The sequence below is a fragment of the Herminiimonas sp. KBW02 genome, assembly GCF_003852535.1.
Classification (GTDB): Bacteria; Pseudomonadota; Gammaproteobacteria; order Burkholderiales; family Burkholderiaceae_D; genus Oxalicibacterium.
On sequence record NZ_QAJP01000005.1, the window covers coordinates 367225 to 424895 of the forward strand.

At 54.9% G+C, this 57671-nt stretch carries 51 protein-coding genes (1 of these 51 running past the window's edge); 31 read left to right on the forward strand and 20 right to left on the reverse strand.

Annotated elements, in window-relative coordinates; all coding sequences use genetic code 11:
• Window positions 1-405 precede the first annotated feature (405 nt).
• The 4 genes from DBR37_RS11165 (at window position 406) to DBR37_RS11180 (ending at window position 6421) form a co-directional block, all read left to right on the forward strand.
• Window positions 406-3297: a ribonucleoside-diphosphate reductase subunit alpha gene (locus DBR37_RS11165; protein WP_124574541.1), complete on the forward strand. Its 2892-nt coding sequence runs from the start codon at window positions 406-408 to the stop codon at window positions 3295-3297.
• 162 nt (window positions 3298-3459) lie between these two features.
• Window positions 3460-4653, forward strand: coding sequence for a ribonucleotide-diphosphate reductase subunit beta (locus DBR37_RS11170; protein ID WP_124574542.1), 1194 nt, complete (start codon window positions 3460-3462; stop codon window positions 4651-4653).
• Between the two features lie 488 nt (window positions 4654-5141).
• The gene (locus tag DBR37_RS11175) at window positions 5142-5786 is read left to right on the forward strand and encodes a histone H1-like DNA-binding protein (protein ID WP_124574543.1); all 645 of its coding nucleotides are present in this window, start codon (window positions 5142-5144) and stop codon (window positions 5784-5786) included.
• Between the two features lie 92 nt (window positions 5787-5878).
• Window positions 5879-6421, forward strand: a complete 543-nt coding sequence (locus DBR37_RS11180; protein ID WP_124574544.1) for a YggT family protein — start codon at window positions 5879-5881, stop codon at window positions 6419-6421.
• Between the two features lie 49 nt (window positions 6422-6470).
• Here the strand turns inward: DBR37_RS11180 and DBR37_RS11185 are convergent, their stop codons facing one another.
• The 8 genes from DBR37_RS11185 to DBR37_RS11220 all read right to left on the reverse strand — a co-directional run bounded on the left by DBR37_RS11185 (window position 6471) and on the right by DBR37_RS11220 (window position 13493).
• On the reverse strand, window positions 6471-7403 hold the full coding sequence (locus DBR37_RS11185; protein WP_124574545.1) for a carbohydrate kinase family protein: 933 nt from the start codon (window positions 7401-7403) through the stop codon (window positions 6471-6473).
• Window positions 7404-7495: 92 nt separating this feature from the next.
• Complete coding sequence (locus DBR37_RS11190; RefSeq protein ID WP_370454249.1) at window positions 7496-8737, reverse strand: DUF3426 domain-containing protein; 1242 nt, start codon at window positions 8735-8737, stop codon at window positions 7496-7498.
• A gap of 13 nt (window positions 8738-8750) precedes the next feature.
• Window positions 8751-9683 (reverse strand): 50S ribosomal protein L11 methyltransferase, encoded by a 933-nt coding sequence (gene prmA / locus DBR37_RS11195; protein WP_124574547.1) that lies wholly within the window; start codon window positions 9681-9683, stop codon window positions 8751-8753.
• A gap of 143 nt (window positions 9684-9826) precedes the next feature.
• Window positions 9827-11188: an acetyl-CoA carboxylase biotin carboxylase subunit gene (gene accC, locus DBR37_RS11200; RefSeq protein ID WP_124574548.1), complete on the reverse strand. Its 1362-nt coding sequence runs from the start codon at window positions 11186-11188 to the stop codon at window positions 9827-9829.
• 98 nt (window positions 11189-11286) lie between these two features.
• Window positions 11287-11754: an acetyl-CoA carboxylase biotin carboxyl carrier protein gene (gene accB / locus DBR37_RS11205; protein ID WP_124574549.1), complete on the reverse strand. Its 468-nt coding sequence runs from the start codon at window positions 11752-11754 to the stop codon at window positions 11287-11289.
• Window positions 11755-11833: 79 nt separating this feature from the next.
• Window positions 11834-12271: a type II 3-dehydroquinate dehydratase gene (gene aroQ, locus DBR37_RS11210; RefSeq protein ID WP_124574550.1), complete on the reverse strand. Its 438-nt coding sequence runs from the start codon at window positions 12269-12271 to the stop codon at window positions 11834-11836.
• 83 nt (window positions 12272-12354) lie between these two features.
• Window positions 12355-12876 carry a TlpA disulfide reductase family protein gene (locus DBR37_RS11215; protein WP_124574551.1) on the reverse strand — a complete coding sequence of 174 codons (522 nt, stop codon included), beginning with the start codon at window positions 12874-12876 and terminating at the stop codon, window positions 12355-12357.
• Window positions 12877-12878: 2 nt separating this feature from the next.
• Window positions 12879-13493: a hypothetical protein gene (locus tag DBR37_RS11220; protein ID WP_124574552.1), complete on the reverse strand. Its 615-nt coding sequence runs from the start codon at window positions 13491-13493 to the stop codon at window positions 12879-12881.
• A 74-nt stretch (window positions 13494-13567) separates the two neighbouring features.
• Here DBR37_RS11220 and mpl point away from each other — a divergent pair, with 74 nt between their 5' ends.
• The 8 genes from mpl (at window position 13568) to corA (ending at window position 22214) form a co-directional block, all read left to right on the forward strand.
• Window positions 13568-14941, forward strand: a complete 1374-nt coding sequence (mpl, locus tag DBR37_RS11225) for a UDP-N-acetylmuramate:L-alanyl-gamma-D-glutamyl-meso-diaminopimelate ligase (protein WP_124574553.1) — start codon at window positions 13568-13570, stop codon at window positions 14939-14941.
• Complete coding sequence (locus DBR37_RS11230; protein WP_124574554.1) at window positions 14938-15522, forward strand: YqiA/YcfP family alpha/beta fold hydrolase; 585 nt, start codon at window positions 14938-14940, stop codon at window positions 15520-15522. Before mpl ends, DBR37_RS11230 begins: the two co-directional genes overlap by 4 nt.
• A gap of 29 nt (window positions 15523-15551) precedes the next feature.
• The gene (locus DBR37_RS11235; RefSeq protein WP_124574555.1) at window positions 15552-16115 is read left to right on the forward strand and encodes a chorismate lyase; all 564 of its coding nucleotides are present in this window, start codon (window positions 15552-15554) and stop codon (window positions 16113-16115) included.
• Between the two features lie 110 nt (window positions 16116-16225).
• The gene (locus DBR37_RS11240; protein WP_124574556.1) at window positions 16226-18295 is read left to right on the forward strand and encodes a ribonuclease catalytic domain-containing protein; all 2070 of its coding nucleotides are present in this window, start codon (window positions 16226-16228) and stop codon (window positions 18293-18295) included.
• 60 nt (window positions 18296-18355) lie between these two features.
• Window positions 18356-19246, forward strand: a complete 891-nt coding sequence (locus tag DBR37_RS11245) for a TonB C-terminal domain-containing protein (RefSeq protein WP_124574557.1) — start codon at window positions 18356-18358, stop codon at window positions 19244-19246.
• A gap of 6 nt (window positions 19247-19252) precedes the next feature.
• Window positions 19253-20068, forward strand: coding sequence for a shikimate dehydrogenase (gene aroE / locus DBR37_RS11250; RefSeq protein ID WP_124574558.1), 816 nt, complete (start codon window positions 19253-19255; stop codon window positions 20066-20068).
• Between the two features lie 75 nt (window positions 20069-20143).
• Complete coding sequence (gene mtgA, locus DBR37_RS11255) at window positions 20144-20839, forward strand: monofunctional biosynthetic peptidoglycan transglycosylase (RefSeq protein WP_124574559.1); 696 nt, start codon at window positions 20144-20146, stop codon at window positions 20837-20839.
• 409 nt (window positions 20840-21248) lie between these two features.
• Complete coding sequence (corA, locus tag DBR37_RS11260) at window positions 21249-22214, forward strand: magnesium/cobalt transporter CorA (RefSeq protein WP_124574560.1); 966 nt, start codon at window positions 21249-21251, stop codon at window positions 22212-22214.
• Window positions 22215-22265: 51 nt separating this feature from the next.
• On the opposite strand, the gene hemL is transcribed toward corA, so the two are convergent.
• Window positions 22266-23564 (reverse strand): glutamate-1-semialdehyde 2,1-aminomutase, encoded by a 1299-nt coding sequence (gene hemL / locus DBR37_RS11265; protein ID WP_124574561.1) that lies wholly within the window; start codon window positions 23562-23564, stop codon window positions 22266-22268.
• 24 nt (window positions 23565-23588) lie between these two features.
• Window positions 23589-24437: a hydroxymethylpyrimidine/phosphomethylpyrimidine kinase gene (locus DBR37_RS11270; protein ID WP_124574562.1), complete on the reverse strand. Its 849-nt coding sequence runs from the start codon at window positions 24435-24437 to the stop codon at window positions 23589-23591.
• A 96-nt stretch (window positions 24438-24533) separates the two neighbouring features.
• On the opposite strand from DBR37_RS11270, the gene DBR37_RS11275 reads away from it, so the two are divergent.
• The 6 genes from DBR37_RS11275 (at window position 24534) to DBR37_RS11300 (ending at window position 34509) form a co-directional block, all read left to right on the forward strand.
• Entirely contained in the window at window positions 24534-24686 is a 153-nt protein-coding gene (locus tag DBR37_RS11275) for a rubredoxin (protein ID WP_124574563.1), read from the forward strand.
• Window positions 24687-24837: 151 nt separating this feature from the next.
• On the forward strand, window positions 24838-25239 hold the full coding sequence (locus DBR37_RS11280) for a PleD family two-component system response regulator (RefSeq protein ID WP_124574564.1): 402 nt from the start codon (window positions 24838-24840) through the stop codon (window positions 25237-25239).
• 20 nt (window positions 25240-25259) lie between these two features.
• Window positions 25260-25625 carry a response regulator transcription factor gene (locus DBR37_RS11285; RefSeq protein WP_124574565.1) on the forward strand — a complete coding sequence of 122 codons (366 nt, stop codon included), beginning with the start codon at window positions 25260-25262 and terminating at the stop codon, window positions 25623-25625.
• Window positions 25626-25635: 10 nt separating this feature from the next.
• Window positions 25636-26211: a chemotaxis protein CheW gene (locus DBR37_RS11290; RefSeq protein ID WP_124574566.1), complete on the forward strand. Its 576-nt coding sequence runs from the start codon at window positions 25636-25638 to the stop codon at window positions 26209-26211.
• A gap of 53 nt (window positions 26212-26264) precedes the next feature.
• A complete protein-coding gene (locus DBR37_RS11295) occupies window positions 26265-28544 on the forward strand; it encodes a methyl-accepting chemotaxis protein (RefSeq protein WP_124574567.1) in 2280 nt (759 codons plus the stop codon).
• 85 nt (window positions 28545-28629) lie between these two features.
• Window positions 28630-34509, forward strand: coding sequence for an Hpt domain-containing protein (locus tag DBR37_RS11300; RefSeq protein WP_124574568.1), 5880 nt, complete (start codon window positions 28630-28632; stop codon window positions 34507-34509).
• 46 nt (window positions 34510-34555) lie between these two features.
• On the opposite strand, the gene DBR37_RS11305 is transcribed toward DBR37_RS11300, so the two are convergent.
• On the reverse strand, window positions 34556-36043 hold the full coding sequence (locus tag DBR37_RS11305) for a deoxyribodipyrimidine photo-lyase (RefSeq protein ID WP_124574569.1): 1488 nt from the start codon (window positions 36041-36043) through the stop codon (window positions 34556-34558).
• Between the two features lie 109 nt (window positions 36044-36152).
• On the opposite strand from DBR37_RS11305, the gene DBR37_RS11310 reads away from it, so the two are divergent.
• The 6 genes from DBR37_RS11310 (at window position 36153) to DBR37_RS11335 (ending at window position 40781) form a co-directional block, all read left to right on the forward strand.
• A complete protein-coding gene (locus DBR37_RS11310; RefSeq protein ID WP_124574570.1) occupies window positions 36153-36818 on the forward strand; it encodes a YqgE/AlgH family protein in 666 nt (221 codons plus the stop codon).
• 15 nt (window positions 36819-36833) lie between these two features.
• Window positions 36834-37229 (forward strand): Holliday junction resolvase RuvX, encoded by a 396-nt coding sequence (gene ruvX / locus DBR37_RS11315; protein ID WP_124574571.1) that lies wholly within the window; start codon window positions 36834-36836, stop codon window positions 37227-37229.
• Complete coding sequence (gene pyrR, locus DBR37_RS11320) at window positions 37204-37728, forward strand: bifunctional pyr operon transcriptional regulator/uracil phosphoribosyltransferase PyrR (RefSeq protein ID WP_124574572.1); 525 nt, start codon at window positions 37204-37206, stop codon at window positions 37726-37728. Before ruvX ends, pyrR begins: the two co-directional genes overlap by 26 nt.
• On the forward strand, window positions 37721-38680 hold the full coding sequence (locus DBR37_RS11325; protein ID WP_012080796.1) for an aspartate carbamoyltransferase catalytic subunit: 960 nt from the start codon (window positions 37721-37723) through the stop codon (window positions 38678-38680). Before pyrR ends, DBR37_RS11325 begins: the two co-directional genes overlap by 8 nt.
• Before the next feature lie 3 nt (window positions 38681-38683).
• Window positions 38684-39967 carry a dihydroorotase gene (locus DBR37_RS11330; protein ID WP_124574573.1) on the forward strand — a complete coding sequence of 428 codons (1284 nt, stop codon included), beginning with the start codon at window positions 38684-38686 and terminating at the stop codon, window positions 39965-39967.
• Between the two features lie 67 nt (window positions 39968-40034).
• The gene (locus tag DBR37_RS11335) at window positions 40035-40781 is read left to right on the forward strand and encodes a 1-acyl-sn-glycerol-3-phosphate acyltransferase (protein WP_124574574.1); all 747 of its coding nucleotides are present in this window, start codon (window positions 40035-40037) and stop codon (window positions 40779-40781) included.
• Here the strand turns inward: DBR37_RS11335 and DBR37_RS11340 are convergent.
• Entirely contained in the window at window positions 40778-41602 is an 825-nt protein-coding gene (locus DBR37_RS11340) for a symmetrical bis(5'-nucleosyl)-tetraphosphatase (RefSeq protein WP_124574575.1), read from the reverse strand. The genes DBR37_RS11335 and DBR37_RS11340 overlap by 4 nt on opposite strands.
• A gap of 293 nt (window positions 41603-41895) precedes the next feature.
• On the opposite strand from DBR37_RS11340, the gene DBR37_RS11345 reads away from it, so the two are divergent.
• On the forward strand, window positions 41896-43272 hold the full coding sequence (locus DBR37_RS11345) for a phosphomannomutase/phosphoglucomutase (protein ID WP_124574576.1): 1377 nt from the start codon (window positions 41896-41898) through the stop codon (window positions 43270-43272).
• Between the two features lie 190 nt (window positions 43273-43462).
• Window positions 43463-44731 carry a lipid IV(A) 3-deoxy-D-manno-octulosonic acid transferase gene (gene waaA / locus DBR37_RS11350; protein WP_124574577.1) on the forward strand — a complete coding sequence of 423 codons (1269 nt, stop codon included), beginning with the start codon at window positions 43463-43465 and terminating at the stop codon, window positions 44729-44731.
• A 24-nt stretch (window positions 44732-44755) separates the two neighbouring features.
• Here waaA and DBR37_RS11355 read toward each other — a convergent pair whose 3' ends face one another.
• The gene (locus tag DBR37_RS11355) at window positions 44756-45085 is read right to left on the reverse strand and encodes a hypothetical protein (protein WP_124574578.1); all 330 of its coding nucleotides are present in this window, start codon (window positions 45083-45085) and stop codon (window positions 44756-44758) included.
• 116 nt (window positions 45086-45201) lie between these two features.
• Complete coding sequence (locus tag DBR37_RS11360; protein ID WP_124574579.1) at window positions 45202-45732, reverse strand: DUF3617 domain-containing protein; 531 nt, start codon at window positions 45730-45732, stop codon at window positions 45202-45204.
• 194 nt (window positions 45733-45926) lie between these two features.
• On the opposite strand from DBR37_RS11360, the gene DBR37_RS11365 reads away from it, so the two are divergent.
• Window positions 45927-46223 carry a hypothetical protein gene (locus DBR37_RS11365; protein ID WP_124574580.1) on the forward strand — a complete coding sequence of 99 codons (297 nt, stop codon included), beginning with the start codon at window positions 45927-45929 and terminating at the stop codon, window positions 46221-46223.
• Window positions 46224-46323: 100 nt separating this feature from the next.
• Here the strand turns inward: DBR37_RS11365 and DBR37_RS11370 are convergent, their stop codons facing one another.
• The 3 genes from DBR37_RS11370 to DBR37_RS11380 are packed head-to-tail and all read right to left on the reverse strand — an operon-like array spanning window position 46324 to window position 52196.
• Complete coding sequence (locus DBR37_RS11370; protein WP_304999918.1) at window positions 46324-47772, reverse strand: efflux transporter outer membrane subunit; 1449 nt, start codon at window positions 47770-47772, stop codon at window positions 46324-46326.
• Window positions 47769-50918, reverse strand: coding sequence for an efflux RND transporter permease subunit (locus DBR37_RS11375; protein ID WP_124574581.1), 3150 nt, complete (start codon window positions 50916-50918; stop codon window positions 47769-47771). Before DBR37_RS11375 ends, DBR37_RS11370 begins: the two co-directional genes overlap by 4 nt.
• A gap of 12 nt (window positions 50919-50930) precedes the next feature.
• Complete coding sequence (locus DBR37_RS11380) at window positions 50931-52196, reverse strand: efflux RND transporter periplasmic adaptor subunit (protein ID WP_124574582.1); 1266 nt, start codon at window positions 52194-52196, stop codon at window positions 50931-50933.
• Between the two features lie 247 nt (window positions 52197-52443).
• Here DBR37_RS11380 and DBR37_RS11385 point away from each other — a divergent pair, with 247 nt between their 5' ends.
• Entirely contained in the window at window positions 52444-53088 is a 645-nt protein-coding gene (locus DBR37_RS11385) for a TetR family transcriptional regulator (RefSeq protein ID WP_124574583.1), read from the forward strand.
• Between the two features lie 52 nt (window positions 53089-53140).
• Here DBR37_RS11385 and DBR37_RS11390 read toward each other — a convergent pair whose 3' ends face one another.
• From DBR37_RS11390 to DBR37_RS11400, 3 genes are read right to left on the reverse strand one after another with little or no spacing between them, the layout of a single operon-like run.
• Window positions 53141-54445 (reverse strand): TolC family outer membrane protein, encoded by a 1305-nt coding sequence (locus DBR37_RS11390; protein ID WP_124574584.1) that lies wholly within the window; start codon window positions 54443-54445, stop codon window positions 53141-53143.
• 50 nt (window positions 54446-54495) lie between these two features.
• Window positions 54496-54819: a rhodanese-like domain-containing protein gene (locus tag DBR37_RS11395; RefSeq protein WP_124574585.1), complete on the reverse strand. Its 324-nt coding sequence runs from the start codon at window positions 54817-54819 to the stop codon at window positions 54496-54498.
• Window positions 54820-54827: 8 nt separating this feature from the next.
• The gene (locus tag DBR37_RS11400) at window positions 54828-55478 is read right to left on the reverse strand and encodes a protein-L-isoaspartate O-methyltransferase (RefSeq protein ID WP_124574586.1); all 651 of its coding nucleotides are present in this window, start codon (window positions 55476-55478) and stop codon (window positions 54828-54830) included.
• Window positions 55479-55877: 399 nt separating this feature from the next.
• On the opposite strand from DBR37_RS11400, the gene DBR37_RS11405 reads away from it, so the two are divergent.
• The 3 genes from DBR37_RS11405 to recQ form a co-directional block, all read left to right on the forward strand.
• On the forward strand, window positions 55878-56144 hold the full coding sequence (locus tag DBR37_RS11405; protein WP_124574587.1) for a YkgJ family cysteine cluster protein: 267 nt from the start codon (window positions 55878-55880) through the stop codon (window positions 56142-56144).
• Window positions 56145-56378: 234 nt separating this feature from the next.
• The gene (locus DBR37_RS11410) at window positions 56379-57212 is read left to right on the forward strand and encodes an undecaprenyl-diphosphate phosphatase (RefSeq protein WP_124574588.1); all 834 of its coding nucleotides are present in this window, start codon (window positions 56379-56381) and stop codon (window positions 57210-57212) included.
• Window positions 57213-57244: 32 nt separating this feature from the next.
• Window positions 57245-57671 carry the 5' end (the start) of a DNA helicase RecQ gene (gene recQ, locus DBR37_RS11415; RefSeq protein WP_124574589.1) on the forward strand. Its footprint extends 1397 nt past the window's final position, so the window shows 427 of its 1824 coding nt (coding positions 1-427); its start codon is at window positions 57245-57247; the stop codon falls past the right edge of the window.

Sequence of the window (57671 nt, forward strand, 5' to 3'; positions counted from 1 at the left end):
AGTGATGCAATCCCATATATTCTTATAAAAAAATATATCTGAAACTGCTGAAAAATTGATTGCATCCTCGCGTTTCGCGCACTAGAATTAGTGCAGATCGAGATTTTTGCACTAGATGTAGTGAGTTTTTCGGTCTCGCCTCAAGTTTGTTCAGGTAGATGCACCTTCAAGCAATTTGTTAATTCATATGAAGTAAGGGCTCTGGGCAGATGCCATATATAAGTAAAACAATGTCGGCATGGGCGTTCAACGTAGATATCTGCGTTCCTTGCTGCGGCTTTGGTTTGAGCCTGGTTCCGCAGCTGTCATCAAGACAAAACAATTTCGTGAAACCGGCAGTAGCCGGTTTTCTCTCTTAAAAAAAGTACGGCAATATTGCCAGCAATCCCTATTGAAGGAGTCGTAATGCTCTCTACGCAAGAAATTTCAGCCAAGTCACCGACAGAAATTGGCAACATCGCGTCCCTCGCGATTGCACCGTCGACCTCCAATACACAGACCGCTGGTCTGGGCGAACATCGCATTATTCGTCGTAATGGTGCAGTTGTTGGTTTTGAGCCATCGAAAATCTCCATCGCAGTAACCAAAGCGTTTTTGGCCGTTAACGGTGGTCAGGGTGCAGCTTCGGCGCGTGTGCGTGAACTGGTTGAGCAACTGACTTCGAATGTCGTCAACGCCCTGGTACGTCGCCAGCCAGCCGGTGGCACCTTCCATATCGAAGACATCCAGGATCAGGTTGAACTGGCGCTGATGCGTTCTGGTGAACACGATGTTGCGCGCGCTTACGTTTTGTACCGCGCCAAGCGTATGGAAGAGCGTGCGCAGCAGCAAGCCGCGAAGCCAGTCGAAGAAGCACATCAATTGCATGTGACCGAAGATGGTCAGCGTCGTCCGCTGGACATGAATCAAGTGCGTGACCTGATCAATGCAGCTTGCCTGGGTCTGGAAAAACACGTGGATGCCGAAGCGATCCTGCACGAAACAGTTAAAAACCTGTACGACGGCGTACCGGTTGAAGAATTGCACAAGTCTGCCATCCTGGCTGCCCGCGCGCTGATGGAAAAAGACCCTGCATACAGCACTGTCACCGCACGCTTGTTGATGCACACCATCCGTAAAGAAGTATTCGGTCTGGAAGTGGCACAAGCTGACGCGCCTGAGCAATACATCGAATACTTCCCGAAATTCATTAAAAAAGGTATCGAAGCAGAATTGCTGGATGCCAAGCTCGGCCAGTTTGACCTGAAGAAACTGGGTGACGCCCTGGTTCCTGAGCGCGACCTGCAGTTCGGTTACCTCGGTCTACAAACTCTGTACGACCGTTACTTCCTGCACATCCGCGATACCCGTATTGAAATGCCGCAAGCTTTCTACATGCGTGTAGCGATGGGCCTGGCACTGAACGAAATCAACCGCGAAGAACGCGCCATCGAGTTTTACAACCTGCTGTCCAGCTTCGACTTCATGAGCTCGACACCAACCCTGTTCAACTCCGGTACCCAGCGTTCGCAATTGTCGTCGTGCTACCTGACCACCGTTGCTGATGATCTCGACGGTATCTACGAAGCGATCAAGGAAAACGCATTGCTGGCTAAATATGCCGGCGGCCTGGGTAATGACTGGACCCCGGTCCGTTCGCTCGGCGCGCATATCAAGGGCACCAACGGTCGTTCGCAAGGCGTGGTTCCATTCCTGAAAGTCGTCAACGACACCGCCGTTGCGGTTAACCAGGGCGGTAAACGTAAAGGCGCAGTCTGCGCTTACCTGGAAACCTGGCACATGGATATCGAGGAATTCCTCGACCTGCGTAAAAACACCGGCGATGACCGTCGTCGTACGCATGACATGAATACCGCTAACTGGATTCCTGACCTGTTCATGAAACGCGTCATGGAAAAAGGCGAATGGACCCTGTTCTCGCCATCCGATGCACCAGACCTGCACGACAAAGTCGGCAAAGCGTTCGAAGCGGCTTACACCGGTTACGAAGCCAAGGCGGCACGCGGCGAACTGAAACTGTTCAAGAAAATCCAGGCTCTGGATCTGTGGCGCAAAATGCTGTCCATGCTGTTTGAAACCGGCCATCCATGGATCACATTCAAAGATCCTTGCAACATCCGTTCGCCACAGCAACACGTGGGCGTGGTTCACAGCTCGAACCTGTGCACCGAGATCACACTGAATACCAACGATTCGGAAATCGCAGTCTGCAACCTGGGTTCGGTCAATATGCCTGCCCACATGAAAGACGGCCAGCTGGATCACGTCAAACTGCAAAAAACGGTACGTACCGCGATGCGCATGCTGGATAACGTGATCGACATCAACTACTATGCAGTCAAGAAAGCACGTGATTCCAACCTGCGCCACCGCCCGGTCGGCCTCGGCATCATGGGTTTCCAGGACTGCCTGCACATGATGCGCATTCCTTACGCTTCGGATGAAGCAGTACAGTTTGCCGACCGTTCGATGGAAGCCGTTTGCTACTACGCTTACTACGCATCGACCGAACTGGCCGAAGAACGTGGTCGTTACAGCTCCTACCGCGGTTCGCTGTGGGATCGTGGCATCCTGCCGCAAGACTCGCTGAAACTGCTGCAAGAAGAGCGCGGCGGGTACCTGGAAGCCGACCTGACAGAAACCCTGGATTGGGCACCGTTGCGTGAACGCATCAAGCAATACGGTATGCGTAACTCGAACTGCGTGGCGATTGCACCGACCGCAACCATTTCGAACATCATCGGCGTTTCGGCATGTATCGAACCGACTTACCAGAACCTGTACGTCAAATCGAACCTGTCCGGTGAATTCACCGAGATCAATGAATACCTGGTGCGTGACCTGAAAGCCCGTGGTCTGTGGGATGAAGTCATGATTTCCGACCTCAAATATTTTGACGGCAGCCTGGCCAAGATCGACCGCATCCCGCAAGACTTGCGCGACATCTACTCAACAGCATTTGAAGTTGAGCCTAAATGGCTGGTTGAAGCAGCATCGCGTCGTCAGAAATGGATCGATCAGGCGCAATCCCTGAACATCTATATGGCTGGCGCATCCGGTAAAAAACTGGACGACACCTACAAACTGGCATGGTTGCGTGGCCTGAAAACCACTTACTACCTGCGTACCATGGGTGCAACGCATACCGAAAAATCGACTTCCAAAACCGGCGCCCTGAATGCAGTTGACTCCGGTGCTCCATCGGCGGCGTCGCAAGCTGCAGCAGAAACAGACGGTCCTGCTTGCATGTTGCGTCCTGGTGATGCAGGATTTGAAGAGTGCGAAGCTTGCCAATAAGCGGCTGACAAGCTGGAAACCAGGCGCTGACAGGGCGGTATGAAACCGGCAGGTCAGCGCAAGATTGAACTAGATGTAAAGAAAGCAGACAAAGGACTATGCGCTTTTGTTCTGCAATGACGGTGTAACGACACCCGCAGAATACGAATAAGGAAATAAGTCATGCTAAGTTGGGATGAAGAAGTAGCTCCGGCAGCACCGGCGCCAGGCGCGCAGGCAGGATTGCAACCGGCTTTGCAGCAAGTGCGTGAAGCAGCCGCACAACGCGTGCAGGCACAACAGGAAGTGGCGCTGGATCCTGCGCTGGTAGCGAAAAACGCTGCTGCAGTCGATCCGACCCGCCGTATGGATGCCGCCGACAAGCGCGTCATCAACGGGCAAACAGACGTTAACCAACTGGTTCCGTTTAAATACAAATGGGCATGGGATAAATACCTGGCTGGTTGCGCTAACCACTGGATGCCACAAGAGATCAATATGCAGCGTGATATTGAACTGTGGAAAAACCCGAACGGCCTGACCGACGACGAACGTCGTCTGGTGAAGCGTAATCTCGGCTTCTTCGTCACAGCCGATTCACTGGCTGCCAACAACATCGTGCTCGGTACCTACCGCCACATTACAGCACCGGAGTGCCGTCAGTATCTGCTGCGTCAGGCATTTGAAGAGGCCATCCACACCCACGCCTATCAATACATCGTTGAATCGCTGGGTCTGGATGAAGGCGAAATCTTCAATGCTTACAATGAAGTCGAGTCTATCCGCGACAAGGATCAGTTCCTGATCCCATTCATTGAAACGCTGACCGATCCTGAATTCAAAACCGGCACGACTGAGAATGATCAGAAATTGCTGCGCTCGCTCATCGTGTTTGCCTGTCTGATGGAAGGTCTTTTCTTCTATGTCGGCTTCGCACAAATTCTCGCGCTCGGTCGTCAAAACAAGATGATGGGTGCTGCAGAGCAGTATCAATACATCCTGCGTGATGAATCGATGCACTGCAACTTCGGCATCGATTTGATCAACACGATCAAGCTCGAAAATCCGCATTTGTGGACGCCGCAATTCCGCGAAGAGATTAAAACGTTGTTTTTACGCGCAGTAGAGTTGGAATATCGTTACGCAGAGGATACAATGCCGCGTGGAGTGCTTGGTCTGAACGCACCGATGTTCAAAGGCTATTTGAGATTCATTGCAAATCGCCGCGCACAACAAATCGGTTTGGAACCGATGTTTGAACAAGAAGAAAATCCATTCCCATGGATGAGCGAAATGATCGATCTGAAAAAAGAGCGCAACTTTTTTGAGACCCGAGTCATTGAGTACCAAACTGGTGGCGCGCTCAACTGGGAATAAATAATTAAAAATCGCGTTGCCTGAGCAACGCGAAATAAGCAGCAAAAAGAGTAGTTCCAAAGATGCAGTCGCTCAAACAGTAATTGCAAAGACTGCGTAAAACAGGAAAGGCAACAACCAAATTTAATGAACAGTAGAAGACCTATACGATCTCATCTGCTCAAACCGCAACACTTGATTCAGTCAGGTGCGGCGGTTTTTTTCTTTAAAAAAGGTTTGTTTTTTCTGAAACAGTATTCCAATGCCGGCGTATGCGCTGGCGTTTTTTTTGGCTATAGCCGTAGCACAGCTACGTTAGACGCATAGCCAAGCAAGGCTGAAGTGCTGCATAAGTGAGGGGATGCAGCAGTTCAGCTGGAGCCGAATTCATTAGCGCAAGCAACAAACACGCTTGCGCCGATGAATAATTCGCCCAAACCATCGCGATGGTGCGGGAGAGTTTCAAACCTAGAAGCTTGATTTTTTCCATCACGTGAAGGAGAAACAAAATGGCAACAGCAGCAAAAAAACCAGCAGCTAAGAAACCAGCTGCAAAGAAAGCAGCAGCTAAAAAACCAGTTGCAGCAAAAAAACCAGCCGCCAAAAAACCGGTAGCTAAAAAAGCAGCAGCTAAAAAGCCAGTGGCTAAAAAAGCAGCAGCTAAAAAGCCAGTAGCTAAAAAAGCGGTAGCTAAGAAAGTTGTCGCTAAAAAGCCAGTGGCTAAAAAAGCAGCAGCTAAAAAGCCAGTAGCTAAAAAAGCGGTAGCTAAAAAAGTCGTTGCTAAGAAAAAGCCAGTAGCTAAAAAAGCAGCAGCTAAAAAGCCAGCAGCCAAAAAAGCTGTAGCTAAAAAAGTTGTCGCTAAAAAGCCAGCAGCTAAAAAAGCAGCAGCCAAAAAGCCAGCAGCTAAGAAAGCCGTTGCTAAAAAAGCTGTAGCTAAAAAGCCAGCAGCAAAAAAAGCGGCCGCTAAAAAGCCAGCAGCTAAGCCAGCAGCCAAAAAAGCTGTAGCTAAAAAGCCAGTTGCTAAAAAACCTGCAGCTAAAAAAGCAGCGCCTAAAAAGCCTGCAGCGAAGCCAGCAGCAGTAGCAGCACCTGCAGTTAAGACGGTGTTGAATCCGGCAGCAGCATGGCCGTTTCCAACGGGCACACGTCCGTAAATCCAGGTTCGCCTGGATGCGCCTGATTAAATTCAGGCACAATCCCGCTGTGTGGCTTTTGTCGCACAGCGGTTTTTTTTTAAGGAGCTTCCGTGCTGGATAGTGTATTTACGCTGATTATTGATACGGTCGCCATCGTGCTGGCCGGTGCCTTGCTGCTCAGATTCTGGATGCAGGCTGTGCGCGTGCGTCCACCGATGGAGCTGGCACAATTTACCTATCAACTGACCGACTGGCTGGTACGCCCGCTGCGCCGTGTATTACCGGGTGCTGGTGGTTACGACTGGGCCAGTGTGATTGCTGCCTTTCTGGTGGCATTGGCAGCGACGGCAGTTGATCTGTTGCTGCGTGGTGGTTTCAGTGCGCAAACGCTGCTGCTTTTGTCCTTGCTACGCGTCGTGCAATGGGCCTTGTATGGCTTGATCGGCCTGATTCTGATCGAGGTGATATTTAGCTGGGTGAATCCGCGTGCGCCGCTGGCACCGTTTGTTCGTGCCTTGAATGATCCGCTGATGCGGCCGTTGCGCCGGGTGGTGCCCTTGATCGGCACGGTGGATTTATCGCCGCTGGTTGCGCTGATCCTGCTGCGCATTGCGATTCAGCTGGTCACTACCGTGGTGGCAGCGCTGCTGTAAAGATATATGCGGTTCCCGCCGCTGAGCCGGAACCGCAGGTATTTCCTGCTTACAGACGATAGCCGAAGGCTTGCTGGAAGCGATCGTCGATCTCTGCACGTGTCAGCACGTGGTTTTGCGGGCCCTGATGCGCGATCTTGATCGAACCCATCAGGCTGGACAGGCGTCCGGTAGTCGCCCAATCCATATTGTTGGTCAGGCCAAACAACATACCGGCCCGGAATGCGTCGCCGCAACCAGTCGGGTCGAGGACCTGTGCGGCTTTCACGCATGGAATATTCAGGTGCTCATTGCCGGTGAAAATCTCTGCGCCTTGTTCGCCACGGGTAACGACCAGGGCGCTGACACGTTCTGCGATCTGTTTCAGTGACAAGCCGGTGCGCTCGGTCAGCAATTCTGCTTCGTAATCATTGACAGCGACATAGGTTGCCAGCTCAATGAAGTTTTTCAGTTCATCACCATTAAACATAGGCAAGCCCTGGCCCGGATCGAAGATCAGCGGGATATTCAGGTCGGCGCAGTGCTGTGCGTGTTGCAACATGCCGTCACGGCCATCCGGCGCGACGATTGCGATGGCTACCGGGCCGGCGTCTGCCACCTTGTTGTAATGGGAATAGCTCATTGCGCCCGGATGGAAGGCATTGATCTGGTTGCCGCCTGCATCCGTTGTGATGAATGCCTGGCCCGTGTAGGCATCGTCGATGGTTTTCAGGCATTGCTGCGAAATCTGCAGTTGTTCGAGGCGTTCGCGATAGGATGCGCCGTCCTGACCGATGGTCGCCATGATGAGCGGATCGCCGCCGAGCAATTGCAGGTTGTATGCGATGTTGCCGGCGCAACCGCCGAACTCACGGCGGATGGTCGGGACCAGAAAAGACACATTAATCTTATGCAACTGCTCGGCCAGCAAGGCTTCGGAGAAGCGGCCTTCAAAGGACATGATCGTATCGAATGCAACGGAACCGCAGATTAAGGATTTCATATTAAGTATGTAAAAGGCCAGAGATAAGAAATTGGTCGCAATCATACACTGTGCCGCTGTATTGCGGCGCGGTGCTCAGTGCGGGAGTGGTCTCAAGGGTAAAACAGGTAGACGCGGTAACCGGAGGCTTTCAACTGCGACAGTTCAAACGATAATTTGACGCTGCGTTCGCTGTTGGCGCTAAAGCCTATGCGTACATCTTCACTATTACGGAGATAGTCGGCAGGGGTGAAGACGCGTCGCAGCAAGGCTTTTTCATTGATATCGTTGAGCGTCAATTCTATGTGCGGCCATTCCTGATACGTACTGCTGTAATTGCGTAGCAGCGTAGTGAGTACAAACGTATCCTTGTCATTGGCCAGCGTCTGCAGTTCGCTGGACTCGATGGAGACCTGATCGATCTGCGCCGGTAAATCGATGCGGCAGCCCAGCAGTTCACAGGCCTGGATCAGCGTGGGTTTGGCTTGCGGGAACCAGCCGGCGATCTGGTTGCGGAATATATAGCTGGCTTGCAGTACGGCAGCGAGTAGCAAAATGAAGCAGCTGACGCTGAGGAAGATGCGCAGCTTGCGGCTCAGGCGTTGCTTGCGACGACCGCGCTTGAGGAAGTCGGGTTCGTCCTCGGCGTCGACTTCATCCAGTGCATCGTCGGTCGCCGTCTTGGCGGATTTCCGGCTGCGACGCCATGGTTTGCGCTGCAAATCATTGATCGCCTGGTCCAGCTCCTTGGGGTCGTATGTGGCGGCAGTATTTTCAGCGTTGATTTCATCCGGTAATTCGCGGGTGAAATCCAGCAAGGTCATGCGCTGCAGCGGATCTTCCGGCTTGTTTGCTTCGTAGTCCGGATCCGGGACATAGATGTCTGCATCACGTTCAAAACCGGCCGGGATATCAAAGTCGATTTTGCTGGCCGCAGCTGCGTTAACGCCTGCTTGTTCGACTACTTGCGCGACTACCTGCTCTTGGTCTGTGACAACTTCATCGTCCGCAGGTGCAGCTTCATCTGCTTCTGCAGCATCCGGATTGGTTTCAGGTGCAAATACGCCTGGTGTGGCGGCGTCGCTGGCCTCGTCTTCTTCCGTAACAGCTGCAACCGTGGCCGCTGGCGCATGCGGTGTATCGACGACGGCGGGAGTAACGGGAGCTGCCTCTGGCGGAGTGGCAGGAGCAGCAGGCGTTGGCGCTGCTGCATCCTCCGATGGCAAGAGATTCTCTATGCCGTTAAATATTTCCTTGCAGTAGCCGCAGCGCACAAGGCCTGCGCGCAACTTCAATTGGTCATGCGCGACGCGAAACGTCGTTTGGCAGTGGGGACATTGAGTCGCGAGTGCCATAAGTGCGTGAGCCTTAGGCCTGGCCGGATTGCGGACCGGGTGGAAGGTGGCCGGCGAGTGCAACCCAGCCTTCATGTTCGGCCCAGACGCTGAGCGCGATGAAAGGGGCGTACGCCGCGGTGACTTCTTCGACCTGGGTCGCGAGTACGCCGGACAGTATCAGTTTGCCGCCCGGACGCACGCGTCCGGATAACATCGGCGCCATGACCTTGAGCGGGTTGGCGAGGATATTTGCGACCACCACGTCAAAAGTGTGCGCATGGCCGGACACGGCAAACTCATCCGGCAGATAGTAAGCGACGTCGCAATGATTGCGTTCGGTATTGAAGACGGCCGACTTGATTGCTTGCGGATCGATATCGATACCGATGACGTCGGTCGAACCCAGTTTGGCTGCCACCATTGCCAGGATGCCGGAGCCGCAACCATAGTCGAGCACGCTCAGGCCGACTGGCGGATGTGCTTCCAGCCATTCCATGCAAAGGCGTGTGGTCGGATGGCTGCCTGTGCCGAAGGCCAGGCCTGGATCCAGTTCCAGTACCAGCGCCTGCGGATCAGGTGCATCGTGCCAGCTCGGTACGACCCAGATGTTTTTGCCGATATGGATAGGTTCGAATTGCGATTGGGTTAAGCGTACCCAGTCCTGCTCTTCCACTGCACGCAGCGTAAAGACGACATCTGCAACTGCGAGGCCGACGGCTTGCGCAGCTTCGGCCACGATGCTGGCCTGATCGGCTTCTATCGGCGTCAGGGCCACGACGCGGCTATGTTCCCACGCTGCTTCTGTCGGTTCCATGCCGGGTTCGCCGAATAAAGGTTGTTCGGCGTCGGTGCCGAAGTCAGCGTCTTCGACCGAGACTGATAACGCGCCAGCCTCCATCAGCGCATCGGATAATGCTTCCGCATGCGTACGGGCGACTTCGATCACAATTTCGGTCCAGCTCATGAATACCTCGATGTACTTTACTGTCAGCCATTATAGGGGCTGTACGCCCGCAAGGGGCGGGGTGATGATAGTTTGTATTCGCTGTAACAATCAAACCGGTTGATTGTTACAGCGATAGGCTCGACGCCTGGGGATGATGCTGATTACGATTTCGGCAAATCAGGTTTGTTTGCCAGTTTTTGCTCGAGGTAATGAATGTTGGTGCCGCCTTCGATGAAGCGGGCATCCACCATCAGTTCACGATGCAATGGGATGTTGGTTTGTATGCCTTCGACTACCATTTCGGACAAAGCGATTTGCATGCGCTTGATCGCTTGTTCACGTGTCGCGCCGTAAGAAATGACTTTGCCGACCATGGAATCATAGTTTGGCGGTACGTAGTAACCGGCGTAAGCGTGCGAATCAACACGGATGCCGGGACCACCAGGTGCATGCCAGGAAACGATCTTGCCTGGCGACGGTGTGAACTTGAACGGGTCTTCAGCGTTGATACGGCATTCGATAGCGTGGCCACTCAGGATCACGTCACGTTGACGGAAGCGGAGCTTTTCGCCGGCAGCAATGCGGATCTGTTCTTGTACGATATCAATGCCGGTAATCATTTCTGTCACCGGATGTTCAACCTGCACACGGGTATTCATTTCAATGAAGTAAAACTCGCCGTTTTCGTACAGGAATTCAAACGTACCCGCGCCGCGATAACCCATTTTGCGGCAAGCTTCTGCGCAACGATCGCCGATGCGTTCTATGGTTTTGCGTGGGATGCCAGGCGCCGGTGCTTCTTCCAGGACTTTTTGATGGCGACGTTGCATAGAGCAATCGCGTTCGCCCAGCCAGATGGCGTTTTTGTGTTCGTCGGCAAGGATCTGGATTTCCACGTGACGTGGATTTTCCAGGTACTTCTCCATATAGACTTCCGGATTGCCGAAAGCGGTGCCAGCTTCTGTCTTGGTCATGGTGACCGCGTTCAGCAGTGCTGCTTCGGTGTGCACGACGCGCATGCCGCGTCCGCCACCACCGCCAGCTGCCTTGATGATGACCGGATAGCCGATCTTGCGTGCGACCTGGACGATTTCTTTCGGATCGTCCGGCAATGCACCTTCAGAACCTGGTACGCATGGCACGCCAGCCTTGATCATTGCCTGTTTGGCCGACACTTTGTCGCCCATCATGCGGATCGATTCCGAGCGTGGGCCGATGAAGACGAAGCCGGATTGTTCTACACGTTCAGCAAAATCAGCATTTTCAGACAGGAAACCGTAGCCGGGATGGATCGCCTCGGCGTCGGTCACTTCTGCCGCGCTGATGATGGCCGGCATGTTCAGATAGCTTAATGTGGATGGTGCAGGGCCGATACAAACGGACTCGTCGGCCAGCTTGACGTATTTTGCATCGCGGTCCGCCTCGGAATGGACAACCACGGTTTTGATGCCCATTTCGCGGCAGGCGCGCTGTATTCTGAGCGCGATTTCGCCGCGATTGGCGATGAGGATTTTTTCAAACATAGTGGAAATTGGACTCGTCGTTATAAGGATGGAATCGAATCAGCAAAATGGGAGGGGCGGCGTATACGTTTGTTGTCTGCAGCCCCTGCAACCATTTATTAGCCGATGATAAACAACGGTTGGCCAAACTCGACCGGTTGGCCGTTTTCGACCAGGATTTCCTTGATGACGCCGGAAGCATCAGCATCGATTTCATTCAAGAGTTTCATCGCTTCGATGATGCACAGGGTGTCGCCTTCTTTGACGACCGAGCCAACTTCAACGAATGCTGGCGAGCCTGGAGCGGAGGAGCGGTAGAAGCTGCCGACCATAGGCGATTTAACGACATGGCCTTTGATTTCCACTGGTGCTGCTGCAACTGGTGCTGCAGCGGCGACTGGTGCTGCTGCCGGTGCTGGTGCATATTGTGCAGGCGCGCCTTGCGGTTGCATCATGACTACCTGGCTTTGCGGAGCTGCCGAAGATTTGACGATACGGACTTTGCTTTCGCCTTCCGTGACTTCCAATTCAGCGATATCTGATTCTGCGACCAGATCAATGAGGGTCTTGAGCTTGCGTAAATCCATGTGAATTTCCTTGGAAATTTTAGTTTTTATGATTGAAGATGGCGGCAATTATAAGTCATTTGCCGACAAATGGTGAAATTTAGAGCTTTTTGAGCGCAAAAGAGATAGCTGCTGCATATCCTTCGGTGCCCAATCCGCAGATCACGCCGACAGCGATGCCGGACAGATAGGAATGATGGCGAAATGCTTCGCGCTGGTGAATGTTGGAAACGTGAATTTCCACAAATGGTATGGCAACGCCTGCCAATGCATCGCGCAATGATACGCTGGTATGCGTAAGTCCGCCCGGATTTATCACGATGGCGTCTATACCTTCTTTTTTCGCGGCCTGGATGCGGTCTATCAACGCACCTTCGTGATTGCTCTGGAAGGTAGTCAACTTCGCACCGGCTTGCGCAACCTGTTCGCTGGCAGCGCGTTCCACATCAGCAAGTGTGGTGGCGCCATAGACTTCAGGCTCGCGCGAACCCAGTAAATTCAGGTTCGGGCCGTTTAATAAAAGAATATTTTTTGCCATGGAGATGCAACTCCGTTTGCAGACGATGGCGGCATTTTGCCGCTAAATGGCGTTGATTGGCAAGGAAAAAACTTGCTTGTGGCTTAAAGAGCAGCGATGTCGGCACGCAACTGATCCATCTTCAGGCGGCCCAGATAGGTCTTGCGCACGTCGCCTTTCGGGCCAATGATCACGGTAAAAGGCAGGCCGCCAGCCTGGTTGCCGAATTGGCGCGACAGTTCGCTGCCGGTCAGTCCGGCTATATAAAGCGGGTAGGTGATTTTATATTTGGCGGCGAATTCGCGGATATTGCTCGGCGAGTCTATGCCGATGCCGAGGATCTGGATGTTCTTTCCGGCCAGCTCTGTTTGTAATTCCGTCAATTCAGGCATTTCTTCCACGCAGGGTGCACACCACGTTGCCCAAAAGTTAACGATCAGGGTTTTGCCATGGTATTCACCCAAGCTATGTGTTTTGCCGTTGCTGTCTTCCATGTTCTGCGCGAAGAAGTTGGCGACGGCGGGAGATTCGGGATTGGCCGGACGGTGGTGTTTGGCACCGAAGTAGATGCCGAAGGCAGCAAAGAATACGGCGATAGTGGCGAACAAAAAGACATTACGTTTCATATTTACTCATTTTCCTCGGATAGCAGTGCGCGCACTGATTCTATATCAGCACGCTCGGCACGACCGGATGGGGATTTCTTTAGCGCACCGCGCAGATCGTCTTGGTTATATAGCGCCAGGTGCACGCCTTCCTGTTGCCACAGAAAACTCAGGGTTTCTACAGGTTCGTTATGGCCTTTGAAGTGGTTGGATTCCGAGACGTCGAAGTCCACGCCCTTATTTAATAGATAGATTTCTACGTCTTTCGGGCTTTCCGCGAACAATTGCAGGTGGATTTCCGAGTGTTCGCCTGCGGTACCGTTCAGGATTGCGCCGGTCAGGTGCGGCTGGAACGGCGCCAGTTCGGTCATCAGGCGCACTGCGAGTTGGCGTAAATGCAATAAACGAGCGGGCTGGGTGTCGCCGAAAAACAGCTCGTTATATACGCGCACTTCGTCTTCGATCTGGCTGTTGTCCGGCAGCACATTACCACGCACCTTGCTGTTGCCCAGTATCTGTTTGACGGCTTTGCGTTTGGCCGTGCCGTAGTCAACGCCATCTTCGGCGATCAGGCGTGCAGCGGCTGCGGCTATTTCAGCACGCAGCAATTCAGTATCGGTCAAAGGGGGTGTCGGCATGGTGCGATTGATACTCCCGCCGACATAGGCCCGTCGTCGGGTAAAATCTCGTTAATTCAATCCGAAATTGTACAATGCATATCCACATACTTGGCGTTTGCGGCACCTTCATGGGTGGTTTGGCAGTTCTGGCTAAGGCCGCTGGCCATACGGTTACCGGATGCGACGCGAACGTCTATCCGCCTATGAGTACCCAGCTTGAAGCGCAAGGCATCAAGCTGATCGAAGGTTACGGTCCTGAACAGATCAGCCTGTCTCCCGATTTATATGTCATCGGCAACGTCGTCTCGCGCGGCAATCCATTGATGGAAGAAATCCTCAATCGTGGTCTGCCATATACTTCCGGTCCGCAATGGATAGGTGAGCACATCCTGCAAGGTAAGTGGGTGCTCGCTGTTGCCGGTACGCACGGTAAAACCACGACTTCGTCGATGCTGGCGTGGATACTGCAAGATGCAGGCTACGATCCCGGCTTCCTGATCGGTGGCGTGCCGATGAACTTTGGCATCTCCGCGCGCCTGTCCGGCAGCGGCAAGGAATCGTCGTTCTTCGTGATCGAGGCGGATGAGTACGATACCGCCTTCTTCGACAAGCGCAGCAAGTTCGTGCACTACCACGCGAAGACGGCGATCCTGAATAACCTGGAATACGACCACGCTGATATTTTCCCGGACCTGCATGCCATCGAAACGCAATTCCATCACCTGGTGCGCACCGTGCCCGGCGTAGGTCGCGTGATTGCGAATGGCCGCGAAGCTTCGTTGCAACGCGTGTTGCAACGTGGGTGCTGGAGCGAGAGTGAATGGTTTGGCGGCAAGGATGGCTGGTCGCTGACCACGCACGACGATGGTAATTTCGATGTGATCTTCAATGGTGAGTTGCAAGGTACGGTGCACTGGTCGCTGACCGGCGAACACAACCGCATGAATGCGCTGGCTGCCATTGCTGCTGCGCGCCACGTTGGCGTATTGCCGGCACAGGCGATCGCCGCGCTCGGACAGTTTGAAAACGTCAAACGACGCATGGAGCTGCGCGGTACGGTCAATGACATCGCTGTCTATGATGACTTTGCGCATCATCCGACTGCTATTGCGACGACGGTCGAGGGCTTGCGCAAAAAGGTCGGCAACGCACGCATACTCGCCGTGCTGGAACCGCGCTCGAATACGATGAAGCTGGGCACCATGAAAGAAGCATTGCCCGGCAGCCTGGTTGATGCTGACCTGGTCTTTGGTTATGGTGCCAGCGGCAGCGGCAAGGATGCGCTGGGCTGGGATCTGGCGGAAGCTCTGGCGCCGTTGGGCGACAAGGCACGTGCGTTTAATGACTTGCCAACTCTGGTGCAAGCCATTGCACAAAGTGCACAAACGGGCGATCAGGTTCTGGTCATGAGTAATGGTGGCTTTGGCGGCGTGCACCAAAAGATTCTGGATGCGCTGGCTAAATGATTTTGTATCTGCACGGTTTCCGTTCTTCCCCGCTGTCATATAAAACCAGTCTGCTGGCTGCCCGTATGCAGGCGCTGGGGCGCGGTGCCGAATATATTTGTCCGCAACTGCCTGCTTCGCCACGTGAGGCGATCGCACTGGCATTGTCGATTGCGCAGGATATTCCGCCTGCCGGGCTCACGCTGATCGGTTCTTCGCTCGGTGGTTTTTATGCGGCCTGGCTGGCAGAGCGACTGGGCTGTCGGGCTGTCATGCTCAATCCTGCCGTGCACGCAGCACGCGATCTGGCGAGCCAGGTTGGTGTCAAAACGCAATATCACTCGAATGAGGCATTTGAATTCAAGCGCGAGTATATTGATGAATTGGCGGCGCTGGCGGTACCTGCGATTACGCAAGCGGAGCGCTATTTCCTGATAGCAGCAACTGGTGACGAATTGCTCGACTGGCGCGAAATGGTCGCGCAGTTCGCAGGCGCCAGGCAGCGCGTGATAGAAGGCAGCGACCACGGTATTTCAGACTTTGCAGATTATGCAGATGAGGTGCTGGCCTTTTGCGGTGTTGACGTTGGAGCAGGGCAGTGAAGAGCGAGGCCGGAACACATCGCTCTGTCATGCACGCGAATTGGTTTTCGCATGTCAACGGGGTGCAGCCGTCGTCGCAGATGCGTGGCTGGCTAACTGATGAGATGTCGCTGACGATGAAGCTGGTGGCGCGCTGCGAGCAATTCCGTATACGCCGCCTGGTGCAACAACAGGCGATGGTGTTAGCGGATGAATATGAGATGGTCGCGTTGCCGCGTCGTCTGCAGGTGCAGGAACGCGAAGTATTGCTGTGCTGCGATGAAAACCCAGTCGTCTATGCGCACACAATAGTGCCGCTGTCAGCGACCGCTTCTGACTGGCCTTTTTTCGGCACGCTGGGTGAGCGCTCATTGGGCACCACCCTGTTTGGAGACCCCAAGGTCTGGCGCGGTGAGCTTGAATATGCGCGTCTGTCGGCACAGCATCCATTGGTGGTGCGCGCGGCGGCAGCGCTCGGTCAGGCATTGCCTGCACCGTTATTTGCGCGTCGTTGTTTGTATCGTCGCGGCCAGGGTTTGTTACTGGTGACAGAAGTTTTTCTCCCTAATCTGGCTACGATCCGGCAGAATCCGCACGCCGAGAGGAAAAGCTAAATAACACAGCGCAAGCATGCGCTTAATCCATGCAGCAATCTATCCCGTGTTACGCGGGAGTGATTGCAGGTGCAGCAGTTCAAAGAACTATTAAATAAGCAAAGTATTGAATGAATCTATTTTTTGATGAATCCGGCGACTTCAAAGCCGGCGTCGCGATGTCGCAGCAAGGTGAGGCGTATCAGGTTGAACTGCCTACGGGCAAACGCAGCAAAGTGAGATCCAAGGATGTCCTGCTGCAATTTGCCAGCCCAGCGCCAGCGGAATTCATGACGGATGCGCAAGCCATTGCCGCGGATATCGATCTCGATTTTCTGTGGGAAGTGGCGGGCCAGGAAGAATTTGGTTTTGCAGAATTGGGTACTGAATATTTTGGCCATGAACCCAAACCGCATGAAGCGGCCGGGTTGATACTGCGTTTGCATGCGGCGCCGATTTACTTCTATAAAAAAGGCAAGGGCCGTTACAAGGCGGCGCCGGAAGCATCGTTGAAAGCGGCGTTAGCGGGCGTCGAGAAAAAACGCCAGCAAGCTTTGGTGCAAGCGCAGTACGTAGAAGAATTAAAAGCCATGCGCTTGCCGGAAAGCATGCGTCCTATCGTGTTGCAGCTTTTATTCAAGCCGGATAAAAACTCCATCGAGTACAAGGCACTGGATGCCGCCTGTACGGAATTGCAAATGGCGCCGCAGCGCCTGATGCTGGCAGTAGGTGGTATTCCATCGGCCAAGGATTTGCACTTCTCCAAATTCCTGTTTGAGTCTTTCCCTAAAGGCATAGGCTTCCCTGACATCAGCTTGCCGGTTTTGCCGGAATTGCCTGTGGCCGATGTGCAGGCATTTTCGATTGATGATGTCACTACCACAGAGATCGATGATGCGATGTCGGTGACCCGCCTGCCGGATGGCAAGGTGTGTGTCGGCATCCATATCGCTGCTCCTGGGCTGGGTATCAAGCGCGACGATGCGCTGGATGTGATTGCACGTCAACGCCTGTCTACCGTGTATATGCCCGGTGACAAGATCACCATGCTGCCGGACGAACTGGTGGAAGAGTACACGCTGGCAGAAGGCCGGGTTTGCCCTGCGCTGTCCTTGTACGTCACGCTCGATCCGAGCGACTGGTCAGTAATCAGTAGCGAGACACGCGCCGAACGCGTGCCTATCGCGGCCAATCTGCGCCACAACGATCTCGATGCCTATGTCACCGAAGACAACCTGGCGGCGGACGTCGGCGATTATCCGTACAAGGAAGATATTGCGCTGCTGTGGAAATGGGCGCAGGTGCTGGAGCAGGGACGTATGGCCAAGCGTGAAAGCTTTGGCTTGCGGCCGGAACAAAACAATCGTGTCGATTTCAACTTCTATGTTGAAAACGATGTGGTTTCGATTCAGCGTCGCAAACGCGGCGCACCGCTGGATAAAATCGTCGCCGAACTGGCGATCCTGACCAATAGCAGCTGGGGCAAGTTATTGCACGAGCACGGTGTGCCGGGTATTTACCGCGCGCAGGGTGGCGGTTCCGGCAATGGCTGGGCGGCAAAAATGCAAGTGCGTATGCAAACACATGCAGCGCCGCATCAGGGCCTGGGCGTCGATCAATATGCATGGAGCACTTCGCCCTTGCGTCGGTATACCGACCTTGTTAATCAATGGCAAATCCTGGCATGTATAGAACACGGTGTGACTGCACCGCTGGTCGCGCCGTTCAAACAGCGTGACGCGGATTTGTTTGCAATTGTGTCGGCATTCGATGCTGCCTACAGCGCGTACGGTGCATTCCAGACAGACATGGAACGTTACTGGTGCTTGCGCTGGCTGAGCCAGGAAAAAGGTGCAGCCGAGACCCTGAAGGTCGAGGCGGCGGTACTGAAAGAAGAAATACTGCGCCTGATGGATATACCATTGGTCATCAAGCTTTCCGGCATGCCGCAACTGGCTCGCGGTTCGCAGGTCAAGCTGGATTTGCTGCGCTGGGATGAAGTGGATCTGACCGTTGAAGCGCGCTTGCTCGATATCATTCAGGATGCGGGTGCGAACGCAGCAACTGCTGATGAGCTGGATGAGGACATGACGGACGATATGATGGAAGGCGATGCCGAGCCGGTACCGCCGGAGCCGGAATTGCAGGAAGCGCCGCCGCCAAATGCAGAGCCCGCACAAGAAGGTAATGCGAATCCGTAGCAGCAGACCGGCTTTGCCGTAAAATTCATTCTTTTAAATACTATTGTCCAACGCCTGCACGTGAAGTCACTTTTCCAGAACCGCTTTTTGACTGCTGCCGTCACGATTTCCGTGCTGGCGCATGCGGCGTTGCTGGCCGTGCACTTCACGCCGCCTGAAGCCTTCAAGTTCAAGCCGACTGATCCTGGGCTGGAAGTCATTCTGGTCAATGCCAAGCATGACAAGCAACCGTTGAAAGCGGATGCGCTGGCGCAGGCGAATCTGGATGGTGGCGGCAATGCCGATGCCGGACGTGCCAAATCGCCTTTGCCTGATTTGCGCAAGAGCGAGGATGGCGATAGTGCGAAGGCAGCGCGTCGCAAGATAGAAGAACTGGAACGGCATCAGCAAAAACTGCTGGCGCAGATGGAAACGAAAACACCTGTACACACGCCAAAAGTCAGCGATGTGGAACCGGTGAAGGATGTGCCGCTACAGCGTAACGCGACGGATATGCTGGACAGCGCAAAAGCCTTGTTGCGGCGCGAAGCGGAAATCTCGCGCAGCATAGAGGAATACAACAAGCGGCCGAAGAAAACCCAGGTTACGCCGAGTACGCGCGAAGTTGGGTATGCGGCTTACTACAAAGCCTTGCAGGATCGCATCGAAAAAAACGGCACATTGAATTTCCCGCAAAAAGACGGCAAGAAACTCTATGGCCAGTTGGTGGTGTACATCCCTATCTTCCAGGATGGCACCATTTATATGAAGGAAGGCGGACCACGGGTCGAGCGCACGTCGGGTAATCCGGCGCTGGACCAGGCTGCACTGAATATCGTGCGGCGCTCCGCACCTTTTGGCAAGTTCCCGGACAATATGCGCTCAGTCGGCAAGGACGATGTGTGGGAAATTATTACGCGCTTCAACTTCACGCGTGATGATGCATTGCAAACCGAAACACGAGGGCAATGAGTGAGTATGACGACGGATCATTATGCAGTGATCGGTAATCCGATCGCACACAGCAAATCGCCGGATATACATGCGCGCTTTGCGGCGCAGACACAGCAAGATTTGCAATACGATCGCTTGCTGGCGCCGCTCGACGGCTTCCTGGCGACAGTGCAGCAGTTTGTGCGTGCAGGCGGCAAGGGTTTGAATGTGACGGTGCCGTTCAAGCTGGAAGCGTATGCAATGGCGACCCGCCTGACTGAGCGTGCTCGCGCCGCTGGTGCGGTGAATACCCTGAAATTCGAAAACGGTGAGATGCTGGGCGATAACACGGATGGTGTTGGCCTGGTGACAGACATCGTGCGTAACGCGGGTGTTGCCGTCGCTGGTAAAACAGTATTGTTGCTGGGCGCAGGTGGTGCGGCACGCGGTGTCATTCTGCCTTTGCTGCATGAGAAACCTGCCCGCCTGGTGGTCGCGAATCGTACCCACTCCAAGGCGGTGGAGCTGGTCGAGCGCTTTGCGCCACAGCCCTGTCTGGAAGTCAGCGATTTTGCTGTGCTCGACGATGCGTTTGATATCGTGATCAATGCGACGGCGGCCAGCCTGGCTTCAGAAGTGCCACCCATTTCGCCGCGTGTGTTTGCGCCACGCACCCTGGCCTATGACATGATGTATGGCGCAGCGCCGACCGCTTTCATGCAGTTTGCCACGCAGCACGGTGCATCTGCGCGGGACGGCCTGGGCATGCTGGTGGAGCAGGCGGCGGAATCGTTTTATTTGTGGCGCGCAGTGCGGCCAGAAACCGCTGCAGTGTTCGCCGAACTGCGCGACAAACTTTAAAGCGCGCAGTATCCTGCGTTTGCTCCCGTTCTTGGTTTTTCCGACGCTTTTTCAGAATCAGCAGACTATATAAAAATGAAAATACTGCGCAAGCTGCTGTTTTGGCTGATTGTTGTGCCGGTGCTGCTGGTGTTGCTGTTGCAACTGTATTTCTTCCTGCAGATAGGCTGGTGGGTCAACCATAATCCGGATTCGACCAGCTTTATGCGGTATCAGCTTGCCGTCCTGCAGGACAAGAATCCGAAGGCGCAGCTCAAGCAAAAATGGATACCGTATAAACGTATTTCCAACAACCTGAAACGCGCCATCATTGCATCGGAAGATTCCAACTTCTCCGAACACGAGGGCGTTGATTGGGATGCCTTGCAAAAAGCCTACGAGAAAAATATCAAAAAAGGCAAGGTCGTGGCCGGTGGCTCTACCATCACGCAGCAACTGGCCAAAAACCTCTTCCTCTCCGGTGAGCGTAGCTACCTGCGCAAGGGCCAGGAAGTCATCATCACCTATATGCTGGAATACTGGATGGACAAAGAGCGCATCTTTGAAATCTATCTGAACGTGGTCGAATGGGGTGTCGGCGTGTTTGGCGCGGAAGCCGCGGCCCAGCATTACTACGGTGTATCTGCCGCGCAACTCAGTGCGGCGCAGGCTGCACGACTGGCGGTGATGCTGCCGAATCCCCGCTTTTACGATGCCCACAGGGGGACTGCTTATCTGGGGCGTCGCACGGATCTGATCCTGCGCCGCATGAACTCCGCGGCCTTGCCCTGAGCGGCTACATGCCGTTGTCATATTGCTTGTGTAAAAGACTAGTGCAGAGACAAGGTGGCGCCGGTAATACAGTTGCGGGGGAAAATGCTGCAGTGCGCTATTCGCGGCTTGCTAGCCGTTAGACTTATCAGTACACTTGCGCTGTTTTCGTTTCCGGAGCCCTGAATTGGGTAGTCCTACTTATAGTTGTCCGCCGTCTTGCGACGGTCATTCCGCGAGATAGTGCTTTAGCGATCCCTTCCTTTAGCGCCTCTCGCCGGATACGGTGAGTGGTCGCGTCCTGGCCTGTGTAGTTTGTTGCATGGCCGCGTTCCCTCAAAAAAATTAATAAACTGCAGAGTTGGCGCTGCAGGATATGTTGTGTGTTGCATCAACCAGATTGATGTTTCCGGCGCGACAGGGAGAGCTAATGATCAATGTATTTGTATTGCAAAATGGTCGCCTGAACCAAATCAATATCGACAGCCGTGAGGATCTGGAACGGGCCACGCCGGTCTGGGTCGACCTGACCGATCCGAATGACGATGAGCGGGCCTGGGTTAAAAGCATCTATGGCGTGACCTTGCCGGGCGAAGACGACGTCAAGGATATCGAAGCTTCCGCCCGTTATTACGAAGGCGAAAACGGCGACCTGCACCTGCGTACCGATTTCCTGCTGGAAGAAGATGATGGCCCGTCACGTGTCGTGACCGTGGCGTTCATCCTGGCGCGTGACATCCTGTTTTCCGTACATTCCGAAGATTTGCCGATTTTCCGCCTGGTGCGCATGCGTGCGCGCTCGCGTCCCGGTTCAATTACCGATTACAAGGATGTCTTGCTCGATCTGTACGCAACCGATGCCGAGTATTCGGCGGATGCGCTGGAAGGCGTGTACCAGAGCCTGGATGAAGTCAGCCGCAGCGTATTGCAGGAAGGGCTGAGCGATGAGGACGCAGCGGTCGCGCTGAATGCCATCGCGCATGAAGAGGATTTGAACGGTCGTATTCGCCGCAATATGATGGATACACGACGTGCGGTCAGCTTCCTGATGCGTGGTCGTTTATTGAATGCGGAGCAGTTTGAAGAAGCGCGTCAGATTATGCGCGATATCGAATCACTGGATGGCCATACCGCCTTCCTGTTCGACAAGATCAACTTCCTGATGGATGCGACGGTCGGTTTCATTAACATTAACCAAAATAAGATCATCAAGATCTTCTCGGTTGCGTCGGTCGCTTTCCTGCCACCGACACTGATCGCCAGTATCTACGGTATGAACTTCAAGGTCTTGCCGGAACTGGACTGGACTTTCGGTTATCCGCTGGCCATCGTCATGATGATCGCATCGGCGGTCACACCGTTCTGGTACTTCCGCCGCCGTGGCTGGCTGAAGTAACGCACTGCATGCTTGCCACGCACCGTCCGGTGCGTGGAATACTTCCTCAGATCAATCGTCGCAGTCGTCTGCCAATTGGGCAAAGGCGGCGCGTGCTGCCTTGATGCTGCTGTCTATGATGGCGTCGTCATGTTGCGCTGACACAAAGCCGGCTTCAAACGCAGACGGCGCGAGGTAGACGCCGGCATCCAGCATCGCGTGGAAGAAAGCGTTGAAGCGTGTCTTGTCGCACTTCATCATGGTGTCATAGGAGACCGGCACTTCAGCCGCGAAATACAAGCCAAACATGCCGCCGACCGAGTTGGCGCAGAAGGCAATGTCGGCTTCGCGCGCTGCAGCGCTGAAGCCTTGTACCAGTTTGGCAGTTTGCGCTGTCAGGTTTTCATAGAAGCCCGGGGCCTGTATCAGTTTCAGTGTCGCCATGCCCGCAGCCACGGTGACCGGATTGCCGGACAGCGTACCCGCCTGGTACACGCCACCCAACGGTGCCAGATGACGCATGATGTCAGCGCGACCACCGAAAGCAGCGACCGGCAAGCCGCCACCGATGACTTTGCCGAGTACCGTCAGATCCGGTGTGATGCCGTACAACGATTGCGCGCCGCCGAGGGCGACACGGAAGCCGGACATCACTTCATCCAGGATCATCACTGCGCCGTACTGGGTGCAGACACGGCGCATGGTTTGCAGGAATTCAGGGGTGGCGGGCAACAAATTCATATTGCCGGCGACCGGTTCAACGATCACGCAGGCGATGGAGTCGCCCATTTCCCTGAATACGTTTTCCAGTTGCGCGGAGTCGTTATAGTCTAGTACCAGCGTGTGCTTGGCAAAGTCTTCCGGCACACCGGCTGAGGTCGGATTGCCAAAGGTCAGCAAGCCGCTGCCTGCTTTTACCAGCAGCGAGTCGGCGTGGCCGTGATAGCAGCCTTCGAATTTGATGATCTTGTCGCGTCCGGTTGCACCGCGTGCCAGGCGCAAGGCGCTCATCGCGGCCTCCGTACCGCTGGACACCAGGCGCACCTGTTCTATCGAAGGAACCAGGCGACAGATCAGTTCTGCCATGTCGATTTCGCCTTCAGTCGGCGCGCCGAAACTCAGGCCGCGGGTAGCGGCTTCCTGTACTGCCTTGACCACATCCGGATGTGCATGACCGACGATGGCCGGACCCCACGAGCCTATGTAATCGATGTAGCGCCTGTCATCAGCGTCCCAGAAGTAGGGGCCTTCGGCACGGGTGATGAAGCGCGGGGTGCCGCCGACCGAGCGGAAGGCGCGTACCGGCGAGTTGACGCCGCCCGGCGTACTCAGTTGTGCGCGGGCGAAGAGTTGATCGTTCTTGGATGTCATGCAGAGACCGTAGCGGTAAAAAAATTATTGTATGGGTGGTGGCAGGATATCGATGTTTTCATCGAATTCGCGCGCCCAGAAATAGCGATCCAATACCAGCTTGCCCATGCCCAGGCGTTGCGCATTGGCGATGGATGCAATGGTGAATTCCTGTGCTTCAAATACGGCTTCCGGGACATCGAGGCCGTTCGCCAGCAATGCGGCGATGGTTGCCGCCAGCGTGCCGCCGGCACCGCTGTAGGAGCCGGAGATACGTTGCCAGTTATCGTGGCGGATGACGCCGCTTTCATCGAACAGGGTATTGGCGACATCGGTCAGGTCGGACGGGGTGCCGGTAACGAACACATACTCGCACCCCATTTCGATCAGGCGCATCGCATCGACCGCCATCATGTCTTCTTCCGACGCTTCGCGCCAGGTTTCTGCCAGGCGTGACAATTCGACCGCAGAAATGATCAACACTGTGGTTTGCGGGATCAGCAACTCGCGAGTCGCCATCAACATATCCTCGCCATCCGGCCCCTGATCGGGCAGGGACGACAGGAAAGGATCGAAAATCAGCGGAATGTCCGGATAGTCGGACACAATCTCGGCAATCGCCGAGACGTTTTCTATGCTGCCGACCGCGCCGACCTTGAAGGCGGCGACCGGCATATCTTCAAGTACGACGCGGGCCTGATCGGCAACCCAGTCGGAATCGATGATTTGTGTATCTTCGATACGGGCGGTGTCGCCTATAAACAGCGAGGTGATCACCGACAGGCCGTGGCAGCCCATCGCGGCAAAAGAGGCCAGATCAGCCTGAATACCAACAGCGCCGACCGGATCGGTAGGGCCAAAGGTCAATATAAGCGGAGAAGTTTGGTTTTGCACGGCGGGTATATTAAGATAGCTGACTATGCATTTTAACTTGAAGGGCTGTCAGACGTGAGCAATAACGAAACATCAAACGAACAATTTCAAACTTGGATGTGCCTGATCTGCGGTTGGATATACGACGAAGCCGCCGGTTTGCCGGAAGAAGGCATTGCGCCGGGTACACGCTGGGCGGATGTGCCTATGAACTGGACCTGTCCGGAATGTGGCGCGCGCAAGGAAGACTTTGAAATGGTAGCTGTTTAAGCCAGGTATTACTCCTGTCCAGCGTTGTGACTTCGGCAATTTTTGTTTAAAAACCACGGGTGTTGGCACAGGCCTCCGTGTTGGCTTGAAGAATCTTGCTTTTTGTTACGGATGCGCCGTATATTGTTGACACAGTTCAACGAGACGAATCATGACAATAGCGCTGGATAATGCGGATATGAAAATCATGGTGATCGACGATAGCAGCACTATTCGTCGGTCCGCCGAGATATTCCTTGGTCAGGCAGGTTATAAGGTCGTGCTGGCTGACGACGGCTTTGACGCACTTGCCAAGATGAACGATCACAAACCAGCGCTGATCTTCTGCGACATTCTGATGCCGCGTCTCGACGGTTATCAAACCTGTGCACTGATCAAGAAAAGTGCAAAATTTCATTCAACGCCGGTCATTATGCTGTCATCCAAAGATGGTTTATTCGACCGTGCGCGTGGTGCTATGGTCGGTTCCGACGCCTACCTCACCAAGCCATTCACAAAAGACAGCCTGCTCAAAACCGTGCGTGAACACGCGCTCGAGGCAGTCGCAAGGTAAATTCGATCTAAAGGTTTCAGATGGCTATTCAAAAAATTCTGGTCGTGGACGACTCACCGACTGAGCGTTACTTTCTTACCGACATCCTGATTAAAAGAGGTTTTTCCGTCTCTACCGCAGAGAACGGCGAAGAAGCGCTGCTGAAAATCAAGGCAGACAAACCGCAATTGATATTGATGGATGTGGTGATGCCGGGCCAGAACGGCTTTCAGGTAACCCGTTCCATCGCACGTGATCCGGAAACCCAGGATGTACCTATCATTATCTGCACCAGCAAAGGCCAGGAAACGGATCGCATCTGGGGCTTGCGCCAGGGCGCACGCGATTACATCGTTAAACCTGTGGATCCGGCTGAATTGCTATCCAAAATTGCAGCGCTCGGATAAGTAGCTCCTCATGAGCCAGCCTACGTCGGATTTTCAAACGGATAGTGCATCCCCGAAATCGGATATCACCGCGCGCCGTACGCGTTTGCGTGAATTCCAGGCGCAGTTGGTGGAGCGCATGCAGACCGCACGCAGCGGTACCGATGCACGGGTAAACCAGCTAGGCGTGATGATAGGTGAGCAGCGCTGGCTGTTGAATCTGCAGACCGCGGGTGAAATCGTCTCGGTCGGGACGATTACCCCTGTACCGTTGACGCAGCCGTGGTTTCTCGGCCTGACCAATATACGTGGCAACCTGATCAGCGTGATCGACTTCGCGCGTTTCCAGGGACTGCCTGCTACCAACATAGAGAAAGACAGCCGCATTGTGGCCTTCGGTCCGACGCTGGCATTTAACAGCGGCTTGCTGGTGTCGCGCGTGCTGGGTTTGCGCAACGTTGCGCAAATGGAGTTGCATGCCGATAGTGCTGATGCAGATGCACCGTGGGCCAGCAAACGCTACCTCGACCAGGACGCGCATGTCTGGATCGAGCTCGATCTTTCTTCAGTAATACAAAATCCCCAATTTTTGCATGTCGGCCTGTAAGCCTCGAAACAATAGTCCGAGCGCTTCATCAATAGAGAATCAGGAGAATCAGTATGGCGTTTAAATTACCGCTCTTTTCCCAAAATAAAAAAGAGACGGCTGCGCAAGGCGATGATGCCAATAATGCTGCGCCAACTGAAGATGCCGTGCATGCAGAGACTGCTGCGCCGAATACCGTTACACGTGCAAACATCAATCCGAACGCGACTTACATCGGCGACGTATTGCAAAAAAGCGGCGACATTACACTGCCGCTGATCGGCAATCTGCCGCTACAACAACAGGTTCGTATTTTGCTGATCGCACTTGGCAGCTCGCTGGTGCTCGGTGCCTTATTCGTCTGGCTGAGTGCGGACTCTTCCACTTTAAGTTCGACCCAGACCCAGATCGCCGGTGATGCGCTGATGCACTCGCAGCGTGTGGGTAAGGCGACACCGAATGCGATTCAGGGTAACAAGGAAGCGTTCAAGCAGCTGGCTGACAGCCGCAAGGAATTCAATAACGATCTGGCTATCCTGTCCAAAGGTGGCGTGTATCAGGGGCGTAGTATCAGCCCGCCGGATGCACAGATGGATACGATGCTGAAAGAAACGCAAAAACTGTGGACCGGTACTGACAAGGCTGCCGGCACGATTCTCAATCTGGAAAAGGAATTGACCGGCTTTGGTAGCACTTTGCAGATATTGAACGGTATCTCGCCTAACTTGCTGGAACTGACCGAACAGATCTCGACCCTGAAAGCACAGGGTGGTGCGTCGCCGCGTGAAACAGCGCAGGCTGGTCAGCTGGTCATGCTGACACAACGTCTGGCACGCAGCGCGAACGAATTCCTGACGTCTGAAGGTGTGAACCCGGAGACAGCCTTCTTGCTGGGCAAGGATACCAACACCTTCCGTGAAATTGTCGAAGGCTTCCTGAATGGTAGTGAAACGCTGCGATTGAGCAAAACTACAGAGCCGGATACACGCGACAAGCTGCTGGAACTGCAGGCGAACTTTAATGAATACCAAAAATCGATTTCGCTGATTCTCGGTAACCTGCAAAACTTCATCTCGGCGAAACAGGCCGAGGAGCTGATCTTTAAAGAAAACGAAGCGCTGAAACAACGTCTGACTGAACTGCAACAAAGCTACCGCAGCGACCAGGATTCGCTGACGCTGCCATTCTGGCTGATGCTGCTGAGTGTGTTGGCCGCGCTGTTGTCCGCGGCCGGTATTGCACTGGTACTGCTGCAGGACAGCCGCAACCGCACCAAGGAAGCGGATGCGCGTCGTCTCGAAGCGGAAGGTCAGCGTCTCGAAGCGCAGAAACAGGAAGAAGAAGCGAAGCAAGCCAATGATCAAAACCAGGCTGCGATTTTGCGTCTGATGAACGAATTGCAGGAAGTGGCGGATGGTGACTTGACGGTGCAGGCGACGGTGTCGGAAGACATCACCGGCGCGATTGCCGACTCGGTTAACTACACGGTGGAAGAGTTGCGTGGTCTGGTAGGACGCGTAACGAATACAGCGGAGCAGGTTACTTCGGCATCAACGCAAGCACAGAATATCTCGACCGAATTGCTGGAAGCGTCGCAAAAGCAATCGCGCGATATTCAGGAAACCGGTCAGGCGGTATTGGATATGGCGGTACAAATTACCGACGTTTCCAAATCAGCCAATGAATCAGCAGAAGTTGCGCGTCAGTCAGTGACGGCGGCGGAAGAAGGTTCGCGCGCGGTGGAAAATGCGATCAAGGGCATGAACGAGATTCGTGAGCAAATCCAGGAAACCTCGAAGCGAATCAAACGCCTCGGTGAATCGTCGCAAGAGATTGGTGAGATCACCGAACTGATTTCCGACATTACCGAACAGACCAACGTACTGGCGCTGAACGCGGCGATCCAGGCGGCTTCCGCCGGTGAAGCCGGGCGCGGCTTCTCGGTGGTGGCGGAAGAGGTGCAACGACTGGCGGAACGTTCCGGTGAAGCGACCAAGCAGATCGGTGCGCTGGTCCGTACGATTCAAACCGATACCCATGATGCGGTTGCGGCGATGGAAAAATCGACGCAGGGTGTGGTTGAGGGTGCCAAGCTGTCAGATGCGGCCGGTGCGGCGCTGTCCGATATTCGACGCGTGTCGAACCGACTGGCGGAACTGATTCAGGGTATTTCCTCCGCGACGGAACAGCAGGCGACATCGGCGAACGGCGTGGCGCAAAATATTCAGGGCATTTTGACGGTGACCGAGCAAACGCAAGAAGGTACGCAGCAGACGGCGCATTCGATTCGCGAATTGTCGAAACTGGCCGAAGAATTGAAGAACTCGGTATCGCGCTTCCGCGTCACCGCTTGATATCAGGCTTGCAGTGGCTTCGGCCCAATAGCAATTGCGGTGATCGACCGGCACGGGTTGATCACCTTCGCACCGCGAGGCAGTCATGAATACCCCTACCTCCCCATTGTCGCAAGGCAGCAGGGAACACTTCGATACCGGCCCTTTGTCATGGGTGATCGGTGAAATCAGCGGCGCGCTGACGCGTTCAAAAATCGCGCTGGGCGAAGCATTGATGCAAGATGCTGAAACCAGCTCGACCACCCTGCGTCATGCCAAGGCTTACCTGCATCAGGCGCATGGTGCCTTGCAAATGGTGGATGTTGATGGCGTCGTCATCATTACCGAAACAGTAGAAGATTTACTTGACCGTGTAGAGTCCGGTCAGTTGCAGCTGGACGACGCCAGCGTACAGGCGATCACGCATGCCTATCAGGCCTTGCTGGAATATCTGGAAGAGTTGCTGGCAGGTGTGCCGCATCAGCCAGTGCGTTTGTTCCCCTACTATCGCGCGCTGTTGCAAGTACGCGGTGCGGAACGTATACATCCGGCCGACCTGTTTTTCCCTAATCTGGCAATACGCCCGCAGCTGCCGTCGGCAACCGTCAAGTTATCGCACGATGATTATGTCGGTTTGCGCAAGCGCTTTGAGCGCGGTTTATTAATGTTCCTGAAGAATGCTGCTGATGGTTCCGCCATCGCCAGTGCACAGGCCATGCGCGATATCGTCCTGCGTGTGGAGCAGGCACAGAATACGCAACAGGGGCGCAGCTTCTGGTGGGTCATGCGCGGTTTCGCCGAAGCCGTCGCGGGCGGACAGGTACCAAATGAACTCTACGTCAAACAATTGTTTGCACGTATCAACCTGCAGATACGCCGTCTCAGTGAAGGTTCGTCCAGCATCACCGAAAGATTACTGCGCGATGCCTTGTTCTTCATTGCCAAGGTCGAGCATCCGTCGCCGGTAGTGCAACAAATCCGTACCGCTTATCAGCTCGATGGCGTCGTCCCGGCAGATTATGAGAAGAAGCGCTACGGTCAGATCGATGCGCAGGCATTGACACAGGCCAAGGAACGCCTGATGCAAGCCAAGAATTTCTGGAATCGCATCGCGGGCGGTGATGCCAGTGTTGCCACGGCTTTTGAAAAAGAAATGGGTGCTCTGGCAGAAGCTGGTGCACGCCTGAATGCACCAGCGCTGGCCAAGTTGCTGCGTGAACTGGGCGGTATTGCACGCCATGCGGCGCATACGCAGCCGGGCGATAGCCTGAGTCTGGAAATCGCGACCAGCCTCTTGTTTGTTGAAAACGCCTTGCAGCAAATCGGCCACCTGGCGGAAGACTTTGCTGAACGTGCTGACGCGGTGACTGCTCGTTTGTTGTCGGCGGTAGCCGGGGAGCAGCTGACAGAATCGGCATCCTGGCTGGACGATATGTCGCGTGAAGCGCAAGAACGCCAGACCATAGGTGCGCTGGCGACAGAAATGCAATCCAGCTTGCGTCAGGTCGAGAAGCTGCTTGATGAATATTTCCGTGACACTACACAACGTAGCGGCCTCACTGATATCGATACCATCCTGCATCAGATCAGTGGTGCTCTGGCGGTGCTGGAGCAGGACGATGCGGTGCTGGCAGTCGAGCATACGCAAGCGGCAGTACGTCGCTTCATCGAAGCTGAAGATGAGCCTTGCGTACAGGAGTTTGAACAAGTCGCACAGAACGTAGGTGCACTGAGCTTCTTTATCGAGACCTTGCAACTGCATCCGGACGGAGTAAAAAATCGTTTCTCCTTTGATCAGAAACTGGGCGTCTTTCACGCCCGCCTCACAGAGAAGAATCAGCCGGATGACAGTGCGCTGGATGTGGTACTGACACCGATACATGACGAAGGTGCGCCGGTACCGGCTGACCGTGCTTTTGACGCTCCTGATTTGCCTACGGTCGAGGCAGAACTCGCTTATCACCAGAAACAATCGGAAGAGCTGGCGATCTCTTTGCTGGCTGAGCCGGACAATTCCTTATTGCAGGAACAATTACGCGAATCGCTGGAACAGGTAAGACTGGATGCGACCCTGGTCGATAATCCGGAAGCCAATGACAGGGCGCGTGCCGTGATCGATATGCTGGAGCATCCGGCTTTCGTCGCGTCGCAGGATACGATGGAAGACGTGGCGCTGGCAGCTGCCGCGCCAGCCAGGCCGGTTGCTCAGATAGAGGAAGAGGCGCCGCGCGCCACACCGGTCAGCGACGAAGCCATCGATGCAGAACTGCTCGAAATCTTTTTGTCCGAGGCAGTCGAGGTGCTGGATTGCGTCAGACTAACCATACCGGAATCGCGCAATGCGCCGCATAACCAGGAATACCTGACCACGCTGCGCCGTTCTTTCCACACACTCAAAGGCAGCGGCCGCATGGTCGGCTTGCAGGCACTCGGCGAAACCGCCTGGAGTGTCGAGCAAGTCCTGAATTTGCGCCTGTCTGAAACACGTGGCGGCGATCCTGATTTGTATGCCTTGCTGGATAGGGCAACACAGGAACTGGATGCCTGGGTCAACGATTTGCTGACGCAAGGCCGTTCGGATCGCCAGGGGCTGGCGCTGATCAATGCGGCGGAACGCGTGAAGAATAATGCAGGCTTTCACTACGAAGCTGCAGAGGAAGTCGCGCATGAAGCTGCCCCTGTAGTGGCAGACGTAGTTGCCGAAGCTGAGGATGGCCAGGTAGCAGAAGCAGACACTGCACTGGAATTCAGCGCTGAAGAAACACCTGTTGTCACGGAAGCGGAAGAGCTGGAATTAAGTGATGAAGAATTGGCGCAATTCCGTCAATTCGATGCCGCGCCTGAAGCGATAGAGGCCGAGGCGAAAAAGGCACAGCCAGCTGGCGAGTTTGATCATCTGCAGATAGCTGATGTCATCGATTTCCCGAACAAGCCTACGCCGCTGAAAACAGATGACAACATCAAGTACATCGGCGATCTGGAAATCAGTCTGCCGTTGCACAATATCTATCTGGCTGAAACCGACGAATTGGTGCGCTTCCTGTCCCAAGACATCGGTGAGTGGCGGCATGAACCTGATCGTCAGGTGAATACACAAATTGTGCATGCTGCCCATTCGCTGGCCGGTAGTTCCGCTACTGTTGGTTTCAAGCCGTTGCAGGAAATTGCCTATGCGCTGGAAACAGTGCTGCAATACCTGGCGCGTAAACCGGTCAAATTGCTGGTCTCCGAATACGATGCACTGGAGCATGCGGTTGGTCGCATACGCTTTATGTTGCAAATGTTTGCCCTTGGCGAAATGCCGGACGCAGAACCGGATCAGGTCGCTATTCTGCAAAGCATGCCGGAAGATTTCGAAGCCCGTTCAGGTTTGCGGAATGGTTACGTGGCGCCTGAAGAAGCGGAATACATAGAGCCGGAAGCCGCCGCGCCATTGCCGGACTTTCCTGAGCTTAATGAACAGGTATTTGTTGCGCCGACTGCAGAGACAGTTCCGGCGGCAGTACAGGCCGATATCGACCAAACGTTGCCGGCACAGACGGATAGCTACCAGGCCGATCCAGTTTCGTTTGCTGAACCTGTTTACCCGCAACTGGATGAGGAATTAAGCGATCCCGCCTTGCTGATCCGCGATGAAATCGATACGGATTTATTGCCGGTATTCATAGAGGAAGGCCGCGACATGCTGCCGCAAATGGGACAGGCACTGCGGGCCTGGCAACAGGATCTGGGTAATACCTTGCTGCCGCAATCCTTGGCGCGTTTGCTGCATACCGTTAAAGGGAGCGCACGCATGGCCGGCGCAATGTCGCTAGGCCAGCATATGCACGAGATGGAAACCCGGATCGAGAATATTACGCACGCCGGTCATCCATCCAGTGCCGCTATCGAAGATTTGCTGGCGCGTTACGATCAGGGCCTCTATCTATTCGAGCAATTGCAAAGCCAGAATACGGCTGCAGCACCTGCGGCCGCAGCAGATGCGATGGCTACAACAGCAAGCCTCGCGCCGAAAGCGGAGCTGCCGCAAATTCATAATGCAATGCCGGTAGCGCCGCATCGCCTCGCGCCTATCGTGCCGAATGCCGGTGCACTGGCCGCGACTGCCGCTGCGCCTTTGGTGCGGGTGCGTGCCGACATCCTGGATCGTCTGGTCAACCAGGCGGGTGAGGTTTCGATCTCGCGTTCCAAGCTGGAAACTGAAGTCGGTACCTTGCGCCAGTCCATGGGCGAGTTGTCGGAAAACGTCGTGCGTTTGCGTGAACAGTTACGTGAAATTGAAATGCAGGCGGAATCGCAGATTACATCGCGTATGGGTATTTCGGCTGACCGCGAATTCGATCCGCTTGAGTTCGATCGCTTCACACGTCTGCAGGAGCTCACGCGCATGATGGCGGAGAGTGTGAACGACGTCGGCTCGGTGCAGCAAAACCTGAGTCGCACTATCGACAGCGCTACGACTGACCTTTCTACACAAGCGCGTTTGACGCGTGATTTGCAGCAGGATTTGATGCGCGTACGTATGGTGCAATTTGCCAGCATCTCTGAGCGCTTATTCCGCGTCACACGCCAGGCTTCGAAAGAAACCGATAAACGTATCAATCTGGATATCCGCGGCAGCGCGGTCGAGATCGACCGGGGCGTGCTGGAAAAAATGGCGGGTCCGTTTGAGCACTTGCTGCGTAATGCGATTGTGCACGGTATCGAGTCACGTGAGAAACGCCAGGCGGCAGGCAAAAATGAAACAGGCCAATTGCGTATCGAAATCCGGCAGGAAGGTAATGAAGTAGTCATTCATTTCTCTGACGATGGTCAGGTTCTGAATCTCAACAACATCCGTAACAAGGCAGTGAGCAGCGGCTTGTTGACGAACGAGATGGAATTATCGGATACCGAAGTCACCGATCTGATTTTCCATCCGGGCTTCTCCACCGCGGAAGAAATCACGGAACTGGCTGGTCGTGGCATCGGCATGGACGTCGTACGTTCGGAAGCAGCTTCGCTGGGTGGTCGTGTTGCGATCGCATCGGAAGAAGGTAAGGGTGCACAGTTCACGATCCACTTGCCATTGACGCTGGCAGTGACGCAAGTCGTATTGCTGTCCACTGGCGGCAAGACTTACGCTGTGCCATCGGTACTGGTCGAACAAGTGCAGCAATTGAAAACCGGTCCGCTGGCGGCCGCCTATAACGAAGGTGCGGTGATGTGGCAATCGCAACGCGTGCCTATGCATTATCTGTCCAGCTTGCTGGGCGATCAGCAGGTGGCGCCGGTCACGCAGCAATACTCACCTTTGCTGATTTTGAAGAGTGGCAGTGAACGCGTCGCCTTGCACGTCGATGAAATTCTCGGCAACCGTGAGGTCGTGGTAAAAAACATCGGGCCGCAGCTGTCGCGCATGATAGGGATAGCCGGTGCGACTGTGCTGGGTTCCGGCGAGATCGTCCTGATCCTGAATCCGGTGCCGCTGGCACAACGTGCGGCACTCGACAATATCCGTGCGCCACGCCTGACGCCATCCGATGCACCTGAGGGCATGGGGGCGATTGCAGAGATGGCCGATTCGAATGTGCCACGCGCCGCGCCGGTACAAGGTTTGCGTACACAGTCTATCGTCATGGTGGTTGATGATTCATTGACCGTGCGCAGGGTGACGCAGCGTTTGTTGACGCGTGAAGGTTATCAGGTAGTGCTGGCGAAAGATGGTGTCGATGCTCTGCAGCATTTGCAATCGGTCACACCGGATGTGATGCTGGTCGATATCGAAATGCCGCGCATGGACGGCTTCGATCTGACGCGCAATATACGTGACGACGAACGCACACGCGATATTCCTATCATCATGATTACGTCGCGTACTGCCAGCAAGCATCGCAACTATGCGCTGGAGCTGGGCGTGAATGAATACCTGGGCAAGCCATATCAGGAAGATGTATTGCTGAAGTTGATAGCCGGTTTCGTAGCAAAGGCCGCAACGCTTAACTAAGCAATCGCCATACGTAAAAAATCCCGCAGTTCGCTGCGGGATTTTTTTATGGTCGCTCGTCTTCTACCGTGACTTTCTTCACGACTGCGTAGCGCTGCAAGGTACGTGCGCGTGCTTCGTCATGTTGCAGCAACGGATGTGGATAGTTCTGTCCCAATGTGACGCCGGCCATTTGCAATTCCATGGTCGGTACGCGCCACGGCGCATGGATGTGCTCGCCCGACAGTTTCGCCAGTTGCGGCAGGTAGCGGCGTATGAATTTGCCATCCGGATCGAATTTTTCCGACTGTGTCAGCGGATTGAAAATGCGGAAGTAAGGTTGTGCATCACAGCCGGAAGACGAAGCCCATTGCCAGCCGCCGTTATTGGCAGCGAGGTCGAAGTCATTCAACTTCTCGGCGAAGTAACGTTCACCCCAGCGCCAGTCTATGCCCAGATCCTTGATCAGGAAGGACGCAGTCACCATGCGCAGTCGGTTATGCATATAGCCGGTCTGGTTCAGTTGCGCCATCGCTGCATCGACCAGCGGATAACCGGTGCGGCCGTCGCACCAGGCCTGGAATATCTCTTCAGCATGCGGTCCGCTTTCCCAGACGATGGCATCGTAATCCGGCTTGAATGCCCGTTCGCGCACATGCGGATGCTGGTACAGGATCATGAAATAGAAGTCGCGCCACACCAGTTCGGATAGCCAGACTGCGGCGCCACTGCCACCAGCACCTATGCGTATTGCATCCAGCGCCCGTCTGACCAGTGCGCGTATCGATACCGTCCCAAAGCGCAGGTGTACCGACAGGTAAGATGGCCCTTTGACGGCAGGGAAGTCACGCGTGCTGTCATAGTTGCGCATGCGCTCGGCAAAGTCGTCCAGCAAGTCCTGGCCACCCTGCATGCCAGTCGGGATGTGCAGTTCACTCAGATTTGTTTTTTCAAAGCCGAGTTCGCTGAGTGTCGGGATGGCAGGCGTGGCAGGTGGCAGCGGTGCGAAGTGGGCGCTGAGTGCCTCAACTTCATACGCTGGCAGTTCGGCTGGTGCCAGTTCGGTTTGCAGCTTTTTCAGCCATGCATTCTTGTATGGCGTGAATACGGAGAACGGTTTGCCGGCCAGTGACAAGACTTCGTCTTTTTCAAAAATAACCTGGTCTTTATAAGTGCGCAGCTCGCGTCCGGCTTTCTTCAGCGCCGTACCTACTGCCGCATCTCGTGCGATGGCCTGCGGTTCGTAGTCATGGTTGCAAAAGACTGCATCCACGCCCAGTTCGGCCGCCAGTTGCGGAATTGCCTGTGCCGCATCGGCATGGCGCACGATCAGACCGCCGCCGAGTTCGCGCAAGGCCGTGTCCAGTTCCAGCAGGCTGGCGTGGATGAATTCGACGCGACGGTCATATTTGGGCAGTTCATCCAGTATGCTGCGGTCAAAAATGAAGGCGCAATAGACCTGGCGGCTCAACGTCAGCGCATGGTGCAGGGCGGCATGGTCAAAGCTGCGCAAGTCGCGGCGGAACCAGACCAGGGATTTTTCAAATAGCAGCATGGGGGTCTTAAAATTCAGGGTTAAACAAAAAATATGAAAAATATGGGCAAAATCGATCCGGACTGCGGTTTGGAAGCGAGATTTCGGCTAAAACTGATAAAATACCGCCATGCCGAAGCAACGTAAGACTAGTAAATCCTCCGAACATCCCGATTCATCTTGGGAATCCCTCGATTTTTCCGCAGCACCTGATACTCCACCCCGCGAATCGCTGAACCTGGCCGATCATTTTTTGATTGCCATGCCATCCATGCTTGATCCGGTATTTGGTGGAACCGTAGTGTACCTGTGTGAGCATAACGCTAACGGTGCATTGGGTGTGATCATCAATAAAGCGACTGACATGACGGTCGATGTCTTGCTCAATCGCATCGATTTGAAGCTGGAAATCGCCCCCGAGCTGTCGGCGCTGGACAAAGCCCCGGTTCTGTACGGCGGGCCGGTGCAGTCAGACCGCGGTTTTGTTCTGCATGCACCGCGTGGCGACTTTACGTCGACTTTGCCGGTAACGGAAGATATTTCGCTGACCACCTCCAAGGATATTTTGGCGGCAGTCGCAATGGGCTCCGGCCCGCAGCGCTTGCTGGTCAGCCTCGGCTGTGCCGGCTGGGGTGCCGGTCAGCTGGAAGATGAAATTACCCGCAATGGCTGGCTCACGGTACGCGCCGACCCGGCCGTTTTGTTTGATCTGCCGCTGGAGCAGCGCTTTGTCGCTGCCATCAAATTGCTGGGAATAGACCCGATGATGCTGAGTGGCGAGGCCGGGCATGCTTGACGGGGCAGTGCGCTAGTGGAAACCGTACTGGGTTTCGACTTTGGCCTGAAGCGCATAGGCGTTGCGGTCGGCAATACATTATTGAAACAGGCGCAACCCTTGACGATTATCAGCGAGGCGACGAATGACGCGAAGTTTGCGGCGATCGCCGGGCTGGTGCAGGAATGGCAGCCGAGCTTGTGCATAGTGGGCCTGCCGCGCCACCCTGACGGGGCAGAGCATGAAATGACGGTGCGCTGCCGACGTTTCGCCAATCAGCTGCATGGACGTTTTAACGTGGCAACGGTGCTGGTGGATGAGCGTTATTCATCCGCAGTGATTTCTCATCAACGTGGTGAACTGATCGATGATCAGGCCGCCGCAATCATCTTGCAACAATACTTCGATGACTATACCCAATCCGAATCCTGATCACGCGCTCGACGCCGAAGCCCTGTACCAGGTACTGGCGCAACAAGTGAAAACCGGTCTCGCACAAGCTGAAAACGTAGCGATAGTCGGCATCCATTCGGGCGGTGCCTGGCTGGCGGAACGCCTGGCCAAGGAATTGCAACTGACCGAGCGCCTGGGTTTTATCGATGTTTCTTTTTATCGTGACGATTTTTCGGAAAAAGGTTTGCGTCCTGATGTGAAGCCGACCCAGATTCCATTTGATGTCGATGGCGCGACCATCCTGCTGGTGGATGACGTGCTTTACACCGGCCGTACGACGCGTGCCGCAATCAATGAGTTATTTGATTACGGTCGTCCGGCCCGCATCCTGCTGGCTGCGCTGGCGGATCGCGGTGGTCGTGAGTTGCCGGTGGCCGCTGACTTTGTAGCAAAAACGATTTCTATTCCCGGCCAGCAATCGCTGGTACTTCAACGGGCCGATGACGGCCGCTTTTCCCTGACGGTGGATCATGTTTAATCCGCAACTGAACAAAAACGGTGAGCTGCAACATTTGCTCACTATCGAAGGCCTGCCCAAGGCTAACATCCTGCACATACTGGACACGGCATCGTCCTTTGTCAGTATCGGTGACCGCGAGGTGAAGAAGGTGCCGCTGATGCGCGGTAAAAGTGTTTTCAATCTCTTTTTTGAAAACTCGACGCGCACCCGCACCACTTTCGAAATCGCATCCAAGCGTTTGTCGGCAGATGTAATCAACCTGAATATCCAGGCCTCGAGCTCGAGCAAGGGCGAATCCCTGCTCGACACCATCGACAACCTGTCCGCCATGCACGCCGATATGTTCGTCGTGCGTCATGCGCAATCGGGTGCACCTTACCTGATCGCCAAGCATCTGAGCGACACTTCGCAATCGCATGTGCACGTCGTGAATGCAGGCGATGGTCGCCATGCACACCCGACCCAGGGTTTGCTGGATATGTACACGATCCGGCACTACAAGAAAGACTTCAGCAATCTGACGGTTGCGATCGTCGGCGATATTTTGCACAGTCGTGTCGCCCGTTCGGATATCCATGCGCTGACGACACTGGGTGTGCCGGAAATCCGCGCCATCGGGCCACGCACCTTGCTGCCTAGCGGCCTTGAACAAATGGGCGTACGTGTCTTCACCGATATCAACAAAGGTTTGAAAGACGTTGACGTCATCATCATGCTGCGTCTGCAAAATGAACGCATGAGCGGTGCCTTGCTGCCATCCGCACAGGAATTCTTCAAGAGCTACGGCCTGACGACAGAACGTCTGGCATTGGCCAAGCCTGATGCCATCGTTATGCATCCGGGCCCGATGAATCGTGGCGTGGAAATCGAATCGGCAGTGGCCGACGGTACGCAAGCCGTGATCTTGCCGCAAGTGACTTTCGGTATCGCGGTGCGTATGGCCGTGATGAGTATTTTGGCGGGAAATTAAGAGATGAAAATTCATATCAAGAACGGCCATCTGATCGATCCGGCCAACGGCATCGATGCACAACAGGACGTCTTTATTGCAGCAGGAAAAATCGCCGGCATCGGTACCGCGCCGGAAGGCTTTGTCGCCAGCAAGGTGATTGATGCGACCGGCCTGGTCGTCGCACCTGGCCTGGTAGATCTGAGCGCACGCTTGCGCGAACCGGGCTATGAACACAAGGCAACGCTGGAATCGGAAATGCAGGCCGCGGTACAGGGCGGCGTCACCAGCCTGGTCTGCCCGCCGGATACCGAGCCTGTGCTGGATGAGCCGGGTCTGGTCGAGATGCTCAAGCATCGTGCCAAGTCGCTGAATCAGGCACACGTTTATCCGCTGGGTGCATTGACGTCCGGACTGAAGGGCGAGGCACTGACGGAAATGGCGGAGCTGTCGGAAGCCGGTTGCATCGGTTTCTCGCAAGCCGATAATCCTATCCTCGATACCACCGTCTTGTTGCGTGCGATGCAGTACGCAAAGACATTCGAATACACAGTCTGGTTGCGTCCGCAGGATCCGCATCTTGGTCGTACTGGTGTCGCGCATAGCGGCCCGGTTGCTTCACGCCTCGGCTTGTCCGGCGTGCCGGTGATGGCCGAGACCGTTGCCTTGCATACCATCCTGGAACTGGTGCGTGTTACTGGCGCGCGCGTGCATCTGTGCCGCATGTCCACTGCAGCCGGACTGGAACTGGTACGTGCAGCCAAGAAAGAAGGCTTGCCGATTAGTTGCGACGTCGGCGCACACCACATCCACCTGACTGAAAACGATATCGGCTTCTTTGATTCGAATGCACGTCTGACGCCGCCGTTGCGTAGCCAGCGTGATCGCGATGCGATCCGCAATGCTTTGCTGGATGGCACCATCGATGCAATTTGCTCGGATCACACACCGGTTGATGACGATGAAAAATTATTGCCGTTCGGTGAAGCATCGCCGGGTGCAACTGGTCTGGAATTGCTCCTGTCGCTGGCTTTGAAGTGGGCAGAAGACTGTGTCGATGGCAAGCAGCAATTGTCGCGCGCCATTGCAAAGGTCACGACCGATGCGGCACGCATCATCGGTTTGCAGTCCGGCCAACTGGCTACCGGTAGCGTCGCCGATATCTGCGTGTTTGATCCGGCACAACGCTGGACTGTATCGTCCAAGGTATTGGCGAGCCAGGGCAAGCACACTCCGTTCCTCGGCTATGAAGTCGCAGGGCAGGTGAAGGCTACTATCGTTGCCGGACACATTGCGTTCCAGCGCTGATTGCTACTTTTGGTTCACGCATGATTCTGTATCAGCTGATCGCTATCATCAGCGGCAAGGCGCAACTATGATCGCCTTGCCGTTTGTACGTGTAATGCTGCATTTGTTGCAGGGTTTGTGCACGAGCGCCTTCATTTTTCCGTTTATCAGCACCACCGGGCGCGATCAGCGCATCAAGAAATGGTCGGCTGGCTTGCTGGCTATCCTGCATGTCGAAGTCGAGATACACAACGATGCAGCATCGGCGGCGCAGGCCCTGATCGTATCCAATCATATTTCCTGGCTCGACATCTTCGTCATCAATTCCCTGCAACCTTGCCGTTTCGTTGCGAAAGCGGATATACGCAGCTGGCCTGCGCTAGGCTGGTTGTGTGCGAAGTCCGGCACCATCTTTATTGCACGCGGCAAGCAACGCGAAGTCCGCCGCGTATATGAAGGGCTGGTCACCAGCATACGTGCGGGTGAACGCATTGCGTTTTTCCCGGAAGGCACGACTGCGGCGCAAGGCCAATTGCTGGCCTTTCATCCGAATCTGTTTGAGGCAGCGATAGAAGCTGGCGTGCCGGTGCAACCGTATGCTTTACGCTATGTGGATGCACAAGGCAATTTGCATAGTGCTGCCGATTTCATCGGTGACATGACGTTTGTAGACAGCATGTTGCTGATCATGAAGACGCGCAAAATGACGGCGCAATTGACGCTACTGCCGACGATAGCGAGTACGGGCGAGCACCGCCGCGACTTGTCGCTGAAAGCGCGTCAGGCGATTGCCGCCAAGCTTTGTTACGACCAGCAGCCTGGAGCTGTGTCCTAGTTCTTCCCGGGTTTCTGGTGTTGTGGGCACTGGACTTGTATGGTGCTGCGGTCCTGCAGGTTCATGGCTGTCAACTGACCGCCCCAGACACAGCCGGTATCCAGTCCGATCACATTCGGTAACACCATCAGCCCCAGCGTAGACCAGTGACCGAAGACGATGGTTGTGTCATCGCTGCGTCGGTTTGGCGCTTTAAACCACGGCATTAATCCGGCCGGTGTATGCGCCAGGCCTTCGACCGCCTTGAAGTCCATGCGGCCATCGGCCTGGCAAAAGCGTATGCGCGTCAGTGCATTGACGATGCAGCGCAGGCGATCATCACCTTGTAGGCCGTCATCCCATATTGCAGGCTCGTTGCCGTACATTTTTTGCAGGAAGGCGACCCAGTCCGGGCCTTGCAGTACGGTTTCCACTTCGCGTGACAGCGCAACGGTCTGGCTGGCCGTCCATTGCGGCAAGACACCGGCATGCACGAATAAATGACCATCCTGCTCCATCGCCAGCGGCTGGTGCCGCAGCCAGCTAATCAGCTCGTCTCTGTCATCGGCTGCCATGATGTCGTCCAGTGTATCGCTCGCATGCGGTTTGCGCAGGCCGCATGCAACTGCCAGCAGGTTGAGATCATGGTTGCCGAGTACGATGCGGGCGCGTGCGCCGAGTGCGCGTACCTGGCGTAGTGTGGCGAGTGAACGCGGACCGCGATTGACGATATCGCCGACGAATACCAGCTTTGCTTGTGGTGCGACCGTATCGATTTGTTGCAGCAAGTCGTTTAATTGCGTCTGGCAACCTTGCAGATCGCCGATGGCGTAAGTAGTCATGTATGCAGATATCCGGTAAAAGCGGGCGTGATGCCAGACATTATCGCGGATTCCGCGATGAATTTCTGGCGGGCAGCAAAAGATAGCGTGCATGCTGCAATCTGTTTGAAACTAGCAGGCCGGTGTTGTGTCGAACAAGCTCGCTGCGGCCAATGTTGGCCGCAGGAACGACAGCACGGCAGTAAATGAACACTGACGCATGGCATCCTATAAAATGCGTCAGGGCAAGTTGGCCGCCTGGCTAAACGGCAGCGCTGACTGAACACTCAATTGGATAAGGATAACGACTAAATATGCTGACACTCTCGCAAAGCATTTTCAAAGCCTATGACATACGCGGCATTATTGATTCCACGCTGGACGCCGATGTCGCACGTGATATCGGACGCGCTTTCGGTAGTGCGGTACGCGCCAAAGGTGAGCAGGTCGTGGTGCTGGGACGCGACGGACGTTTGTCCGGCCCTGCGCTGGCGAGCGCACTGGCGGAAGGCATGCAGGAAGTCGGTATAGATGTCGTTGACCTCGGTGTGGTTGCAACGCCCATGCTTTACCTCGGCACGCACGTGCTGGATGCACAGTCCGGCATCATGGTGACGGGCAGCCACAATCCGCCTGACTACAATGGTTTCAAAATGGTACTGGCAGGTGAAGCGATTTACGGCGACACCATACAGGCTTTGTACCAGGCTATCGTCAACAAAGAATATGCAGAAGGTAAAGGCAGTTATCGCACTTACGATATCGCCGATGGTTATCAGAACCGGATCGTGAGCGACGTCAAGCTGGCGCGCCCGATGAAGATCGCTATTGATTGCGGTAATGGTGTGGCAGGTGCATTTGCCGGTGACCTGTATCGTGCGATGGGTTGCGAAGTCATAGAATTATTCTGCGAAGTGGACGGCACTTTCCCTAACCATCATCCCGATCCTGCCCATCCGGAAAACCTGCAAGACCTGATCCGTTGTCTGCAGACTACCGATGCAGAGATCGGCCTCGCTTTCGACGGCGACGGTGATCGTCTCGGCCTGGTGACCAAGGATGGCCAGATCATTTATCCGGATCGTCAGTTGATGCTGTTTGCGCAGGATGTATTGACCCGTCATCCGGGCGAACAAATCCTGTATGACGTGAAATGTACCCGCCACCTTGCGCCATGGATTACTGAACGTGGCGGCAAGCCGCTGATGTGGAAAACCGGGCACTCGCTGGTAAAAGCAAAAATGCGCGAGACCGGTGCGCCACTCGGTGGTGAAATGAGCGGTCACGTCTTCTTCAAGGACAGATGGTATGGCTTCGATGACGGCATGTATGCGGGTGCGCGTATGCTGGAATTGCTGAGTCGTGAAAAAGATCCTTCGGCAGTCCTGAATGCCTTGCCGCAATCGGTCAGCACACCGGAATTGCAACTCAAGCTGAAAGAAGGTGAAAGCTTCCCGCTGATCGCCAAACTGCAACGCGAAGCGCAATTCCCCGGTTCGGATCAGATTATCTCTATTGATGGTTTGCGAGTTGAGTATCCGGACGGCTTCGGCCTGGCCCGTTCGTCGAATACCACCCCGGTGATTGTGATGCGCTTCGAGGCAGAGTCGCAAGCAGCCTTGCAGCACATCCAGGCGGAATTCAAACGCGTGATTCTGGCCGCCAAGCCGGATGCGGTATTGCCGTACTAAGTCTGTAGTACAGGGCGCGGCCGGTGCAAAGCCGCTCGCGCCCTCGGCACTTTTTGATAAAACCACACAATCCGGCCTGAACTCCTCACAGAACACGCACTAGTTTCCCGCTGCACGGCATAATACGGCTGACTTATTTAATTTATCCCTTTATGCCAGCGACGCTGCTCTTTCCTTGCCCGGCAATACTATGCGCCTGATTTATTCCCTAGCCTGGTGGTTCGCCTTGCCGCTCGTTTTGTTGCGGCTGTTTGTACGTGGCCGCAAGGAGCCGGGCTACCGCCTGCATATCGCAGAGCGTCTGGGTTTCTATGATGACGTGCCGTATGACGGCAGCACACCCTTGCTGTGGGTGCATGCAGTATCCGTAGGTGAAACGCGAGCGGCGCAACCGCTGATCGACGCCTTGCTGGCGGCTTATCCGGACCATCAATTATTGCTTACGCATATGACGCCGACCGGGCGTGCGACTGGTAAGGATTTATTCGGCAAACAGCCGCGCGTATTGCAAAGCTATTTGCCGTATGACACTGGCTGGATGGTCGGACGTTTTCTGCGTGCTTTTCAGCCGCGTATCTGTGTGCTGATGGAAACCGAAGTGTGGCCGAATGTGATGGCGCAATGTACGCGCTACGATGTGCCGGTGGCTTTGGTGAATGCGCGCCTGTCCGAGCGCTCATTGAAAAAGGCACTGAAATTTCCATCGCTGTTTGTCGAAGCGGCTGCTGCGATGTCCTGCGTGGCGGCGCAGACCGAGAGTGATGCCCAGCGCGTGAAACAACTGGGTGCGCCGGACGTACATGTGACCGGCAGTATTAAATTTGATGTCACGCCACCGCCGGAAATGTTGCAACGTGGGGCATTGCTGCGCACGCAGTTCGGCCCACGCAAAGTGTTTGCCTGCGCCAATACGCGCGATGGTGAAGAAGTACTGATCCTGGATGCCTTGCTGGCTGTGAACCGCCCCGATATCTTGCTGATGATAGTGCCGCGCCATCCGCAGCGTTTCGATGACGTCGCGCATATGGTGCAGGCGCGTGGCTTGTCGCTGGCCAGACGTTCGACTGCCGGGACTGCACCGCTGGACGCGAATGTGCGCGTATTCCTCGGCGATAGCATGGGTGAAATGTTTGCCTATTACTCGGCTTGTGATCTGGCCTTTGTCGGCGGCAGTTTATTGCCGCTGGGCGGACATAATCTGATTGAAGCCAGTGCAGTCGGCAAGCCGGTACTGGTCGGTCCACACACCTTTAACTTTGCCGATGCCGCTGAAAATGCCATCGCCGCAGGTGGTGCGATGCGGGTGGCGAATGCTGCAGATCTGTGGCAGCAGGCGATACGTCTGCTGGACGACGATGTGGCACGGCAGGCGATGGGCCTGAAGGCGCAATACTTTGCACAGCAGCATGGCGGCGCGACCCGCCGCACCATGAGCCTGCTCATGCCGCTCATCAAATAATGAGCGGCTTCAAATCACTTTAAATCAATAGCGGTAGGGATTGTTAGGCCGGCTGTCATAACGATTCGGCACGCCGTCATGGTCGCGATCATGACGATCGTGGTAATGCCTGTGACGATAATGTCTGTCGCCGTAGTAAGGGCGGGGATGGACATAAACCGGACGTGGCTGCACGTATACCGGTTGCGGTTGCACATACACAGGTTGCGGCTGCACATAAACAGGTGGTGGCCCGCCGTAGATCGGGACGCCGATATTCAGGTCAACATCCACGCGTGCCATGGCCGGTGCGGCTGCAAATAGCAAGGTGGCGGCAGCCAATATTCCTGCGCTGATGGTTAAAGATTTATTCATGCTCTGCTCCTTGTACGATGGTTCTATTACAAACCAAGGCCGCAGTCATATCTAGAGTAAATCCGTAATGTTTGTTACGACTTGTATCCGTCATGCCTGAGTTGGATGCGGACAAATCAGTTTGCAGCTTTGCCGACAGGACAGCTTGCAGCCAGCCAACGGCCGCTGGTATTGGCAGATTCATCAACCGCCACACCGCGTACGGATCCTTTGAATGAAGTTTTGCCGCTGAAGCTTTCCGGCGTATTCAAGGTGGCTTCGGCCTTGCCCTGGCCATTTACCTGATCGCTGTTGCACACCAGATCCGCGCTATAACGGTTGTCGACGCGACTGGCGTTGCGTGCCTCACATCCGGACTGGCGATGATAGAAAGAGGGTGGAATGTTTTGCGCGGCCATTTCCGGTGTGATGCAGACTTTGGAAGTGGCTGCACCGTTTTGAATTTTTGGCATGTCAAAGCCATATTGTTTTGCCAGATTGCTCAGATTTTGCATTTGATTTGGTGGAATTTGTTCGACCAGATTCAGCAATTCCGAGCTTGCACTCATTTCCCACAAGCCAGGTTTCATTTGCATCTTGTTTTCTGCAGCATGTGCCCCCATATGGAGCGTCATCAGCAGCATGAGCGAGAGCGGTAATTTACGCATGAACTTTCCTGTTGAGTTTGTATCCGATGTTCGTCTGAGTGTAATCGGGCGGCGAGGTTCAAATCACAGCCGAAACATATCGGCATCAAAAGAAATTACGTCATACGCGCTGATCTTGATCGATATCCCATATCGATGGGATACGAAAAGAACGCGAATACGACGAGAATAGAGACTGAAACGGAGCACACATTATGTCATTTCAATTACCACCGAATGTTACCGCGCAGCGGAAACCCATCTCTGCAACTTCCTACGAATATATTTTGCGTCACAGCGAACTGGGTCAATTGGGCCAGATCATGTTGAGCGCTTGTACATCAGGCAATTGCAAGGTGACGAGTCTGGTAAACGGCCAGCCTGGCGAGCAGTTAACGGAGCAACGTCGCGCCGTGTTTGAACCGCTGGCAAAAACACTGACCGAACAAATCCAAATGACAACCAATTTCCCCAAAGCAGTAGCAGAAAAAAATCAGACTGTTACTGCTTAGCATGTTGATGCAACCCATCAACGGGTAGTCGTCTGTACCTGCGGATGGCAAAAAAAAGGGAGGCCACACAATGGCCTCCCTTTTTTATTGTTGCTGCAGTTTATTTTACTGGTGTCGCTGCCGGTGTTGCCGCCGGTGCAGTTGCCACCGTCGTTTCTACCAGACCACCGCCGAGCGAACGATACAGATCAATCGCATTGGTCAGGCGCAGCAAGCGTGCCTGTACCAGCGTCAACTGCGCCGAGAACAATTCACGCTGTGCATCCAGCACATCCAGCGAACTGGCTATGCCATTCTGGAAGCGTTGCGTAGCAAACTTGTAGCGTTCTGCCTGTGCTTCCTGCACCAGACGCTGTGCATCAATTTGTTCGTCGAGCAGGCTACGCGCAACCAGTGCATCCGATACTTCGCGGAATGCGACTTGTATGCTTTTCTCGTAGTTGGCCACGGCGATGTTTTTGCGCACTTCGGTCAGGTTCAGGTTGGCACGATTACGGCCTGCGTCAAAGATCGGCAGCACCAGTTGCGGTGCAAACGACCATGAACGCGAACCGCCTTCAAACAAGCCGGACAATTCATTGCTGGAGGTACCCAGACCAGCGGTCAGCGAAATGCGCGGGAAGAACGCTGCACGCGCTGCGCCTATGTTTGCATTGGCGGAGAGCAGGGTTTGTTCTGCGCTACGGATGTCAGGACGCTGGGTTAACAGGTCGGACGGCAAACCAGCCGGGATATCGTTCAGAATGTTTTGTGCTGACAGAGGCTGGGCCGGTGGCAAGTCTTTCAATGGCTGTCCGACCAGCAAGGTCAAGGCATTCATTGCCTGTGCACGCTGGCGCATTGCGGCCAGTTCTGACGCACGCGCGGTTTGCATCTGCGCCTCGTCATTACGCAAGTCCAGTGCCGATGATGCACCTACTTCAAAACGCTGTTTCGATAGCTTGTAAGCTTCTGCACGGCTTTCATATGTCTGGCGTGACAGTTCCTGCTGCTCGGCAAACGCACGTTCCGACAGATAGGCTTTGGCGACTTCCGACACCAGGCTGATCTGTGCTGCGCGCTGCGCTTCTTCCGTTGACAGGTAGCTGGCCAGTGCTGCATCGCTCAGGCTACGGACACGACCAAAGAAGTCCAGTTCGAATGCCGCCAGGCCGAGACCGACCTGGTAGTTACTGGTGACCACGCTGCTGCCGGTGTTGCTGATCGAGGCCGGAACGCGTGCCCGCGAGCCGGTCGCGTTGGCATTCAGGGTCGGCAATAAATCTGCCGATTGAATGTTGTACAACGCGCGAGCTTCTTCAATACGCAGTGCCGCTACCCGCAGGTCACGGTTGTTGACGAGCGCGTTGCTGATCAAAACCTGCAGGCGCGGATCGGTAAAGAAGTTGCGCCAGCCGATATCGGCGGCACGTACCTGATTGTTGCCAGCGGAGGATTCAACACCATAATCCGCCGCCACAGGTGCATCAGGGCGCACGTACTTAGGCGCCATCGAGCAGGCGCTCAACACGCCCGCTGCCAATAAGGCCAGGGTTATGCTCTTCATCATAATTCTTCTTCCTCATCACGTGGCTTGCTCGCAGCGTATTTACGACGCTGACGTTCGCTACCTTTGAACATCGTACGAACTACCACAAAGAACACCGGTACCAGGAACACGGCGAATACGGTGGCGGTGATCATGCCGCTCATCACGCCGGTACCGATCGCGCGTTGGCTGGCAGAACCGGCTCCGCTTGCAAGCACCAGCGGCAATACGCCGAGGATGAATGCCAGCGAGGTCATGATGATAGGACGGAACCGCAGATGCACCGCTTCCAGTGTCGCTTCGATCAATCCTTTACCCTGTGCCTGCAAGTCTTTCGCAAATTCGATAATCAGAATCGCGTTCTTTGCAGATAGCCCGACCACCGCAATCATGCCGACCTTGAAGTACACGTCATTCGGCATGCCGCGCAGCGTCACGCCCAACAGTGCACCAAAGATACCGAGCGGCACCACCAGCATCACCGAGAACGGGATGGAGGTGCTTTCATACAAAGCAGCCAGCACCAGGAATACGGCGATCAGCGACAGTGCGTACAGCGCAGGAGCTTGTGAGCCGGAGGTTTTTTCTTCCAGCGACTGACCAGTCCACTCGAAACCGAAACCAGGTGGCAACTTCGCTACCATCGCTTCCATTTCCGCCATTGCTTCACCCGTGCTGCGACCAGGCGCTGCGCCACCGGAAATCTTGACTGCCGGATAACCGTTGTAGCGGATCAGCTGGACCGGACCGATAATCCACTTCGATGTCATGAAGGAGGAGAACGGAACCATGGTGCCTGACGAGCTGCGTGCATACAGGCGAGTCAAATCTTCCGGTTGCAAACGCCCCTTGCTGTCAGCCTGCACGATCACACGTTGTTGACGACCCTGGTTCGGGAAGTCATTCACGTATGACGAGCCGAGTGCTGTCGACAACACGCTATTGATGGTCGCGAACGGCACGCCCAAAGCATTGGCCTTGTCGCGGTCGATATCTACCTGCAATTGCGGTGCATCTTCCAGACCTTCAGGACGCACGCCAGCCAGTACTTTGCTTTGTGCTGCCATACCCAGCATTTGGTTACGTGCTGCGATCAGGGCGTCATGGCCGAGGCCAGCGCGATCCTGCAGACGGAACGTGAAGCCGGTAGCGTTACCCAGTTCAGGAATTGGTGGCGGGTTCAATGGATACACAATCGCGTCCTTGATTCCCATGAAAGCGCCGAAGGCCTTGCCTGCAACCGCATCAGCGGATTCATCCGGGCCACGTTTGCTCCAGTCTTTCAGCGGGGTAAATACCAGACCCGCATTCTGACCGTTACCCGAGAAGCTGAAACCTGCAATCGCAACCACGTGTTCCACTGCCGATTGTTTCAGGTAGTAGTCTTCGATGGTTTTCAGCACTTCCATGGTACGACCGGTGCTGGCGCCTGCCGGCAACTGGACGTTGGTCACGATATAACCCTGGTCTTCGTTAGGCAGGAAGGATGCAGGCAGACGGGCATACAGGATGCCGACGCAAGCCAGGATCAGACCGTAGACCAGCATGTAACGACCGGTCTTGGTCAGCATCTTCGCAACAAAGCCCTGATAACCGGCAGCGGTGCTATTGAAGTGACGGTTAAACCAGCCGAAGAAGCCACGCTTCTCGTGATGGTGGCCGGCTTCCACTGGTTTCAGCAGGGTTGCGCACAGCGCTGGTGTCAGCGTGAACGCCATCAATACCGAGAACACCATCGAAGCAACCATGGACAGCGAGAACTGACGGTAAATCGCACCGACCGCACCACCGAAGAATGCCATCGGGATAAATACCGCGATCAGCACCAGCGTAATACCGATCAGCGCGCCGGTAATCTGGCCCATCGCCTTGCGGGTTGCATCACGTGGCGACAAACCTTCTTCGCTCATGATACGTTCGACGTTCTCCACCACCACAATCGCATCATCGACCAGAATACCGATCGCCAGCACCATACCAAACATGGTCAGCACGTTGATCGAGAAGCCGAACAGCAGCAGGGTTGCAAACGTACCCAGCAATGCGACCGGCACCACGATGGTCGGGATCAATGTATAGCGGATGTTCTGCAAGAACAAATACATCACCAGGAACACCAGGATGATCGCTTCGAACAGTGTTTTAACTACTTCTTCGATCGAGATCTTGACGAACTTGGAGGTATCGTAAGGGATGGTGTACTTCACGCCTGCCGGGAAATACTTCGACAGTTCATCCATCTTCTTGTGCACCGCAGTTGCAGTACCCAGCGCATTTGCGGTTGGTGTCAGCTGTACGCCGATGAACGAACTTGGCTTACCGTCCAGACGACCGGAGGTCGCGTAGGACTGACCACCCACTTCAATACGGGCAACGTCACGCAAGCGTACCGACGAACCGTCCTTGTTGGCACGCAAGATGATATTGCCGAACTGCTCAGGGCTGGTCAGCTGACCATTTACCACCACGGTTGCCGCGATCTGTTGCGTGCTCGGGCTAGGCAAATCGCCCAGCGTACCGCCGGCAACCAGTGCATTCTGGGTCGAGATAGCGCTGCTGACATCCGATGGTGTCAGGTTCAGGCCAACCAGTTTGGTCGGGTCGATCCAGATACGCATCGCACGTTCGGTGCCAAACAATTGTGCCTGGCCGACGCCTGGTACACGTTTGATTTCGTTGAGTACATTACGCGACAGATAGTCACCGAGTGCAACCGGATCCAAAGCGCCGTCGGTCGAAGACAGACCGATAAACAGCAGGAAGTTACTACGCGATTTGGTTACCTGCACACCTTGTTGTGTGACTGCTGCAGGCAAACGTGCTTCCACCCGCTTCAGGCGGTTTTGCACATCGACTGCGGCCAGATCCGGATTGGTGCCTGGAGTGAAAGTCACGGTGATTTGCACGACGCCATTGGCCTGGCTTTGCGATTCGATGTATTGCAAACCATCGGCGCCGTTCATCTCTTGTTCAATCAGGCTGGTAACGCTATCGTCCAGCGTCTGCGCCGTTGCACCCGGATAGGTAGCGGTAACAACGACCTGCGGTGGTGCGATGTTCGGGTACTGCGAAACCGGGAGGCTGGTAATTGCCAGAACACCTGCCAGCATGATGAAGATCGCCAGCACCCAGGCAAAAACCGGGCGGTCAATAAAAAATTTACCCATTACAGTACTCCCTTACTTCGACTTCGGTTGTTCTGCGGTCTTGTCTGCAGGGGCGGGTTGCGCTGGTTTGGCAGCTGCGTCAGCAGCGGGTTTCTCTGCAGGTGCGGCCGGAGCAGCGGCAGGAGCACTACCGGCTGCTGCCGGTTTTTGCCATTGCACTGGTTTCACGGTTGCACCCGGCTGGACTTTTTGCAGGCCTTCAACGATGACCTGGTCACCTTCTTTCAAGCCGTCGGTGATGATCCATGCGGTGCCGCTCGAATTGCCGGTTTTAACAGGACGCGAAGCGACCTTGCCGTCAGCGCCGACCACCATGACTGCGGAGCCACCTGGCGTACGAACCACCGCTTGTTGCGGTACGGTGATCGCGTTTTCGTCAACTGCCTGTTCGATGCGGGCACGTACATACATACCCGGCAGCAGCAAGCCATCAGGATTAGGCACTTCCGCGCGCAGTGTGACCGAACCCGAGGTTTGGTCTACGGTCAGATCGGAGAACAGCAGTTTGCCGGTGCGACCGTATTCCTGGCCGTCATCAGTCACCAGGGTGACCTTGGCCGCACCCTTGCCAGCGCTCTTCAATTTGCCTTCGTCCATGGCACGTTTCAGTTGCAGGACTTCGTTGGCCGATTGCGTCATGTTGATGTAAATAGGATCGATTTGTTGCACGATCGCGAGCGGAGTAACGTCGCCCTGACCAACCAGTGCGCCTTCAGTCACGAGGGCACGACCAATACGGCCGGAGATCGGCGAAGTCACGCTGGCATAACCGAGCGACAGACGTGCGTTTTCGCGTGCTGCCTTGGCTGACGCGAGGTCGGCGATAGCTTGTTTCTCTGCGGCGACGACATCGTCGTATTCCTGTTTGCTGACAGCATTGGTTTCAACCAGCGGTTTATAACGCTTGGCTTTCAGTTCCGCGGTTGCCAGCGTTGCTTCGCTGCGTGCGACTGCGGCGTCGGCACTGTTATAAGTGGCTTGCAATTGGGCCGGGTCGATCTGATATAACAAAGTACCGGCTTTGACATCGCTGCCTTCGCGGAACACACGTTTCAATACAATGCCGGGTACGCGAGCACGTACTTCGGCAACGCGGATCGATTCCATGCGGCCAGGCAATTCATTGGTAACACCCAGTACGCCTGGTTGTACGGTGACGACGGATACTTCTTGTGGGGGTGGGGCTCCGGCTTGTTCGGATTTTGCACCGCAACCGGCGATTGCATAAACAAGGAAGAGGGCGGCGCTAAGGCGTGTCAAACGGGGAAGTGAACTCATAAACATCTCGCACGGTAGGTGGATTGCGCTGTCAGAAAATCAACAGTCCGGTAAAGAAAAGGTAAGGCTGAATTGGGGGCAAATACATTCATTTCTGCGATTTGGCCAGAATGCTCTGCTTTGCTGCTATGCGGTAAGTCGGGTATTATACATACGTTCGCGAATGTATGTATAGGTGGCAATTATTGATTTAGCCAGACACTTAACATACATAAATATTCGAAAATTATGACAGGACTATGATTTTATGGCTCGCTCAACGAAAGAAGAGGCACTGGAAACACGCAACCGCATACTTGATGCAGCGGAAGAGGTGTTTTTTACTCGTGGCCTTGCGCAATCTTCGTTAGCAGATGTTGCAGTTGCAGCAGATGTGACACGTGGTGCGATTTATTGGCACTTCAAAAACAAAAGCGATCTGTTTGAAGCCATGTGCGAGCGCGTGCGTTTGCCTATGGAAACCATGATGACAACGCCGGGCGAAAAATTCGTGCGTGATCCCCTGGGGCATTTACGTCATACCTGGATCTATCTGTTAGGCGATGTCGTCGACAATCCGCGCTCACGCCGGGTACTGGATATCATATTCCTGAAATGCGAATTGGTCGATCACAACGACCCGATCTGGGTGCGTCAACGTGAGTGCCATCGCGAAGGGCTGGAAATGATGGAAGGCATTTTGCGCGAAGCGGTTGCTATCGGGCAATTGCCGGCAGATCTGGATACGCATCTGGCTGTGCTGTGTCTGCATGCCAGCCTGGTTGGCTTGCTGACCGACTGGTTATTTTCACCAGATAGTTTTGAATTGAAAAGAGTGGTCGAACCGCTGGTTGATGCATGTTTGCATAGTTTGCGCAATGCACCATCCTTGCGTCTGAAAAAACCTGAGTAATTAGCTGGGTTATTGCGCCATCAATGAATGGCCGCATACAGGGAGAAATACTTCAGGGCTGGATCAATAAGGTATTGATCTGTGCCAGATCCTGTTCCCGCAACGAGCCGGCCGCCGATTTCAGGCGCAGGCTGTTCATCAGGGTGTCGTAACGCGCTTTCGATAGATCGCGCTGCGTGATGAATAATTGTTGCTGTGCGTTCAGCACATCAATATTAATACGCACCCCTACCTGATATCCCAAACGATTTGATTCCAATGCGGAACGGCTGGAGACTTCCGCCGCTTGCAAGGCTTTGACTTGCGCCAGACCGCTCGTTACACCCAGATATGCCTGTTGCGCATTTTGCGCAGCGCTACGACGTGCGCTTTCCAGATCGGAGCGTGACTTATCTTCCAGTGCAATTGCTTGCCGTACCTTGCTGGTAACAGCGAAGCCGCTAAAGAGTGGAATATTCCACTGCAGGCCGATAGAACTCGTCGCGCCGGTGCCGCTGTTGAGGCTAGGTATGGCGCTGTTGCGCTGGTTGCTGTCACTGCGGCTGGCGACCAGATCAACGGTCGGGTAGTGGCCTGCGCGATTGCGCGTGATGTCGCGCTTGGCAATTTCGAGCGCCAGCTTTTGTTGCAGGACGACGTAATTCTGTTCTTCCGCGCTGCTGACCCAGGCGTTAATCTGCGCTGGTTCCGGCGCATTTAATTCCACACCTTTGCGCAGTATGGCCAATTCCGCTGGTGGCTTGCCGATGATTTGCTGCAGGGCCGTGCGTTTGATCGCGAGATCATTTTGCGCGCCGAATTCCTGGGCAATCACCAGGTCGTAGCGGGCTTGCGCTTCGTGCGTGTCAGTGATGGTGGCGGTGCCGACCTCGAAGTTGCGTTTGGCTGAAGCGAGTTGCTCGCTGATGGCATCTTTCTGTACCAGCAATGCCGCCAGCGTATCCTGCGCGGCCAGTACGTCAAAGTAAGCTTGCGCTACCCGCAGAATCAAATCCTGTTGTACTACTGCGAAGGCGGCTTCACTGGCAGCGACTGCGAGTTTGCTTTGCTCGTAATTTTGCCAGGCTGCGACGTCGAGCAAGGGTTGCGCCAGCGAGATGGTATATCCGTGCGACTTTATATCGGCTACGTTGCCGCGCTGCGCGCGTTGATAGGTGCCGCCAATGCCGATCAGTGGCAAGAGATTGGCGCGACCTTGTACCGATGCTTCCTGGCCTGCACTCAGATTGGCGCGGGCACTGGCGTACACCGCATCATTCACCAGCGCATCCTGATACAGCTGCAGCAAATTGACCGCCTGCGCCTGCAGTGAGAGAAAAGCGCCTGCGATCAATGTGACGAGCTTGGCATTACGCATTGCTTTTCCGATTACTGAGAGGAGTCTAAGGCAGGTAGCGGTGTAAGGAATTAATAGGTAGGCATGGCCGGATCGACTTGCTGCGCCCATGCATGGACGCCGCCGGTCAGATTGGTCACGCGCGAGAAGCCGTTGGCTTCGAGGAAATGTGCAACCCGCAGGCTGCGTGCGCCGTGATGGCAAATGCAAATGATAGATGCATCCCGATCCAGCTGATCCAGCTGGCCGGGGATGGTATTCATCGGCATGGAGACTGAGCCCTGGATTTGGCAGGTTTGTACTTCCCACGGCTCGCGTACATCGAGCAGGAAGGGCGCGGCACCATCCGGTGCCGCAATCAGCGCTGCCAGTTCCGGCGCAGTCAGGTGTTGCATGCTATTCCTTAGAACTTGAATTGCGAAGGTACAGGTGCGTTACGCAGTGGCTTGAGCAGGGTCTCAAACAGGCCGACGGTGCTGTAAGCGACATCCGAAGTACGGGTGATGATTTGTGCGGTCATCGCAGGTGCGCTACCAACCACAGCCAGCAGGCGACCGCCGACTTTGACGTTAGCCAGCAGGCCGGCGGTTACGCTAGGTACCGAGCCGGATACGACAACGACGTCATAGCTTGCATCGCCCCAGCCCTGTACGCCATCGCCCAATTCAACATTGACGTTGCTGATGCCGTAGTCGGCCAGGTTCTTTTCAGCCAGTGCTTTCAGCTCTGGCTCGATTTCAACGGTGGTGACGTGACGTGCCTTGTGGGCCAGCAGTGCCGCCATATAGCCGGAACCAGCACCGATTTCGAGTACGTTTTCGTGTTTTTGTACGGCCAGTTCCTGCATGATGCGAGCTTCAAGCTTAGGCGTCATCATGCTTTCGCTGTTCGACAGCGGGATTTCGCTATCGGCAAAGGCGAGGGCACGGTAGGCGAGCGGAACAAATGCTTCACGCTTTACTACAACCAATAATTCGAGGACGTCCAGATCGAGCACATCCCAAGGACGAATTTGCTGTTCGATCATGTTGAAACGGGCTTTTTCGATGTTCATTTTGTTGGCTCTAGAATAGCTAAATAAGAAAAACAGGCATTTTATCAAATGACGGGCATCTGGCCGCATTTAGATAGTCGATAACAGGCGCAACATAGCTGGCGTAAGCGCTTGCCATGAAGCGGATGGACTTAAGCATTCCAGGGGGAGGCTGCGGTCACGACGTGATCAGTGTTTGCGACACTGTGCTGCACCCGGGCAAATGAATGGCTACACAGCCGGGCATCCGTAATGTAAGCGCCCACCCTGCAAGCGTCAAGCCTGTGAGCCGAATCGGGTGTCTATTTGTGGCGGTAAAGCGCTTTTACAGCTTAAAAGCGGTAATTTCGCCACTTCCCGGTAGAATCACGCCAGTTCTGTCGCGCCTGTCCTGCATCCCTTACCAAGTTAAATTGTCGAATGACTAACGATCTGCATTGCCGTCCCGATTGCGGTGCCTGTTGCACCGCGCCGTCGATTTCATCGGCGATACCCGGCATGCCGAACGGCAAGCCGGCCGGGGTGCGTTGCGTGCAACTGGATGAGCGCAATCTGTGCCGTATCTTTGGTCAACCGGAACGTCCGGCCGTATGCGGTGGTTTGCAGCCGCAAGCGGAAATGTGCGGCAGCTCGCGGGACGAAGCGATGATTTATTTAATGACATTGGAACGATTAACTGCAGCCTGAGTCGGATCGTTAGCGCGCTGAGCAGGTTCTGCTTCCAGTGCGGCAATACGTGCTGTCAGCTCAGCTGACGGCGCGAAATCAGAACAGCGACCTGCGGTCTCGTGGTAACCTTTGAGCCTGCACGATCGCGCTGACTGAAGTGCCGCATGCTGGCCGCTCAGCGCATACGTTGTAACCCGTACGGCGTCACAACCGGCGGGTTTTTTATTACCTCCTCATACTGAACACATCGCCATGGATCCAATTCTCGCGCTCAAAGCCATCATCATGGGCATCGTCGAAGGCTTTACGGAGTTTTTGCCGATTTCTTCGACCGGACATCTGATACTTGCCGGCAGCCTGCTGGATTTCACCGGACCCAAGGTCAAGGTTTTTGAGATTGCGATCCAGACCGGCGCCATGCTGGCAGTGGTGTGGGAATATCGCGCCAAAATTGCCGCGGTGCTGGGTGGTTTGTTTACCGAGCGCAAGGCACAGAAATTTGCACTGAATATTATTATTGCCTTCATGCCGGCCGCCTTGCTGGGTTTTATCTTCGCCAGCAAGATCAAGGAAAAATTGTTCGCGCCGGTACCGGTCGCGATTGCCTTCATCGTCGGCGGCTTCATTATCCTGTGGATAGAAAAACGCAATCGCAATGCGGATTTCGTCGCACGTGTCGAGACTGTCGATGACATGACCATGCTGGATGCACTGAAGGTCGGTTGTGCGCAAGCCTTCGCATTGATTCCGGGTACCAGCCGTTCCGGCGCCAGCATCATAGGCGGCATGTTCTTCGGCCTGTCGCGCAAAGCGGCAACGGAATTCTCTTTCTTCCTCGCGATTCCTACCCTGATGGGTGCAACGGTTTATTCTGTTTATAAAGATCGTGCCTTGCTGTCGATGGCCGATATTCCTTTGTTTGGCCTCGGTGGTTTCGCTGCTTTTGTTTCGGCTTTCCTGTGCGTACGCTGGTTGCTGCGTTACATCAGCACACATGACTTCACCTTCTTTGCGTACTACCGCATCGTGTTTGGCCTGTTTGTATTGCTGAGCGCCTATTACGGCTGGGTAGTGTGGGCGGACTAAATCGCAAGAATGAGCGCATCGAGCAAGACTGAATGAGCAAGACTGACCTCGGCGCGCAGGCGCTGCATATCCTGGAAACCGTTTTTGGCTACTCATCCTTCCGTGGTGAGCAAGCCGAGATCGTGGATGTGGTCGCGCGCGGTGGTGACGCACTGGTGCTGATGCCGACCGGTGGCGGCAAGTCGCTGTGCTATCAGATTCCATCCTTGCTGCGCGACGGCGTGGGCGTCGTGATTTCCCCGTTGATCGCCTTAATGCAGGATCAGGTTGATGCACTGGCCGAAGTCGGCGTGCGTGCCGCCTTCCTCAACTCGACCCAAAGTTTTGAAGAGTCGGTACGCATAGAAAAACGCTTGCGTACCGGCGACCTGGATCTCCTGTATGTCGCACCTGAGCGTTTGATGACGTCGCGTTGCCTGGACATGCTGGAAACCACCAAGGTAGCCCTGTTTGCCATCG

What these genes read in the sequence shown, in the direction of transcription:
- DBR37_RS11165 (WP_124574541.1), top strand. Translation starts at nt 406, where the DNA reads ATGCTCTCTACGCAAGAAATTTCAGCCAAGTCACCGACAGAAATTGGC.
- DBR37_RS11170 (WP_124574542.1), top strand. Translation starts at nt 3,460, where the DNA reads ATGCTAAGTTGGGATGAAGAAGTAGCTCCGGCAGCACCGGCGCCAGGC.
- DBR37_RS11175 (WP_124574543.1), top strand. Translation starts at nt 5,142, where the DNA reads ATGGCAACAGCAGCAAAAAAACCAGCAGCTAAGAAACCAGCTGCAAAG.
- DBR37_RS11185 (WP_124574545.1), bottom strand. Translation starts at nt 7,403, where the DNA reads ATGAAATCCTTAATCTGCGGTTCCGTTGCATTCGATACGATCATGTCC.
- DBR37_RS11190 (WP_370454249.1), bottom strand. Translation starts at nt 8,737, where the DNA reads ATGGCACTCGCGACTCAATGTCCCCACTGCCAAACGACGTTTCGCGTC.
- prmA (WP_124574547.1), bottom strand. Translation starts at nt 9,683, where the DNA reads ATGAGCTGGACCGAAATTGTGATCGAAGTCGCCCGTACGCATGCGGAA.
- accC (WP_124574548.1), bottom strand. Translation starts at nt 11,188, where the DNA reads ATGTTTGAAAAAATCCTCATCGCCAATCGCGGCGAAATCGCGCTCAGA.
- accB (WP_124574549.1), bottom strand. Translation starts at nt 11,754, where the DNA reads ATGGATTTACGCAAGCTCAAGACCCTCATTGATCTGGTCGCAGAATCA.
- aroQ (WP_124574550.1), bottom strand. Translation starts at nt 12,271, where the DNA reads ATGGCAAAAAATATTCTTTTATTAAACGGCCCGAACCTGAATTTACTG.
- DBR37_RS11215 (WP_124574551.1), bottom strand. Translation starts at nt 12,876, where the DNA reads ATGAAACGTAATGTCTTTTTGTTCGCCACTATCGCCGTATTCTTTGCT.
- DBR37_RS11220 (WP_124574552.1), bottom strand. Translation starts at nt 13,493, where the DNA reads ATGCCGACACCCCCTTTGACCGATACTGAATTGCTGCGTGCTGAAATA.
- mpl (WP_124574553.1), top strand. Translation starts at nt 13,568, where the DNA reads ATGCATATCCACATACTTGGCGTTTGCGGCACCTTCATGGGTGGTTTG.
- DBR37_RS11230 (WP_124574554.1), top strand. Translation starts at nt 14,938, where the DNA reads ATGATTTTGTATCTGCACGGTTTCCGTTCTTCCCCGCTGTCATATAAA.
- DBR37_RS11235 (WP_124574555.1), top strand. Translation starts at nt 15,552, where the DNA reads ATGCACGCGAATTGGTTTTCGCATGTCAACGGGGTGCAGCCGTCGTCG.
- DBR37_RS11240 (WP_124574556.1), top strand. Translation starts at nt 16,226, where the DNA reads ATGAATCTATTTTTTGATGAATCCGGCGACTTCAAAGCCGGCGTCGCG.
- aroE (WP_124574558.1), top strand. Translation starts at nt 19,253, where the DNA reads ATGACGACGGATCATTATGCAGTGATCGGTAATCCGATCGCACACAGC.
- mtgA (WP_124574559.1), top strand. Translation starts at nt 20,144, where the DNA reads ATGAAAATACTGCGCAAGCTGCTGTTTTGGCTGATTGTTGTGCCGGTG.
- corA (WP_124574560.1), top strand. Translation starts at nt 21,249, where the DNA reads ATGATCAATGTATTTGTATTGCAAAATGGTCGCCTGAACCAAATCAAT.
- hemL (WP_124574561.1), bottom strand. Translation starts at nt 23,564, where the DNA reads ATGACATCCAAGAACGATCAACTCTTCGCCCGCGCACAACTGAGTACG.
- DBR37_RS11275 (WP_124574563.1), top strand. Translation starts at nt 24,534, where the DNA reads ATGTGCCTGATCTGCGGTTGGATATACGACGAAGCCGCCGGTTTGCCG.
- DBR37_RS11280 (WP_124574564.1), top strand. Translation starts at nt 24,838, where the DNA reads ATGACAATAGCGCTGGATAATGCGGATATGAAAATCATGGTGATCGAC.
- DBR37_RS11285 (WP_124574565.1), top strand. Translation starts at nt 25,260, where the DNA reads ATGGCTATTCAAAAAATTCTGGTCGTGGACGACTCACCGACTGAGCGT.
- DBR37_RS11290 (WP_124574566.1), top strand. Translation starts at nt 25,636, where the DNA reads ATGAGCCAGCCTACGTCGGATTTTCAAACGGATAGTGCATCCCCGAAA.
- DBR37_RS11295 (WP_124574567.1), top strand. Translation starts at nt 26,265, where the DNA reads ATGGCGTTTAAATTACCGCTCTTTTCCCAAAATAAAAAAGAGACGGCT.
- DBR37_RS11300 (WP_124574568.1), top strand. Translation starts at nt 28,630, where the DNA reads ATGAATACCCCTACCTCCCCATTGTCGCAAGGCAGCAGGGAACACTTC.
- DBR37_RS11305 (WP_124574569.1), bottom strand. Translation starts at nt 36,043, where the DNA reads ATGCTGCTATTTGAAAAATCCCTGGTCTGGTTCCGCCGCGACTTGCGC.
- DBR37_RS11310 (WP_124574570.1), top strand. Translation starts at nt 36,153, where the DNA reads ATGCCGAAGCAACGTAAGACTAGTAAATCCTCCGAACATCCCGATTCA.
- pyrR (WP_124574572.1), top strand. Translation starts at nt 37,204, where the DNA reads ATGACTATACCCAATCCGAATCCTGATCACGCGCTCGACGCCGAAGCC.
- DBR37_RS11325 (WP_012080796.1), top strand. Translation starts at nt 37,721, where the DNA reads ATGTTTAATCCGCAACTGAACAAAAACGGTGAGCTGCAACATTTGCTC.
- DBR37_RS11330 (WP_124574573.1), top strand. Translation starts at nt 38,684, where the DNA reads ATGAAAATTCATATCAAGAACGGCCATCTGATCGATCCGGCCAACGGC.
- DBR37_RS11335 (WP_124574574.1), top strand. Translation starts at nt 40,035, where the DNA reads ATGATCGCCTTGCCGTTTGTACGTGTAATGCTGCATTTGTTGCAGGGT.
- DBR37_RS11340 (WP_124574575.1), bottom strand. Translation starts at nt 41,602, where the DNA reads ATGACTACTTACGCCATCGGCGATCTGCAAGGTTGCCAGACGCAATTA.
- DBR37_RS11345 (WP_124574576.1), top strand. Translation starts at nt 41,896, where the DNA reads ATGCTGACACTCTCGCAAAGCATTTTCAAAGCCTATGACATACGCGGC.
- waaA (WP_124574577.1), top strand. Translation starts at nt 43,463, where the DNA reads ATGCGCCTGATTTATTCCCTAGCCTGGTGGTTCGCCTTGCCGCTCGTT.
- DBR37_RS11355 (WP_124574578.1), bottom strand. Translation starts at nt 45,085, where the DNA reads ATGAATAAATCTTTAACCATCAGCGCAGGAATATTGGCTGCCGCCACC.
- DBR37_RS11360 (WP_124574579.1), bottom strand. Translation starts at nt 45,732, where the DNA reads ATGCGTAAATTACCGCTCTCGCTCATGCTGCTGATGACGCTCCATATG.
- DBR37_RS11365 (WP_124574580.1), top strand. Translation starts at nt 45,927, where the DNA reads ATGTCATTTCAATTACCACCGAATGTTACCGCGCAGCGGAAACCCATC.
- DBR37_RS11370 (WP_304999918.1), bottom strand. Translation starts at nt 47,772, where the DNA reads ATGATGAAGAGCATAACCCTGGCCTTATTGGCAGCGGGCGTGTTGAGC.
- DBR37_RS11375 (WP_124574581.1), bottom strand. Translation starts at nt 50,918, where the DNA reads ATGGGTAAATTTTTTATTGACCGCCCGGTTTTTGCCTGGGTGCTGGCG.
- DBR37_RS11380 (WP_124574582.1), bottom strand. Translation starts at nt 52,196, where the DNA reads ATGAGTTCACTTCCCCGTTTGACACGCCTTAGCGCCGCCCTCTTCCTT.
- DBR37_RS11385 (WP_124574583.1), top strand. Translation starts at nt 52,444, where the DNA reads ATGGCTCGCTCAACGAAAGAAGAGGCACTGGAAACACGCAACCGCATA.
- DBR37_RS11390 (WP_124574584.1), bottom strand. Translation starts at nt 54,445, where the DNA reads ATGCGTAATGCCAAGCTCGTCACATTGATCGCAGGCGCTTTTCTCTCA.
- DBR37_RS11395 (WP_124574585.1), bottom strand. Translation starts at nt 54,819, where the DNA reads ATGCAACACCTGACTGCGCCGGAACTGGCAGCGCTGATTGCGGCACCG.
- DBR37_RS11400 (WP_124574586.1), bottom strand. Translation starts at nt 55,478, where the DNA reads ATGAACATCGAAAAAGCCCGTTTCAACATGATCGAACAGCAAATTCGT.
- DBR37_RS11405 (WP_124574587.1), top strand. Translation starts at nt 55,878, where the DNA reads ATGACTAACGATCTGCATTGCCGTCCCGATTGCGGTGCCTGTTGCACC.
- DBR37_RS11410 (WP_124574588.1), top strand. Translation starts at nt 56,379, where the DNA reads ATGGATCCAATTCTCGCGCTCAAAGCCATCATCATGGGCATCGTCGAA.